Genomic DNA, 55,316 nt, shown 5'->3' with positions numbered 1-55,316 from the left:
GCGGTCGACGAGGTTTCCGAGCGCACCGGCGATGATCAGCGCATAGCCCAAATGCGCGAAGAACCGGTCCTTCGGCGTGCGCTTCCAAAGCCAGAGCACGAAGGCGACGACGGTGAGCCGCATACCGACGATGAACCAGCCCTCCATGCCCGACAGCATCGAGAAGGCAACGCCGTAATTATAGGTGCGGTAGAGCGCCAGCATCGGCACGACATGGACCGCCTGGTTGAAGGGCAGGTAGAGCTCGACCAGATACTTGATCACCTGGTCGGTGATGAGTGCGAGAAGGATGAAGACCGCGATCGGCAGCGGCCGGGAAAACAGCACCTGCTTCTCGCTCATGCGCGGGCTTCCAATGTGAGCAGATGACGGCGTGCCTCGAACAGCATGATGCCGGTGGCGATCGCCAGGTTCAGCGAATCGGCGCGCCCGGCCTGCGGGATGCGTGCGAGCGCACCGGCCTCACGGGCAAGTTCTTCCGGCAGACCCGCCTGCTCGTTGCCCATCAGGATCACCACGGGCTTCGACTTGTAATCGATGGTGCGGTAGTCGACGGCGCCGGCAAGATGGGTTGCAACCACCTTCGCACCGGCGGATTTCTGCCAGCGGATGAAATCTTCGGCACTCGCGCGTGCCACCGGCATCGCGAAGACCGAGCCCATGGTGGCGCGTACGGTTTCGAGCGAAAACGGATCGGTGGTCTCGCCGACGAGAATGATGCCGGAGGCGCCGGCGGCATCGGCCGTGCGGATGATGGTGCCGAGGTTGCCGGGGTCGCGGACCCGGTCCAGTGCCACATAGGTTTCGCCCAGCTGCGGCTTCAGATCCTTCAGCGACTGGTAGCGCTGCTCGAAGATGCCGACGACCATCTGCGGATTGTCGCGCCGGGTGATCGCCGACAGCACCTTCTCGCTGACTTCGAGCACCAGGCCGCCCTTGGCGAAGGTCTTCGCCGCCACCTGTTCGACATGCGGCTTGCCCTTGGCAGCCTTGGCATAGATCAGCGTCTTGATCTTCCAGCCGAGATCGAGCGCGTCGATCACCAGCTTCAGGCCCTCGGCCATGAAAGACCGCGTCTCGTCGCGGTGTTTCTTCTGTGCCAGCGCGCGGATGTCCTTGATGATCGGGTTGGTGAGGCTCGTGACCTCCTTCACCTGACCGACACGACCGGCGCCGTGTTCGCTTCTGTCGTTCGTCATTGCGGCACCCAGCGGCTGAAGAGAGAGGTCGAAAGCGCCCTGCCCGGCTCGCGGCCGTCAAGTCCGCCCTCGCGGATGATGAGCTCGCCCGATTCCACCCGGCCGCCGCGGCCGCGCATCGTCTCGCGCATCAGTTCATGGATCGAGTAGAAGCTCGCCCGGATCGAATAGGCGGTCAGCACCAGGCCGCGCGCTTCCGGCGAGAGGATCTCGCGGCAGATATCGAGCATCGCGGCCAGATGATCGAAGAGTTGCCAGACTTCGCCATTCGGACCCCGGCCGAACTTCGGCGGATCGGTCAGGATGATGTCATAGCGGCTGCCGCGGCGCTCTTCCCGCTGGATGAACTTCATCGCGTCGTCGCAGATCCAGCGGATCGGCAGCTTTTCGGCGCGCGCCAGTTGCTGGTTCTCGCGCGCCCAGCCGATCGCCTTCTTCGAGGCGTCGACATGGGTGACCTCGGCGCCGGCCTTGGCGGCGATCAGCGAGGCGACCCCGGTGTAGCCGAAGAGGTTCAGAACCTTGAGCGGCCGCCCCGCCGCTTCCACCTGATCCTTGACCCAGCTCCAGTGCGCCAATTGTTCCGGAAAGACGCCGACATGGCGGAACGAGGTAAAGCGGCCGTGGAAATCGGTTCCGAGAAGCTGCATCGGCCAGGTTTCGCCGAGCACGGCGCCGGGAAAGCGCCAGCGGCCCATGCCGTCCTCATCGGTGTCGCCGGTGAAGATCGCGTCGGCCTTTTGCCAGACGCCGTCCGGCAGGCTTCGCGGCCATAGCGCCTGCGCCTCCGGGCGCACGATGCGATAGGGGCCGTATTGCTCGAGCTTCTCGCCGGCCCCGCTGTCGATCAGATGGTAACCCGAAGCGCCTGTTGTCTCCAGGATGAGCGGCACGCGTTCGGCCGGCTTTTCGCCGGTTCGCCGGGCGATCTCCCGCGCCGGTGCTTCCTGCGCAGGAGCCTGCCTGACAGGCTTGTCGCGCGTCTCCGTGCCCTGCGCTGTCGCTGGCCGCGGCGGCCGTTCCTTGAAGCCACCGCCCTTCGGCGGAACCGGACGCTTCTGGTCATGACGGCCACCGCCACGCGCCTCGGCGCCGCGGCCCTTGGCCGTCGTCACGGAGGCATTCTTCGACCGCCGGTCCTTTTCCTTCACGTTGAAATCCCTGGGCTTGTTAGAACATGTGTCGCCTGCCCTCCGCAACATCGAGCGCAAGCGGGCGGACGTCATGAGGTTTGTCGCCGCGGCCTCGAGCCACGGTATCCATTGAACGTGCAAATAGCATCGCTGATGCACTTGGCAAAGCCGTTTCCGTTTTGCGAAGATCAGCGCGGAAGAACCCGCCGCGAATATCCTTGGGCCGGAACCGGCTTGGGGACAAAATTCTGGCAGCAGGCCTAATGTGTTACAGCGATTTTGGCGCGTCGATGCCGACGCGCGGCGTGCAACGGGAGGAAAGCGCATGGACATGACCGGCGAAGAGCGGATTTCTGCGGGGCGCGACGCAGTGTGGCGCGGCCTCAACGATCCGGAAATCCTGAAACGGTGCATCCCCGGCTGTCAGTCGCTGGAGATGACTTCGCCGACCGAACTTGCGGCGGTTGTGAAGATCAAGATCGGCCCCGTCTCGGCTTCGTTCACCGGCAACGTCGTGCTCTCCAATCTCAACCCGCCGGAAGGCTATACGATCTCGGGCGAAGGAAAGGGCGGCATCGCCGGTTTCGCCAAGGGCGGCGCCGATGTCACCTTGACGGAGGATGGCGCGGAGACGGTGCTGCGTTACGACGTCAAGGCGGAGGTCGGCGGCAAGCTCGCCCAGCTCGGCTCGCGCCTCATCGATTCGACCGCAAAGAAGCTCGCGCAGCAGTTCTTCACCGACTTCGGCGCGGCTGTTAGCGGCGAGCAGGCAGAAGCGGCGAGCTGAACGCTCGCCACTTCCGCAGTATCAACACCAACGCTCAATTCTGAGGGGCGGCCAAAGTTGCCTGGGTGGCGAGCTTTTCGGCCTGGCTGCGATGCTTCTCAGCTTCGCGGTGCCATTTCAGCGCCTCGTTCGCCTCGGTGCGCGCGCGGCGGCGATACTTGCCCTGACTGAACCAGGTCGCTGCCGCACCGAGGATCACGCCGACGATGACGGCGAGAAAAAGGAAGACGAAGAAGGGCGCGCTGATCGAAAGCACGCTGTCTTCCGGGCGGAAAGGATTGAGCGCCAGCGTCACGCTCTGGCGGTTGGCGACACTGAGAACGATCAGGATCACGCCAACCGGAATGAGAACAACGATATTGATCAGTTTCTTGAACATTCAATCGCTCCAGCTTGCGGGCAGCCACAAGGTTTCCGGTGGCCACATGGGACAACGGGCGTCAATTGCGCCGGACCGCTGAGACCGAGAAAGACGATCAGTCTTCGTCGTCGCCATTCATGCCGGGATTAAGGCGCTCGCGCAATTCCTTGCCGGTCTTGAAGAACGGCACCCACTTTTCCTCGACGAAAACGGAATCGCCGGTGCGCGGATTGCGCCCGGAGCGCGACGGACGGTTTTTGACGGAGAAAGCACCGAACCCGCGCAGCTCCACCCGATTGCCTGCCGCGAGCGCGTCTGTGATCTCATCGAGAACCGCATTGACGATGTTTTCGACGTCGCGGTGATAGAGATGCGGATTGCGAGCTGCAACAATCTGCACCAGTTCTGACTTGATCACTGTCGCCCCCTCAAATTCTTGTTTGTTTTGCTTTTTCGGTCTGCATTGTGATTGCCGCTAGGATATGGCCGACGCTTACGAAAACGTCAGCATCTCCTGACGGCTCAGGCTGGGCATATGTCGCCTTCCTCATTGGCCATCAACCTGCCAAACCGAAACAAGACCGTCAAGAAACAACTTGTCGCCCGCAATTTTTTCAAGCCCGCTCATTGCCGGAAAAGCGTCATATCCCAACATCTTGATCCAATTCGCAGCCACCGCGCCGAGGCCAAAAGGCAGGGTCTTGCGCGGTGCTTCCCAATCGACGATCGGCAGGTCCTTCGATACCTTTTTCTCTGTGAGGAAGGCGCGGATTTCATCTTCGCCGCCGAGCGTGTCGACGAGCTTCGCCTTCAGCGCCTGGCGCCCGGTGAAAATGCGGCCGTCAGCAAGCAGCAGCGCCTCGGGACGCGGCAGCTTGCGGCGCTCGGCGACCAGGTCGACGAACCAGGCATAGCTGTCGTCGATCATTCCCTGGATCATCGACTTGGCCTCGTCGCTTGCCGGATGGAAGGGTGACGGCTCCGCCTTCAGCGGCCGCGACTTGATCGATTCCAGCGATACGCCGAGCTTGTCCATCAGGTCCTTGATCTGCGGATACTGGAAGATGACGCCGATGGAGCCGGTGATCGAGCTTTCGCCGGCGATGATCGTGTCGCCCGCGAGCGCGATCATGTAACCCGCCGAAGCGGCCAGCGTGCGGACGTCGGAAACGACGGGCTTCTTGGCGGCAACCTTGCGGATCGCCTTATAAAGAACCTCGCCGCCGTAGGTGGTGCCGCCCGGGGACGAAATGGTCACGACCAGCGCCTTGACGCTGTCGTTGTCGGCAATCCTCTGGAGCCGCTCGAGGAGCTCCCGGTCGTCCTGGATCAGGCCGCTGATGCTGACACGCGCCACGTGCGCACGGGTGCGGCTGACGTCCTCCGCAGCGCCGGACCAGACGAAGATGGCGAGCGCCGCCAAGAGAAGCAGGCCTGCCACCATCCAGCGCCAGAAGCTCAGTTTCCGACGCAGGCTGCGGCGATCGGCGATGGCGAGTTCGTCCATGTGGGTTTCTCCCGAATTGTTGGCGCAGCTTCTGTCAGTTTCCGCGGGAACGTGCTATCTGCGCGCGCAGAGGCATATTCCATAAACGCGCTTGGCCACGGTTGAAAGCCGCGGCTGGCGTTTTCGTGCTTCACCCGAGTTTTTTTGCAGCGCCATTGTGCAGCAGCAAAAAATATCCATATTTGCGACGACTTACACCAGTGTATGTATATGACCCTTCGCGGGTCAGCGATAAAAAAGCAGTAGAACCGACAGGCCCTTTCATGTTGAACCACGCGCCAGCCCCGGGCATTTTTGCCGATACGGGCGAGAGCTCCGCCGACGCCTATGCGCTCGCTGCGAGGCACTCCGTGCGCGTTCGGCGGCTGAAGGTCATCCTGCCCGTGGCCGCCGGCATCATTGCAGTGATCTTTGCCGCCGTTTCCTTCGTCAGGGCCTTCATTCCCGTTGATCTGCAACTCGAAACGGCGACCATCGAGGATGGAAAGATCGTCATGCAGAATCCGGCCATCTCCGGCCGAAACAAGCAGGGCATCAGCTATTCGATGAAGGCCCAACGGGCGCTCCAGGATATCGCCAACCCGGATATCATCACCCTTCAGACGATCCATGCGGAAATGCCGATGAAGGATTCGTTGGTCGCGACGGTGGACGCCACCAACGGCATCTATGACCGTGGCGCCAATACGCTCGACATGAACGCCCCGTTCACCATTTCCGTCAATAATGGCATGAACGCCGACTTCCAGTCGGCCTATCTGAACATCAATGCCGGCGAAATGGAAACGAAGCGGCCCGTTGCGATCAGCATGAAGGGCGGTTCGATCATTGCGCAGACGCTGCGAATGACGGATAAGGGACGTATTGTAATATTTGAGGGCATGGTGAGGGTGAACGTTGAGCCCACCGCCATCCGCAAGAACGCGAACTAGGATCCGGTGCACTCCATGTCGGCCACAACTGCCTCTTTTTTCAGGATTTCCGCCAGTCTGGCGATTGCCGGCGTCGGCGCCTTGATCATTGCCTCCGGCGCTTCGGCGCAGGCCACGTCCAGCAAGATGAAGGGCCTTGAACTCTCCAACGACAAGCCGATCCAGATCGAGAGCGACAAGCTCGAGATCAAGGATCCGGAGAGCAAGGCTATCTTTACCGGCAACGTCAAGGTCGTGCAGGGCACGACGACGCTTCAGGCCGGCAACATGGTGGTCTTCTACAAGTCCGGCGGCGGCTCGGTTTCGAGCGGCGACGCCGACATCGACCGCATCGAGGTCAGCGAAAAGGTCTTCCTGAGCTCGGGCACGCAGCAGGCGACGGCAGACACCGGTTCCTTCGACATGACGAAGCAGATCTTCGTGCTCAAGGGCGACAAGGTCGTGCTGTCGGAAGGCAAGAACGTCTTCGTCGGCTGCCAGCTCAATGTCCAGATGGAAACCGGAGAGGCTCAACTCGAAGCCTGTGGCGGCCGCGTGCAGATCCAGCTCGACCCGAAGTCCCGCAAGCAAAAGTGACGTAGACCGCTCGTGCACTTTCCCTTCCTTCACAAGCGCAAACGGGTCCGCAAGCCGTCGGCGACAGTCGCGGCCGTTTCCGGACACGCGGTCGACAAGGCGCGTTACGACGGCACGCTGATCGCGCGCGGCCTGACGAAGGCCTATCGCGAACGCCGGGTCGTCAACGGCGTTTCACTGGTGGTGCGTCGCGGCGAGGCCGTGGGCCTGCTTGGACCGAACGGCGCCGGCAAGACCACCTGCTTCTACATGATCACCGGCCTCGTGCCGGTCGACGAAGGCTCGATCGAGATCAACGGCAACGACGTCACGACCATGCCGATGTACCGGCGCGCGCGTCTTGGCGTCGGCTACCTGCCGCAGGAAGCGTCGATCTTTCGCGGACTGACGGTCGAGGAAAACATCCGCGCCGTGCTCGAGGTCCATGACAAGAACCTGGAGCGGCGCGAGAGCAAGCTCAACGATCTGCTGGGCGAGTTCAACATCACCCACCTACGCAAGTCCCCGGCGATCGCGCTCTCGGGCGGCGAGCGGCGGCGCCTCGAAATCGCCCGCGCGCTTGCGACCGATCCGACCTTCATGCTGCTGGACGAACCGTTCGCCGGCGTCGATCCGATTTCGGTCGCCGACATCCAGGCGCTCGTCCGTCACCTCACTTCGCGCGGCATCGGTGTGCTCATCACCGACCATAATGTCCGCGAGACGCTCGGCCTCATCGATCGCGCCTACATCATCCATGCCGGCGAAGTGCTGACCCATGGTCGCGCCAACGACATTGTCACCAATCCTGACGTGCGCCGGCTCTATCTCGGCGACAATTTCAGCCTTTGAGGGCGCTTCGCGGGCAATTCCGCCCGCGACCACGCTTGACCAAACCTTCTCGATAAGCAATTTTTGGGCCAATTGATAAGGGCCCGTCCGATTATCGGAGAAGCATTGCGGCCCCAGGAGATTTCTCGGGAGTTTCGCGTCAGCATGGCACTGTCCGCCAGCCTTCATCTGCGCCAGTCCCAGTCCCTGGTGATGACGCCACAGCTCATGCAGTCGATCCAGCTGCTGCAGATGACGCATCTCGAGCTCAATCAATTCATCGCCCAGGAAGTCGAAAAGAACCCGCTGCTCGAATTTCAGGCAAATGACGATCTGCCGATCACGCCGGAGCGCGGCGAGAACACGGCAGGCGACGAAGCTCCGGGTGACGATTTCGGCGCACAGGCTGACCTTTACGACAATGCGACATCGCCGAACGGCGAACGGCTCGGCGAACAACTCGACGCCGATTTCGCCAATGTCTATCAGGACGATACGGCGCCCCAACGCGCGGACGCGCCCGAACTGCTCGGCCAGTGGAAGTCGATGCCCGGTGGCGGCGAGGGCGAAGACTACGACCTCGACGACTTCGTCGCCGGCCGCAAGAGCCTGCGCGAAACGCTTACCGAACAATTGCCCTTCGCGCTGCCAGCCCCCTCGGATCGACTGATCGCGCAGCACCTCATCGACCAGCTCGACGAGGCCGGCTATCTTCAAGCGGACCTTGACGAGGTCGCCGAACGGCTGGGCGCCGCCCATGCGGATGTCGTGCGGGTATTGCTGACGCTACAGCAGTTCGATCCGCCCGGTGTCTTCGCGCGCTCGCTCGGCGAATGCCTTGCGATCCAGTTGCGCGCCCGCGACCGCCTCGATCCGGCGATGGCGGCACTGCTCGCCAATCTCGAACTGCTGGCGCGACGCGATTTCGCAACACTCAAGAAGATCTGCGGCGTCGATGAAGAGGACCTGATCGACATGCTGGCGGAAATCCGCAAGCTCGATCCGAAGCCCGGGACCAGCTTCGAGACCAGCGTCAGCGAGGCGATCGTGCCCGACATCGTCGTGCGGGCCGCGCCAGACGGCGCATGGATGGTCGAGCTCAATCCGGACGCCCTGCCGCGGGTGCTGGTCAACCAGGACTATTTCGCTGCGGTCTCACGCGGCACACAGAAGAACAGCGCCGACCAGGCCTTCCTCAACGAGTGTCTGCAGAACGCGAACTGGCTGACCCGCAGCCTCGACCAGCGTGCCCGGACGATCATGAAGGTTGCCACCGAGATCGTTCGCCAGCAGGACGCGTTCCTGGCCAACGGCATCGGCCATTTGAGACCGCTGAACCTCAAGACGGTCGCCGATGCGATCAAGATGCATGAATCGACCGTCAGCCGGGTGACCTCCAACAAATACATGCTGACGCCACGGGGGCTTTTCGAGCTCAAGTATTTCTTCACCGTCTCGATCGGCTCGGCCGAAGGCGGCGACAGCCATTCGGCGGAATCCGTGCGCCACCGGATCCGCACGATGATCCAGGAGGAGAGCGCTGAAGCCGTGCTTTCCGACGACGATATCGTCGATAGCCTCAAGAAGGCCGGCATCGACATTGCCCGCCGCACGGTTGCCAAATACCGGGAGGCGATGAGCATCCCCTCCTCCGTGCAGCGGCGACGGGAAAAGCGGGCGCTGGCCAAGGCCTCCGGTTTCTGAGCACCGGAAGTTAAGCCGCATTAACTTTTTTGCGACCTCCAATTGACTCTCCCCGACACAGGCGATATGAGCCCGCCGCAATTGCCGGGGACATGCTCGCCCCGGAAGCGAACCGGTACGACCGGTGGCTGCGACAGAGGCGCGCCCGCAAGTCTGAAAGGCTTGGATGACGGGACCGCTTGGAATAGACTGGCTGCGCAAATCACGAACGAGAGAGGAAACTCCATGAGTGTGCGTGTATCCGGTAAACAGATGGAAATCGGCGATTCGTTCCGTGCCCGCATCGGCGAGCAGATCGAGCAGGCCGTTACCAAATATTTCGACGGAGGATATTCAAGCCAGGTCACTGTGGAAAAATCCGGGTCGCGCTTCAGCGCCGACTGCAAGCTTCATCTCGATACGGGCGTGGTTATGCAGGCGAACGGTCAGGCGAACGACCCCCAGGCTGCCTTTGACGCCGCATCGGATCGCATCGAAAAGCGCCTGCGTCGCTACAAGCGGAAGCTGAAGGACCACCATAACGGCAACGGACAGAACGCTGCCGAGGTAGCCTACACAGTGATGGATTCGGTGCCCTTCGAGGACGACGAAGTCCCCGAGGATTATGCGCCGACGATCGTCGCCGAAAGCACGAAACAGCTGAGGACGATGTCCGTCGCCAGTGCCGTGATGGCACTCGACATGACGGACGAACCCGTCCTGATGTTCCGTAGCCCCGGCAAGGACGATCTGAATATCGTCTACAGACGCAACGATGGAAATATTGGCTGGATTGACGCTGCCAATATCAAGGTATGAGCGGAGAGGGGAGCGCCGGCACGCTGGCGCTCCCCGTTCCCATAATCAGCGGGCAGGCCGGAAAATGTGACTTTTCTGTGCATGGAACCCGCCACGATAAAGATGGTTAGAGCCATTGCGACGCATTTGTGATGATGTTGTCCGGCTCTAACCGGCGAACGAGGACAAAAGAATGGCATTGGCAGGTCTACTGCATCAAAATGCGATCATCCCGGCCATGAGGGCCAACTCGAAAAAGCAGCTCCTCCAGGAATTGGCGGCAAAAGCATCTAAGATCACCGGACTTCCCGAGCGTGAAATCTTCGACGTGATCCTGCAGCGGGAGCGCCTAGGCTCCACCGGCGTCGGCAACGGCATCGCCATCCCGCACGGCAAGCTCAACAATCTTCCCTCGATCATCGGCATCTTCGCGCGACTGGAAACACCTGTCGATTTCGAGGCGCTCGACGACCAGCCCGTCGATCTCGTCTTCCTGCTGCTCGCTCCGGAAGGTGCCGGCGCCGATCACCTCAAGGCCTTGTCGCGCATCGCTCGCGTCCTGCGCGATCAGGACATGGTCGCCAAGATCCGCTCGAGCGATTCCGCCAGCGCGATCTATACGCTGCTCGACGACGACGCGACCTCGCACGCCGCCTGAAGACAGCAAACGGCGCGCGTCCGCCGGACGCGCAGTGCCCGCGTCAGTACAGCTGACGACCGTTCAAATGATCTATGAAAATCCGGAACAAGGCGCCCTGGCTCGAGATTCCGAGCCGGCGATAGATGTTCTTGCGATGGATCCGGACCGTTCCCTCGGCAATGTTCATGACCTTGCCGATCGAAAGGTTGCTGTGTCCCCTGAGGATGAGGCGCACGATGTTGCGCTGCTGCTTCGTCAGCCGGTCTGAACAAAGGCTCTCGAATGCAGCTTCCATCGCGTCGTCGCCTTCCTCTGATGGCGGCGGCGCAAAGGCTTGGCCCTGCTGGCGCCAGTTCGAACGAACCGCCTCGCGCACGATCGGCTCATAGACCCGCAGACGCTCGAGTTCGGCCTCGCTGAAAGGCTCGCCGCCGCGGCCGCGCATCAGCGAATAGGTCGCCTGCAGGCCACCGTCGAGCGGAATGACGAAGCCGACTTCCTCCACCAGAACACCCGATTCCATCGACACGCAGGGATGCACCTCGGCGGACGACGAAAAATCGGACTGGAAGAACCGGTCCGGCGCCAGCTCGCGCATCCGCCAGAGGCCGGCCGGCTGGCCGGCGCAACAGGCGACGTAGAAGGGATCGAGCAGATAGGCGCCACCGAGATAGGCGGAAAGCGCGCTCGCCGATACTTTCGCCGTATAGCCGTCGTGCAACACGATCGGCCTTGCATCATAGGGATAGGCAAAGGCGACGGAGAGATCGAAGCTGGCGACCGATCGCAGCATCCGGTCGAGCGCCTGGCCGAAATCCTGCGTGCCGATCAGACCGATCATCGCCGATATATCGGCGGACTCCCTTGCCAGCATTCCGGTTTCATCCCCCAATCCTCGTATCCCGCATGGGATATCGACAGGTCCTGCTTCGTCAACAATAATTCCCGTCAGGAGAGAGCAACAGGTCGTCGTAGAACGGGTCGCCATTGGCGATTGCCGCGAGCGACGCCGATGAGGAGGGCGCAATGGCAGGCAGGCTTTCAGGCAAGGTGGCACTGATCAGCGGCGGCGCGGGCGGTTGCGGCCTGGCGGCATCGGAGCTTTTCGCGCGCGAAGGCGCCAAGGTCGGCATCGTCGACCTGCCGCGCAGCAAGGGCGAAGAGGTCGCGGCGTCGATCCGCGCCAAGGGCGGCGAGGCGATCTTCGCGCCCGCCGATGTCTCGGTATCCGCGGAGGTGACATCGGCCGTCAAGGCGGTCGAGGCGGCGTTCGGCGCCATCACCGTGCTCTTCAACCACGCCGGCATCCTTGCCGTCGGCCCCTTCCTCGAGGTCGAGGAGGACGAATGGGACCGTCTGATGGCGGTCAACGTGCGCAGCATGTTCCTGATGACCAAGGCGGTTCTACCCGGCATGCTTTCCGCCGGCGGCGGCAGCATCGTCTGCACCTCGTCGATCTCGGCCGTGGCGGCAACGCCGATGGAGGTGCTCTACGACACGACCAAGGGCGCCTGCCACATGTTCGCCCGCGCCATCGCCGTCGAGTTCCGTGACCGCGGCATCCGCTGCAACGCCGTCTGCCCGGGCTTCATCGCCACCGATCATGGCAAGCGCGAGTTGGTCGGCCTCAGCAAATACGGGGTCGACGTTTCCGAGGCCGCCATCGCCGCGCAGCAGGGCCGCATGTGCGACCCGAAAGAGGTGGCAAACGCGGCGCTGTTCCTGGCGAGCGACGAGGCGAGCTTCATCAACGGCACGCATCTGTTCGTCGACAATTGCTTCACCGCGGTTTGAGGGAGGGGAAAATGCTTCAGGCAGGTGGCCACTGGCGCAACTGGGTCGGAAACCAATCATGCATCGTGCGCCATCGCGGCGCGCCGGAGAGCGAGGCGGCACTGGCAGAAATGGTGCGCGAGGCGACCGCGCAAGGGCTGAACGTGCGCTGCGCCGGCTCCGGCCATTCCTTCACGCCGGTGGCGCTCACCAGCGGGCTGCTGCTGACGCTCTCCAGCATGCAGGGCGTCGTCGGCATCGACTACGCGCGCAAGCGGGTGGCGGTGAAGGCGGGCACCACGATCAATCAGCTCGGCAAGGTGCTGAAATCCAGCGGCCTGTCGCTGATCAATCAGGGGGACATCGACAGCCAGGCGCTGGCCGGCGCGCTGACGACCGGCACGCACGGGACCGGCGCGAGGCTCGGCAACATGGCTTCGCAAATCGTCGGCATGCGCCTGGTGCAACCGGATGGCAGCATTCTCGTCGTCGACGAGACCACACCGGACCTGCTCGAAGCGGCGCGGGTGTCGGTCGGCATGCTCGGCGTGATCTCCGAGATCACGCTGCAGGCGATGGATAGCTACAACCTGCATGAAAAACTCTGGCGCTGCACCTTCGACGAGATGATCGAACAGCACGACGAACTGGCGGCCAAGCACCGCCATTTTGGCTTTTTCTGGTGTCCGGTACCGGAGAGCCGGCATTGCTATTGCCTGCCTGACACGGCGTCGGTCTCGACGACGGACAGAACATCCGACGTCTGCGAGATGAAGGTGATCGACATCACCGAGGAAGCACCGACGGAGCGCCGCTTCGAGAAGATCGCCTATTCCTCGGAGATCTACCCGATCGAGTACGTCCCGAATTTCCACGAGCTCGAATACGCGGTGCCCGTCGCCCACGGCAAGGAGGCGGTGAAGGCGGTGCGCAAGCTGATGCTGGAAAAGCACCCGACCTGCATCTACCCGATCGAGTACCGCTTCACCGCCGGCGATACCGGCTGGATCAGCCCCTTCTACGAGCAGGATTCGATCACGCTTTCGGTTTCCGGCGAGCCCGGCACCGACTATTGGGAATACCTGAAGGACGTCGATACGATCCTGCGTCAATACGGCTCCCGGCCGCACTGGGGCAAACTTCACTTCCTCGGCGCGGAAGACGTCACGGCGCTCTATCCCCGCGCCGGCGATTTCCGGGCGTTGAGGGCCAAGGTCGACCCGGAAGGCCGCTTCCTCAACGACCACCTGCGCCAGCTCTTCGGATAGCGATCGCGCGGGCGCCGCCGCTGTCCTGTCCTCCAAACGAAAACGCCGCGCGAAACTCGCGCGGCGTTTTCGAATTCTGACGGGCTGGATCAGACCGCCGGAGCGTCGCCGTTCTCGGCAGCCACGACCTTCGGGCCGCCCTTGGAAACGCCGACCATGGCCGGACGCAGCACACGGTCACCGATGGTGTAGCCGGCCTGAACGACCTGCAGCACCGTGTTGTTCGGCACATCCGCATTGGGGATCTCGAACATTGCCTGGTGGAAGTTCGGGTCGAACTTCTGGCCTTCCGGCTCCAGCTTCTTGACGCCGTGGCGTTCGAGCGCCGCAAGCATCGAGCGCTCGGTCATTTCCACGCCCTCGATCAGAGCGGTGAGGCCAGCCTCGCCTGCTTCCTTGGCCTCTGCCGGAATGGCATCGAGCGCCCGGCGCAGATTGTCCGAAACCGCGAGCATATCGCGGGCAAAACCGGCGACGGAATAGGACTTCGCATCCTTGACGTCGCGTTCGGTACGGCGGCGCAGGTTGTCCATCTCGGCGGCAAGCCGAAGGTATTTGTCGCGCAACTCGGCATTTTCCGCCTTGGCGAGCTCCAACGGGTCGGGCTCGGCAACCGGCGCGGCTTCAGCAGCTTCGGCAGCGTCCGGCGCGGCATCGCGTACCTCGTCGGTGGCCTCGGGTCCGTGCTTGTTCGTATCGTCGGTCATGACGTTCTCCGCAGTGTCGTCTCTATCGTCCTTCGCATTTCCACGCCGCAAGCGCGAGCCTGCGTTTCAGCAAAAATGCCCTGTGACTGGATTTGAAGCCGATATCGAGGTTTGGGGGCGAAAAATCAAGGGTTCAATCACGCGCGCGACCAAAAGCGCGCCTTCAGCGGGAGAGCCGCGACATAAGCTGCGCGGTATAGTCGACCATCGGCACGATGCGGGAATAGTTGAGCCGCGTCGGGCCGATGACGCCGACCGCGCCGACGATGCGGTCCTCGCCATCGCGATAGGGCGCGACGATCAGCGACGAACCGGAGAGCGAAAAGAGCTTGTTTTCCGAGCCGATGAAGATACGGACACCCGGGCCGCTCTCGGCAAGATCGAGCAGCTCGATCAGGCTGTCCTTCTTTTCAAGGTCGTCGAAGAGCATGCGAAGCCGATCGATATCCTCGGCTCCCTCCAACCCTTCCAGCAGGTTGGCCCGCCCGCGCACGATCAGCCGCGCCGGTTTCTCGTCACCTTCGCTGCCCGACCAGATGGCAAGACCGCGCTCGACGAGGTCCTGCGACAGTGCGTCGAGTTCGCCGCGCACCGTCTGCTTCACCTTTTCGAGCTGCGTGCGCACCTCGGCGATCGTCTGGCCGGCAAGGTGGGCGTTGAGGAAGTTTGCCGCTTCGGTGAGCTGCGAGCTGGTGACCCCGGCCGGCAGTTCGATGATGCGGTTTTCCACCTGGTCATGCTCGCCAACGAGAACCGCAAGCGCCTTGGTTGGCGCCAGGCGAATGAATTCGACATGCTTCAGGATGGGATCGGCCTTGGCGGTGATGACGAGGCCCGCCCCGCGCGACATGCCCGAAAGCATCTGGCTCGCCTCCGCTAGCAGGGATTCCACCGGCTGCAGGTGGTCATCACGACGGACATGGCGATCGATCGAAGCCCGATCCTCCGCCGAGAGATTGCCGACCTGCATGAAGGCGTCGACGAAGAACCTCAGACCCGTCTGGGTCGGCAGGCGACCGGCGCTGACATGCGGCGAATAGATGAGACCGAGGTCTTCGAGATCGCTCATCACGTTACGAACGGAAGCGGGAGAGAGCGACATCGGCAGAAGCCGCGACAGATTGCGCGAGCCGAGCGGCTCGCCGCTCGTCAGATAGGTTTCCACGATGCGGCGGAAAATCTCACCCGAGCGCTCGTCCAGCGCGGCGGCGATTTCCTTTGCTCCGGGATTGCGCAGTACCATATCACTCCACACTTGCAGGCACATCCTGCCGTGCCCGGAATATAGTGATCCCGCCGCCCGATGGCAAAAGGGAAAAAACGGCCCCACCCCCGGCCATCCACCGGTTCCCTTTAGCTCTGCCATGCTCTAGAAGGCTCACCAGATACGATAGGAGTTGACGATGCGGCCATCCGGCAGAAAAACCGACCAAATGCGCAAGGTTTCCTTCGAGCGCAATTTCTCCAAGCACGCAGAAGGCTCCTGTCTGGTGCGGTTCGGTGACACGCACGTGCTCTGCACGGCCAGCCTTGAAGAGAAGGTTCCGGCCTGGCTGCGCAACGGCGGCAAGGGTTGGGTTACCGCGGAATACGGCATGCTGCCGCGCGCCACCGGCGAGCGCATGAAGCGCGAGGCGGCAAACGGCAAGCAGAGCGGCCGCACCCAGGAAATCCAGCGCCTGATCGGCCGGTCGCTGCGCGCCGTTGTCGACCTGCCGGCGCTCGGCGAACGCCAGATCTCGATCGACTGCGACGTCATCCAGGCGGATGGCGGCACGCGCACGGCCTCGATCACCGGCGCCTGGGTGGCGTTGTACGACTGCCTGAAGTGGATGGAAGCGCGCAACATGGTCAAGGTCGAGAAGGTCTTGAAGGACCATGTCGCCGCCATCTCCTGCGGCATCTTCGCCAACCAGTCGGTGATCGACCTCGACTATCTCGAGGATTCCGCCGCCGAGACCGATGCCAACTTCGTCATGACCGGTTCCGGCGGCATCGTCGAGATCCAGGGCACGGCCGAAGGCAAACCCTTCAGCGAAGAAGAATTCGCGAGCCTGATGGGTCTCGCGAAGTCGGGCATCGCCGAACTGGTCGCGCTGCAGAAGCAGGCGATCGCAGGCTGACCGCAGGAGAAGAGATGGCCCCGGCACTGGAAGGCATACTCGAGACTGCGCTCTATGCGGCCGATCTCGATGCCGCCGAGGCCTTCTACGGCGGCGTGCTCGGCCTGACAAGGATCACCCGGGCGGGGAACCGCCATGTCTTCTTCCGCTGTGGCCAGGGCGTGCTGCTGATCTTCAATCCGGCCGAGACGGTGAAACCGCCGGCGCCGGACGCCGCGCTGCCGGTGCCGCCGCACGGCACGACCGGCCGGGGTCACATGTGCTTTCGCGTGGCCGCAGAGGCACTCGACGCCTGGAGGGCCAAACTCGAAGCATCCGGCGTCGCCATCGAAAGCGATCTTCGCTGGCCGAACGGGGCGCGGTCCTTCTATTTCCGCGATCCGGCCGGCAACAGCCTCGAATGTGCGGAACCGGGCCTGTGGTCCATCGAATGAACACGAAACGGGACACCATGCGCAAACTGGACAACAAGACGCTGATCGTCGCCAGCCACAATGCCGGCAAGATCCGCGAAATCCGCGACCTGATCGGCCCGCTCGGCTTCGAGGCGAAATCGGCTGCGGACCTCAACTTCATCGAGCCCGACGAAACCGGCACCACCTTCGAGGAGAACGCGACGATCAAGGCGCTCGCCTCGGCCAAGGCTTCCGGCCTGCCGGCGCTTTCGGACGATTCCGGTCTTGCGATCGACGCACTCGGCGGCGCACCCGGCGTCTATACTGCCAACTGGGCGGAGCGCGAGGACGGAAGCCGCGATTTCGCGATGGCGATGGAGAAGGTCGAAAAGGCGCTGCAGGAAAAAGGCGCCATCACGCCGGCCGAGCGCACCGCCCGCTTCGTCTCGGTGCTCTGCCTTGCCTGGCCGGATGGCCATGTGGAGCTCTTCCGCGGCGAGGTCGAAGGCCACGTCGTCTGGCCGCCGCGCGGCAGCCAGGGTTTTGGCTACGATCCGGTGTTCCAGCCGAAAGGTTACAAAACCACCTTCGGCGAGATGAGCGCCGACGAGAAGCACGGCTGGAAACCGGGCGACGCGGAGGCCCTGTCGCACCGCGCCCGCGCCTTCAAGATTTTTGCCGAGACCTGCCTCGGAGCCTGATTGGAGCGGGATGAGGAAAAGTGTGGGCGGCTTTCCGCCCACTCCCGCTCCCTGTGAAAGTGACCATGAGAGACGCAACGATGCAGACGGCCACGCTAACGGCGATCGGTGACGGCATGGACCCCGGTTTCGGAGTTTATGTACACTGGCCGTTCTGCGCGGCCAAATGCCCCTATTGCGACTTCAACAGCCATGTGCGTCACCAGCCGGTAGACCAGCCGCGTTTCGTTTCCGCCTTCCTGAAGGAAATGCAGGAAGCGCGTGAGCTTTCCGGTCCGCGCAGCATCACCAGTATCTTCATGGGCGGCGGCACGCCGTCGTTGATGGAGCCTTCGACGGTCGACGCGATCCTGCAGGGAATTGCTCGCCACTGGCATGTGCCCAACGGCATCGAAATCACCATGGAGGCCAACCCTTCGAGCGTCGAGGCGACGCGCTTCCACGGCTATCGCGCTGCCGGCGTCAATCGCGTCTCGCTCGGCGTCCAGGCGTTGAACGACCGCGACCTCAAGTTCCTGGGGCGGCTGCACAATGTCGAGGATGCGCTGAAGGCGATCCGGCTGGCCCGCGAGATCTTCCCACGCATGTCCTTCGACCTGATCTACGCCCGCCCCAACCAGACGGTCGAGGAGTGGGAGCGCGAACTGAAGGAGGCCGTCTCCTATGCGGTCGACCACCTGTCGCTCTACCAACTCACGATCGAAGAAGGCACGCCGTTCTACGGGCTGCACAAGGCCGGCAAGCTCATCGTTCCTGATGGCGAGCAATCGGCCGTGCTCTACGAGGCGACGCAGGACATCACGGCGTCGATCGGCATGCCGGCCTACGAGGTCTCAAACCACGCCCGACCGGGCGCGGAAAGCCGCCACAACCTCACCTACTGGCGCTATGGCGATTATGCCGGCATCGGCCCCGGCGCCCATGGCCGCCTCAGCGTCGGCCCCGGCAAGATCGCGACCGCCACCGAACGCAAGCCGGAGGAATGGCTGCGTCTTGTCGAGACCTACGGCCACGGCATGATCGAGCGCGAAGCGCTCGATCTCGAAGCGCAGTCCGACGAATTGCTGCTGATGGGCCTGCGCCTCAAAGAAGGCGTCGACCTCGCCCGCTGGCAGAGCCTTTCCGGGCGCGATCCGGACCCGGAGCGCGAACAGTTCCTGATCGACAACGGCTTCATCGAGCGGCTCGGCAACTCGCGCCTGCGCTGCACACCGGCCGGCATGCTGATCCTCGATGCGGTGGTTGCCGACCTCGCCTGTCCCTGAGCCGATAGGACGCAATTCCGGACGGAAAACCGCGTCACACTTCGCCTGGAACGGCTACAGGCGCTTTTCGCCGGCTCAATCGAACGTCTCGCCCGACAGCGGCGTCGCCCGCATGGACGGCCGCCGCTCGAACGCATTGAACCAGTCGGTCAGCCGCGGGCGGCTGCGGAACGACGGCAGGTTGCGAAATGCCATCCAGGAGAGCGTCGTGGCGAGCGCGATCTGCCCGATATCGACGTCTCCCCCGGGCGACAACACCTGCTCCAGCCAATCGTAAGTCGCCTCGATCTTCTCTTGGTACCCCTTGGCGAGTTCCGGATAACGCAGGTGCTCCGGGCGCCTCTCCCATTCCCAGCGCAAACCGATGCCGGTCTGGGCAAGGACCTGCGCCACCGACTGCATGCGCAGGGCCTGCCACCGCGGCTCGCCGCTTTCGGGGATCAGCTTGCGCCCGTCGTGCAGCGTGTCGAGATAGGCGCAGATGACATCGGAATCGAAGATCGGCTCCTGCCCTTCCCGCAGCAGCACCGGAACCTTGCCGAGCGGGTTTTCGGCGTAGACTGCGTCGTTGCGCCGCGTCGGGCTGGTCTCGTGGTGGATGACTTCCAGCCGGTCGGCAAGACCGATCTCGTGCGCGAAGACGAGCGCCTTGCGGGCGAACGGAGAATGGGTCTGATAATAGAGGATCATGTTTGCCTCGCGGGATCCGGCGTGAATTCCTGTTCCCGCGAAGAGATATTGCATTACCGCCGATAAAGGCGCTCTGTTTTACCGGTCTTACTGCAAGTTTGTATCGCGAAGCGCTACTTCATCGGATCGCCCTTCAGCCAGTTGAGCGCGATGCCTTTGGCGACGAGCCGGGCGACCTGGCCATCGTCGACATCGTCTATCGCGCGCAGACGGATATAGGCCATGTCGCCCTTGCCGCCGCCCTTTTCCAGACGGGAGTCGAGATCGAGCATATCGGCTCCGCGCCAGAAGCCGAAGGTCACGTGGTCCTTTGCCCCCTTGAACAGGCAGACGGGCCCACCGGCCTCATAGATGGGGTGGCCCCATTTGACGATATCGGTGAGCCCGCCTGCGGCAATGAGCGCCGCATGCAGGCGTTTCGCGACGTCTGCCGGAACGCCCGAAAGGCCGGCAATGTAGTCTTCGACAGTCTTGGTCATGGTCGTTTCTCACTCGTTCGGCTAGGGCGGCCGTCAGTTCCTGAACGGGATCAGGTTGCGTAGCCGCGGGTCTCTGAGCCACAAGCCGCCCCAGGCGATGACGCCGAGATAGAAGCCGAAGAGCAGATGGGTGAAGAGCGGGCTACCCGCCCGCAAATGCGTCGCCATGGCGCCACCGAGGTAGCCGGTGAGCAGAATGGCACCGAGGATCGAAGTCCGCGGGATCACATAGAGCAGCGTGCAGAGAAGCGTCAGCACACCGAGCAGTCGCGCCAGGTCCGAATCCGCGGGATAGCCGAGGGCAACCATGGTTTCGGTGACGACCTCAAGCGGCACGAGCTTGATTGCCGCATCGAAAACCAGGAACGCGACGAGCACGCCACTCAGAACGCGGCCGAGGATGACGGACCTTGCCGTCGGAACAGGCATGACAAGACTGGTGTTCATTGGTGTCTCTCCTTGGATCTCGTTTCGGTCCAAGGACGAAGCTGCGCGACCGATCCCGACAGAGCCACCGAACTTTTATCTCTTTTCGGCGTGGCCGATTTCGATGCCCGGCTCCTCGCCGAGCTTGTCGAGTTGCATGCGGATATAGGCGCACTCGGCGGCATTGGTCGCGAGCGCGATGGCATGATCGAATGCGACGCGCGCCTCGCGAACCTTGCCGAGTTGCTTCAGGAGGTGTCCGCTGAGGCCGTGGAAATAGAAGTAACCGGACAGTTTGTCGGCCAGCGGCTCGATCATGGCGAGCGCTGCTTGCGGACCGTCGCGCTTCGATACCGCCACGGCGCGGTTGAGGGTGATCACCGGCGAGGGCTGCAGCCTTTCGAGCGCCTGGTACAGCAGATCGATCTGCGCCCAGTCGGTATCCTCGGGGCGCTCGGCCCGCGCGTGCAGGGCAGCGATCGCCGCCTGGATCTGATAGGCGCCGGGCTGGCGATGGCGCATCGCCCTGTCGATCAGCGCCAGCGCTTCGTTGATCAGCGGCCGGTTCCACAATCCGCGATCCTGATCTTCGAGCAGGATGACTGCCCCATCGGCATCGAAGCGCGCGCGCGCACGGGAATGCTGGATCATCATCAACGCCGTCAGCCCCATGATCTCCGGTTCCGCGGGAAAGAGCTGCAGCAGCAGGCGCCCAAGGCGGATCGCCTCCTCGCAGAGATCGGCCGAGACGCTTTCCGGGCCGTTCATCGCCGAATAGCCTTCGTTGAAGACGAGATAGATCATCGTTGCGACGGCGGCGAGCCGGTCGGCACGATCGGCTGCATCAGGCGTCTCGAAGGCAAGACCAGCGGCCGCGACGCGGGACTTGGCGCGGGTGATACGCTGCTCCATCGCCGCTTCGCTGACGAGAAAGGCGCGGGCGATCTGCTTGACGGAAAGGCCCGAGACGATGCGCAGCGCCAGAGCGATCTGCTGCGTGGCGGGGAGTGCGGGATTGCTGCAGACGAACAGCAGCCGAAGAATATCGTCGCGATACTGCGACCCATCCAGCCGGTCAGCGAGACCGCTTTCCTGATCCTCGAGATCGGAGAGCATTTCTTCGGGCGGCAGCGCCGTCTCGCGTGACTGGCGCCGGACCTTGTCGATGCCGCTGTTGCGGCCGACGAAGATCAACCACGCCGCAGGATCGCGCGGCGGCCCGCTCTTCGGCCATGTCTTCAAAGCCCGGATGCAGGCCTCCTGAAACGCTTCCTCGGCCGTATCCAGATTGCGGAAATAGCGCAGCAATGCGCCCACAGCCTGCGGCCGGGCTGAAACGAGTGCGAGGTCTATCCAGGCGGTGTCTGTCATGAAGCAAGCTCACTGGGTTTGTAGAGGGCAAGAGGTCGGATTTCGTAGGAGCCGGCGGCCGGGTTGGCAGAACTCAAATCACGAGCGAACTCGAGCGCTTCGTCGAGAGATGCGCAATCGACGACATAGAAGCCGAGTAGCTGTTCCTTCGTCTCGGCAAACGGGCCATCGGTGACGATCGTCTCGCTATGGCTGTGCCGAAGCGTCATTGCCGCCGTTGTCGGCTGCAGGCGCGCCACCGGTCCAAGTCTGCCAGCATCGGCATATTTGCTTTGGACGGCTGCGAGATCACGCATGACCTTTTCGTCCTGCTCTTTGCTCCAGGCACTCGTGACATCTTCTTGGTTATAGCAAAACACGGCGTAAAGCATGGAACTCACCTGCTCCTCGGTTCAAAGACGATGGCATCGACAGATAGCCGACAACTCCGGTGAAAAAAACAGGGCCGGTAGTGCTTTCGCCTACCGGCCCGCAAGACGTGTGAGCGTGAACGTTCAGGCGTTCTCGCGGCATTCCAAGTTGGGCTCGACAGCCGGCCGACGCAAGAGGCGGAGAAGGCGCCCATCGATCGCCGCAAGGCCCACCGCAATCAGCGCCATGCCCAAGAAATGCTTGGGCTCCAGCGTCTCGCCCAGGAACATTGCGCCGAGCAGGATGGCGCTGACAGGGATCAGGAAGGTGACAAGCATCAGGTTGGTGACTCCGGCCGTCTCCAGGATACGGAAGAACAGGACGTAGGCGAGCGCGGTCGAGACCAGGGCGATACCGACGATCGCTGCCCATACGTCGAGGCCGGGCATGGCGAGCGTCCAGGGATGATCGACGAGGAGCGACAGCGGCACCAGCATCACGCTGGCTGCCGAGACCTGGCCGGTCGCGGTAACCAGGGGTGCAACGCCCATGCGCTTGAAGCGGCGGGCAAATACGCCGGCCAGCGAATAGGAGAGCGCCGCGCCGAGAACGGCGAACTGGGCAAGGAGGTTCGAGCCGAGCCCGCCGAGTGCCGCCGGACCGATCATCATGGCAACACCAAGGAATCCGACGACCACCCCGGCGAAGCGATTGACGGTCAGCTTCTCGTCGTCGGTCAGGAGATGGGCCACGAGCACGCCGAAGAGCGGCGTGGTGGCATTGAGGATCGAGGCGAGGCCGCTGGCGATATGCGTCTGACCCCAGACGATCAGCGAGAAGGGAATGAGATTGTTGAGCAGCCCCATGCCGAAGAACGCCAGCCACACGCGCGGATCCCGCGGCATCGACAATCCCGCGAAGCGCACGAAAACGAGCAGCGCGACCGCCGCGAGACTGACCCTCAGCGCCACGATCGTAAAAGGCGGCAGCACTTTGACGGCGATGCCGATGAAAAAGAAGGAACCGCCCCATAGGATGGACAACAGGATCAACATGCCCCATTCCCGGGCGCCCATGACCTTGGCGTGAGTTTCTTGCACCACGACCGTAACCCTCTTTTGTTTGCCTGACTAAATCATAGCGGCTTCGATTGCCTTGACATTGCTGCATTATTCTCAGGATATTAGGTATGGAACAAACGATCATTTCTCGACGCATGATTGAGTTTGATTAAACCATGGCGACATCCCTGCCCTCACTCGCGTCGCTTCGCGCCTTCGAGGCAACGGCGCGACACGCCAGCGTCACCAAGGCGGCGCGCGAACTCAATGTCACGCCCGGGGCCGTCAGCCTGCAGGTGCGGGAGTTGGAGCAGACACTCGGCGTGACGCTCTTCGAGCGGCGGCCGAGGCAACTGGTTCTGACGGAAGACGGCAGCATCTATTTTTCGACGCTCCGGCGGGCATTCCGCATGATGCGGGAGGCGACCGAGGAACTGACCGCACGCAAACGTGCCCCGGTGCTGACGGTGAGTTGCACGCCGACCTTCGCCGCCCAATGGCTGGTGCCGCGCATCGGCGCTTTCGAACAGCAGGTGCCTGGAATCGATGTCCGCATCAGCACCACGAACCGTTTGACGGATTTCGAGAATGACGGCGTCGACGTCGCCGTCCGGCACGGGCTCGGTCGCTATGACGGTCTCGTCAGCGAACGCCTGATCGACGACGACCCGGTGCCAGTCATCCACCCGGCGCTCAGGGCCAAGCAGCCGCTCGACACGCCCAGCGACCTCGCCCGCCACGCGCTGCTGCACGACGTGCACCGCCAGGACTGGCGGCTGTGGCTGGAGGCGGCGGGGGTCGAAGGAGTGGACCCCGGGCGCGGGCCGGTCTTCGTCAACAGCAACGGCGCGATCGAGGCGGCGAAAGCCGGAGACGGCGTCGCGCTGGTGCGGTTGTCCCTGGTGGCGCGCGAGCTTGCGGAAGACCTGCTCGTCGCCCCCTTCCCCGAGGGCGTGATGACCGGCCTTGCCTATCACCTCGTCTACCCGCCGGCCGCCCTCGACCGACCGCCGGTCGTCGCCTTCCGCGCCTGGATCGTCGCGGAAGCGCGAGCACGGCAGATCATCGAGGACCAACGATCAGATCGCCGCAGCGACCGACGTTGAAGGCGGCGCGCTAAAGCTTTTCGCACGCGAGTGCGCAGCGGCCTTGCGACAGCGACAGCCGAAACATCAAGAACTTAAAGCGCAAGCGGCGGATCGGAGAGATCGCGACACTCTTTGAGAGCCGCTCCAAGCCCAAGAAAAGCGTGAAGCAGTCTCCGTCCGCAATTGCGCCGACTTCATCGTTTCGATGGAACAAGGAAGTGATGCCAACGAAAAAGGCCCGGCAAGCCGGGCCAATTTCCTGGAACAGTCCCGCGACTATTCGTTGATCAGCCGCTTCAGAAGCTCGATCTCGTGGCTGAGCTTGGTATCGCCGGCGATCAACTCTTCGATCTTGCGCACGGCATGCAGCACCGTCGTGTGGTCGCGTCCACCGAAGCGACGGCCGATCTCCGGGAAGGAGCGCGGGGTCAGCGTCTTCGACAGATACATGGCGATCTGGCGCGGCTTGACGATGACGCGGGTGCGGCGGTTGGAGACGAGCTCCTGGCGCGAGACGTTGTAGTGCTTGGCGACGACGCGCTGAATGTCTTCGATCCGCACGCGGCGCGGCTCGCCGGCATTGACGAGATGGCCGAGCAGCTCATCGACGCGCTCGATCGAAAGCTGCGGCTCGAAGGAGCGGCGGAACAGGAGCTGGTTGAACGCGCCTTCCAGTTCGCGACCGCTCGCCGTCACGTTACGGGCGACATGGCTCAGGATATCGCCGGGAATGTCGAGCGATCCGTCTTCCTGGCGGGCGACTTCCAGCCGCCGCTTCAGCATTTCGAGGCGCATGTCGTAGTCCGGGCCGTCCATCTCGATGGCAACACCACCCTGGAGACGCGAACGAACGCGGCTGTCGAGCGACTCCAGCTCCCACGGCGCGCGGTCGGCGGCGACGACGACCTGCTTGGCGGAATCGAGCAGCATGTTCAGGAGATGGCAGAACTCGTGCTGGATCGACTTACCCTGCAGGAACTGCATGTCGTCGATGATCAGGAGATCGATGTTGCGCAGCGACTCCTTGAGCGACAGCGCATCGTTGTCGCGAATGGCGGTGGCGAAACGCCACATGAAATATTCGGCCGTCAGATAGACGACGCGCGGTGCACGCGCGCTCTGCAGCGCCTGGATGGCGATCGCCTGCAGGAGGTGCGTCTTGCCGAGACCGACGCTCGAATGGATGAAGAGCGGATTGAACCGCACCGCACCGGCGCCGGCTTCCGCGATCGTCCGGGCGGCGGCAAGCGCCACGCGGTTCGAGGAACCCTCGACGAAGTTCTCGAAGTTATAGCGCTGGTCGAGCGGCGAGCCGAAAAGCGGCGCCTGGGCCGGCCTCTGAACGCTCGCGACCGCGGCTGCGGCAACGGTCGCAACCGGCTGCGCTGCTGCCGGACGGCGTGCGGGTGCGGCCGGAGCCGCTTCGGCTGCCTGCGGCAGCGCTTCTTCCTGTGTCGTCGGCCGGGCGCCACGGGTCGCGGTGCGCACCAGGATCTCGACCTTCAGAATCTCGCCGTCTTCCTGCTGGAAGATAGAGGTGATGAGATCGAGATAACGATTGTTGATCCAGGACTTCAGGAACGTGGTCGGCACCGAGAGACGCACGACGCTCTTGGATACGGAATGGAGCTTCAGACGCCCAAACCAGCTTGCGAAGACATCCGGACCGACTTGAGCTTTGAGACGCGCACTTACCCGCTCGAACAGTGCGTCGTGCCTCATGTCGAATTTTTCCCCCGCCGCCTGAGATAGATTGCTTCCGGCTTGGAATGCGTCTCCTTCTTTCTGAAGTGCGCCCGCCGTCACCAAATTCATCTGCATTTTGCCGCCTTCCAATTCATGTTCAGATGCCGTCATCGCTGCCGGCGTCATCTCTTATGTCCGTCGCCCGCGGCGCCTCGGAAGGCCATGCCGCATTCGCCGAACGTCACAGTCGCAGTCGACGCCGGGCTCCTCATCTCCCGCCTCGCTGCGCGCTACGCGCATCCACCCGCCTTGTGGCCGGAGGATGTCCCCTCGCGCCTCTTGTCAACAATCCTCCGGTGCGCTTCCCGCACCGCCTCGGATCCTCCTCCTCGTCAACAGCTCTTCGCACCCTCGTACGAAGCGTCGAGCCGCGCGTTGGACTTTGCCGTGCGCCGAGTGCCGCTTGCACCCGCCGTCGACATATGAGCACTCCATCACAACCATAGGTCGAAAGCTTCTCATCCGGAGTGGAACGAACCATCCGGTTTTTCACCTTCGACTTGTCTGATTGAACGACGCGGAGCCGCCCTGATACAAAGGACAGAAACATCGAAACCATTTCTTCGAAATGGCGTCTTCTGCTTCCTTTACAGATGTGGTCCGTGTCCCCTGTGGAGGGCATTTAGGCAGGATCGATGGGCAAGATCAATCGCGATTTTTAAGCAACCTTAAGCACTGACCGTTGACTCTCAGCCTGCCTTTTGCTTGCCGCATTCCGAGTCCGCGAAGAATCGCTGTTGAATCAAGGGTTTTGATTTTTCAGCCTTTGCTTAGCTGGCGAAAAAGAAAAAAAATAAAAAATCGCTTGACTCATTCAGGCGTCAGAGGAGCCCCAACCAGAGACATCCACTTGATAAGGACCTCTCGTAAGTCATTGAATTTATTTCAAAAAATTTGTCATCGCACTGACACAAGGTAATACTGCCGGATTAACCATCGCGATGACAGAAGTATGAATCCGAAAAGCCCGGCGCAAGGGCCGGGCTTTTCATTAACAGATTTTTCTTAGCCGGATTAGGCCGAAAGCGACTTCACGCGCTGTGCAAGACGCGAAACCTTGCGCGATGCAGTGTTGGCGTGCAGAACGCCCTTGGTGGCTGCGCGCATCAGCTCGGGCTGAGCTGCCTTGAGCGCTGCGGCTGCAACTGCCTGATCGCCGGTAGCGATCGCTTCTTCGACCTTGCGGATGAAGTTACGAACGCGCGAACGACGGGCCTTGTTCACTGCGGTGCGGCGTGCGATCTTGCGGGTCGCCTTTTTCGCCGAAGTTGTATTGGCCATTGGTGCCTCTCTTCGAAAACTGACATCAACTCCGCCCTCGCCGTGCCGGGTCACTGCGACCTGTCATCAAAGCAATTCGGGAGTATTTCCGGAAAGCCCAGAATGGCGTTCCAAACTGAGGGCGGCGTATAGCGGGAAACGGCCGCCCCGTCAACGCGCAATTTCCAGAATCTACGAGTCCCCTTTGGCTTGGATCACGATGGTCTTGGGGTCCGGGCGATCCAAAACCATAACGTGACCGTTACTCACAAGCTTGAGCGGGATGCGGACGGGAAACCGCGCGCACTTTTCTCATCCCGCTCTAGCGGTGCTTGAACTCCGGCTTGCGCTTGGCGACGAAGGCGGCCATGCCCTCCTTCTGGTCTTCGGTCGCAAACAGCGAGTGGAAGAGCCGCCGCTCGAAACGAAGTCCCTCGGCGAGCGTCAGCTCCAGCGAGCGGTTCACCGCCTCCTTCGCCATCATGACCGCCGGCAGCGAGAAGGATGCGATCTTCTCGGCAGCCGCCAGCGCTTCCTCCATCAGCTTCTCCGGCGCCACCACACGCGAAACGAGTCCCGCGCGTTCCGCCTCCGCCGCATCCATCATGCGGCCGGTGAGAACCAGGTCCATCGCCTTCGCCTTGCCGACGGCACGCGTCAGGCGCTGGGAGCCGCCCATGCCGGGAATGACGCCGAGGGTGATTTCGGGCTGGCCGAACTTCGCGGTCTCGGAGGCGATGATGAAGTCGCACATCATCGCCAGTTCGCAACCGCCGCCGAGCGCATAGCCCGAGACGGCTGCGATCACCGGCTTGCGTGCCGCAGCCACCTGGTCCCAGCCGCCGATGAAATCCCCGAGATAGCTGTCGACGAAATCGAGCGACTGCATCTCCTTGATGTCGGCGCCGGCGGCAAAGGCCTTTTCCGAGCCGGTGACGACCACGGCACCGATCTCCTTGTCAGCGTCGAAGGCTTTCAGCGCCGCGGCGAGCTCGCGCATGACGGTCGAATTCAGCGCATTCAGCGCCTGCGGACGATTGAGCGTCACGAGGCCGACGCGGCCGCGCGTTTCGACCAGCAGCGTTTCGTAGGTCATTCCTGTTTCCTCCGGTTCATTCGAGATGCCAGGCCGCGGACGGCCGGCGTTCATTTCTGGCAATGCGGGCAATAGAAGGTCGAGCGGCCCGCCTGCACGACACGGGCGACCGTACCGTTGCAACCCGGCGTGCGGCAAGCCTCTCCTTCGCGGTCGTAGACGGAGAAGGAATGCTGGAAGTACCCCAGCGATCCGTCCGCCTGGATATGGTCCTTCAGCGACGAGCCCCCGGCGGCGATGGCATCGGCGATGACCTCGCGGATCGCATCCGTCAGTCGCAGCAGCCCGTCTTTCGGCTTGCCGCGCTTGTCGACGAGTTCACCCGCAGGCTTCAAAGGAGACAGATGTGAGCGCCAGAGCGCCTCACAGACATAGATGTTGCCGAGACCGGCGATGTTCTTCTGGTCGAGCAATGCCGCTTTCAGCGGCTGCGCCTTGCCGGAAAAGCGCGCGGCAAGATAGGCGGCATCGAGCGCGTTTCCGGTCGGCTCCTCGCCGAGTGCGCGGAAATAGGCGTGGCTTGCCACCGTGTCGCGGCGGGCAAGATCCATGAAGCCGAAACGGCGCGGGTCGTTGTAGATCACCCGCACCGGGCCGTCGGCACCGTCGAGATGGAAGATGACGTGATCGTGCTTCTCGTCCTTGCCCCGCGGATGATGAAACGCGCCCGGCGTCGCCGCAGCCGGCCCTGCCTCGATACGGAAGGAACCGGACATCCCGAGATGGGCGATGATCACGTCGCCCGCTTCCAGATCGATCATCAGGTACTTCGCCCGGCGCGACAGCGAGACGATGCGCTGGCCGGCAACGGTCGAGGAGAAATTCTCCGGAAACGGGAAGCGCAGGTCCGCTCGGCGCAACTCCGCATTGACGATCCGCGCGCCCTCCATGGTCGGCGCCAGGCCGCGCTTGACAGTTTCGACCTCGGGCAACTCCGGCATAAATGCACTCCTGCGATCTCAGCCACCGGGATACGGCGGCTGGCATTTCCTTGGCGGCCTTCTTATCCTATAGGGGTGCGCTATGCCGCAGGCGCGGTCCCGTCCACGAGATAGCGCGGATGGGGCCTTTTCGCTATGGTGCCGGAAAAATTGGTTCAGATGGAGTTCTTCGTATGACGGATCAGCGCGTATCGGCCGATGGCGGCATGGAAACATCTTTCGGTTTCCGCAACGTCGACGCCGGCGAAAAGCAGCCGCTCGTCAACGACGTATTCCACAAGGTGGCGAAGCGCTACGACATCATGAACGATGTGATGTCGGCCGGCCTGCACCGCGCCTGGAAGGACGCGATGATCGCCGCGCTCAACCCGCCGCGCCGCGAAGACTATAGGGTGCTGGACGTTGCAGGCGGCACCGGCGACATCGCCTTCCGCATCATCGAGGCGTCCGACCGCAAGGCGCATGCGACCGTGCTCGACATCAACGGCTCGATGCTCGCCGTCGGCGCTGAACGCGCGGAGAAGAAGAAGCTTTCCGCCAACCTCGATTTCGTCGAGGCCAATGCCGAGGAACTGCCCTTCGAGGCGAATTCCTTCGATGCCTATACGATCGCCTTCGGTATCCGCAACGTGCCGCGCATCGACGTGGCGCTGAAGGAGGCCTACCGCGTGCTGAAGCGCGGTGGTTGCCTGCTGGTGCTGGAATTCTCCGAAGTGGAGATGCCGCTGCTCGATCGCTTCTATGACGCCTGGTCGTTCAACGCGATCCCGAAGTTCGGCAAGCTGATTACCGGCGACGAGGCTCCCTACCAGTATCTGGTGGAATCGATCCGCAAGTTCCCGAACCAGCGCGACTTCGCCACCATGATCAAGGAAGCCGGCTTCTCGCGCGTCTCCTTCACCAATTACACCGGCGGCATCGCAGCGCTGCATTCCGGCTGGAAAATCTGATCCCGATGAGCACGCCTGGAGCATATGTCCGCCTCGCGCGGATCGGCTGGGTTCTCGTGCGCGAAGGCGTCGTCTCGGCCATTCCATCGGAGCATCTGCCGCCCTTTGCCCGCTTCGCCCAGAAGGTGGCGGGACTGCTCGCGCGCCGCAGGGTGCTGGGCGAGGAACGCAGCGACCGGCTATCGCGCGCCGTCGCCCGCCTCGGCCCTTCCTATGTGAAGATCGGCCAGTTCCTGGCGACCCGCCCCGATGTCGTCGGCGCGGAGTTCGCAGCCGACCTGTCGCTGTTGCAGGACCGCATGGCGACCTTCCCGCAGACAGAAGCGAAGGCCGCGATCGAAGGCTCGCTCGGCCGGCGGGTCGATGACCTCTATGCCGAATTTTCCGAGCCGATGGCGGCCGCCTCGATCGCGCAGGTGCATCCGGCCATCGTGATGCGCGACGGCGGGCCGGAAAAGGTCGCGGTCAAGGTCATCCGCCCCGGTGTTCGCCAGCGCTTCGCTTCCGACATCGAGGCGATGTATCTCGTCAGCCACATGCAGGAGCGCTTCCTGCCCTATACGCGGCGGCTGAAGCCGGTCGAGGTCACCAAGACGCTGGAGCAGACGACCAAGATCGAAATGGATCTCCGGCTGGAGGCGGCAGCCCTCTCCGAACTCGGCGAAAACACCAAGGACGATTCCGGCTTCCGCGTGCCGAAGGTCGACTGGGAACGGACCGGCCGCGACGTCGTCACCATGGAGTGGATCGACGGCGTCAAGATGTCGGATATCGAGGGGCTGAAGGCTGCCGGCCACGACCTCAACCAGCTCGCCGAAACGCTCATCCAGTCCTTCCTACGCCACACGCTGCGCGATGGCTTCTTCCATGCCGACATGCACCAGGGCAACCTTTTCGTCGATGAAGCCGGCCATATCGTCGCCGTCGACATGGGCATCGTCGGAAGACTTGGAAAGAAGGAGCGCCGCTTCCTGGCGGAGATCCTGTTCGGCTTCATCACCCGCGACTACCAGCGCGTCGCCGACGTGCATTTCGAGGCGGGCTACGTGCCATCGCACCATGATGCAGCGAGCTTCGCCCAGGCAATCCGCGCGATCGGCGAGCCGATCCACGGCCAGCCGGCCGAAACCATCTCGATGGCGAAGCTCCTCACCCTGCTCTTCGAGGTCACCGAACTCTTCGACATGCAGACGCGCCCTGAACTGGTGATGCTGCAGAAGACCATGGTGGTCGTCGAAGGGGTCGCGCGCACCCTCAACCCGCGTTTCAACATGTGGAAGGCCTCCGAACCGGTCGTCGGCAAGTGGATCCGCGACAATCTCGGACCGAAGCGCATCGTCACCGATTTGCGCGATGGCCTGCATGCGGCACTGCGACTTGCGGAGGCCGCCCCAGAAATCGCCGCCCGCACGGAAAAGTTCTCCAGCGAGATCATGGCGATGAGCGCGAACGGCCTGCGCTTCGACGCGGAGACTGCGCACGCGATCGGCAAGGCGGAAGCCAGACACACGCGTTCCGGCCGTGTGGCGCTGTGGCTGATCGCCACCACACTCGTCTACATCGCCTGGCAGGTGACCTGATCGACCTTCACGCCGGGCATCCGACGTGTGCGCACTTGTCTTTCTACTTTCGCTTGCTATTCTTCCGCCATGGACAATCGCTCGATGATCGCAATGGTGCTTTGCACGCATACCCCAGGGGTGTGCGGGAGACCTGTTGCGCTAAGCTAAGCGAAAGTCCCCCACCAACCCTGCCGAGGCGAGCGGGGTTGGGTCCTGTTTCCTCGGACGAAAGAGAGGAAACAATGACCGAAACGCACGCTCCTCCTGAAATCAGCATCCGCGCGGCGCGCGTCGTCGACTGGGAGGCCGTTGCCGCCCTGATGAATCAGCCGGGCATCCGATCCGGAACACTCCGTCTGCCCTTTTCCACCCCGGAGCAGACTCGCAAGTGGATGGAAACCCGATCGGACGACGACGCGGTCATCGTTGCCGAACGCGATGGTCGGATCGTCGGCATGGCGGGCCTGCATCGCAGCAAGGGACGCCGACACCATTCGGCCGCCCTCGGCATCAGCGTCGACGACAATCACCGTGGCGAAGGTATTGGTAAGTCTCTGCTTACAGCTCTGATCGACGCTGCCGACAACTGGCTGGGCATCAGCCGCATCGAACTCACCGTGTTCACCGACAACGAGCCTGCGATCGCACTCTATCGCAAGGCGGGCTTCGAGATGGAGGGCACGCACCGGGCCTATGCGCTCAGGAACGGCGTGCTGGCGGACGTTTTCGCCATGGCGCGTATCCGCACGCCAGCGGCACAGCGCATCTAGAGTCGACGGTCGACAACCGCTACAGCCGGTGGATCGCGCTCCTCCGCAACCACCGGCTTCAGCCTGTTCCATCCGGAACTGCGAATATATCGGCCCCATGCGATCTTCTGCTCATGGATGACGAAGGCTCATCCCAACCAACCCAGAGGAGAGAACATCATGCGCAAGTTCATCATCGCAGCCGCTGTTGCCGTCACCGCCGCCGTCTCCTTTGCCGCTCCGTCGCAGGCCGGCGGTTTCTCGATCGGCTTCAGCGACGGCCATTACGGCCATGGCTGGGGCGGACATGTCGGCTATGTCGGCGACTACTACGACGGACCCTACTACTACGAAGACGAGCCCTATTGCTTCATCAAGAAGGTCAAGCGCTACGACCACTACGGCAACGTTTACTTCAAGAAAATTCGCATCTGCCGCTGATCAGCAGCAAAGAGGGCGAGGGGCAAAAGCCCGGCCGGTTCTCCGGCCGGGCTTTCCGTTGTCCGCCCTCGTGACTTGCCGACGGTAATTCGATTCCGCTTCGCGCAAATCTGTAGTAGCTCCAAGTCCTGGTCATTCTTGAATTCCACATCGAGGAGAAGCGGTCATGGATCTTGGTATTGCTGGAAAACGCGCGCTGGTGCTCGGCGGCAGCAAGGGTTTGGGCCGCGGAATCGCCGAGGCGCTGGCAAGTGAAGGCGTCGCCGTTGCATTGACCGGTCGCGATGCGGCATCGGCCGCCAAGGTGGCAAGCGACATCGGCCCGTCGGCGCGGGGCTACGCGCTCGACCTCTCGAAATCTGAAATGCTCGACGACCTGCTGGATCGTCTCGAAGCCGATTTCGGCGGGATCGACATTCTGGTGCTGAATGGCGGCGGACCGCCCCCTTCGGCTGCCTCGACGATCGAACCCGAATTCTGGCGCGCGCAATTCGAAACCATGGTGCTGGCCGGCATGCGCATCACCGGACGGCTGCTGCCTCACATGCGGGAGCAGCAGTTCGGACGCATCATCGCCGTCGCCTCCACCAGCATCCGCGAGCCGATTGTCGGGCTGACCGCTTCGAATGCGCTCAGAAGTGCGGTCGCCGGCTGGCTGAAGACGCTTGCCGGCGAGGTCGCAGCCGATGGCGTGACCGTCAATCTGCTTCTCCCGGGGCGGCTTGCCACCGACCGCACCCTGAGTTTCGACCGGATGGATGCGGAGAGCGAAGGCGTCGATATCGCAACGGTCGCGGCGCGCAGTCAGCGGGAGATCCCGCTCGGGCGTTACGGCACACCGGCGGAATTCGGGGCAGCCGCGGCCTTCCTCGCCAGCCGTCAGGCAAGCTACGTCACCGGCGTCGCGCTCCCGGTCGACGGCGGCCTCAGCCGCTCGATGCTCTGACGCCGTGCTGAACCTATCCACCTGTGGCAGCTGTGATCCAATCGTCGGATCACAGCTCGCCTGCTGCCTGTCTCCTTAAATCGACCTCGATTTAAGGAGCACTTGCAGCCGGCCACCACAGGCAAGATCATTCAAATTTCCACTTTTACTCATTCATAGATTTAATTTCCAAATAAACTCTCGGCCACCTATGGTTCGCGCGGAGGGCAAATGCCGGACGCGGGAGGCGTTCGGCAAAGACGCATGTCTTGCGCCCTTGAAAAGGTCACGGACCAATTCAAGTAAGCACGAGATCGCAATGAGCGAGAGCGGTACCAGGGGCAACCATTCCCAGGTTCCGAACCTGCTCTCAACCGAAATCGCTGCGGTCGGTGGGGCGTCCGACCGTTCGGCATGATCGGAAAGACGAAATGCGACAAAGACTTTTCGGCTCGCTGGTCGGCGCATCGATCGCCGCCCTCGGCCTTTCACCTGCAGCCGTGGGGGCCTCAATGCTCGAAACCCAACTCATTTCTGCTGCCGAAGCCGGTGATGCGGACAAGATCAAATCGCTGCTGCAGCGAGGCGCGAGCATCGAGACCCGCGATGCCAGCGGCGCAACAGCCCTGCTCGTCGCCACCCATGAAAACCGCGTCGATGCGGCGCGCGCCCTGATCGAGGCCGGCGCCGACGTCAATGCCAAGGACAAGATCCAGGACAGCCCCTATCTCTACGCCGGCGCCCGTGGCCATCTCGAAATCCTGAAGCTGACGCTCGCGAATGGCGCCAACCTCAAGAGCACGAACCGCTATGGCGGCACGGCACTCATTCCCGCCTCCGAGCGCGGCCATGTCGAGACCGTCAAGACGCTGATCGATACCGGCGTCGACGTCGATCACATCAATCGACTCGGCTGGACGGCGCTGCTCGAGGCGATCATCCTCGGCACCGGCGGCGAAAAACACACCGAGATCGTGCGGCTGCTGATCAAGGCCGGCGCCGACGTCAACCTTGCCGACGGCGACGGCATCGGCCCGCTGAGCCATGCGCGCCAGCGCGGCTACGACCGCATTGAAAAGCTGCTGGTCGACGCCGGTGCCCGTTAGACCGTTTCGCTCTTGGAACCGGCGGAACGATCGAACCTCTGAATTACGCAATTCCGGACGGAAAGCCGCTTCACACTTTTCCGGGAATTGCTCTAGCGGGAGTCTCCCATGAACCAGGAACAGACCTATCTGGCCGAGGCGGTAACGCTCGCCCGCCGCAACATCGAGAAAGGCGGTCGCCCCTTCGGCGCGATCGTCGTCAAGGACGGCGAGATCGTTGGCCGCGGCGTCAACGAGATGCTGTCGACCGGGGACCCGACTTCGCATGCGGAACTCAACGCGCTGCGCGCCGCCGCTCGAAATCTTCGCTCCCCGCGGCTCGAAGGTGCCGCTGTATACGCCAGCGGCCAGCCTTGCCCGATGTGTCTGGCGGCCATGCGCATGGCCGGGATCACCGAGATCGCCTATGCGAACTCGAACGCCGATGCAGAACCCTTCGGGCTCTCGACGGCGGCGATCTACGCCGAACTGGCAAAGCCGCTTGCCGAGCAGGCCATGCGCTTCCGCCATGTGCCGGTCGACGATACCGGCGCGGTGCCGCTCTATGCGGCTTGGCAGGAACGGCAGGGGACCAAATGGCCGGCAGTCCAATAGCGGGGACAAGCGCAGCCGTGCCATCTGAGGTGGCCACGACCGATGGCGGCCTCGGTTTTCTGTACTGGTCCAAGCGGAGTGGGAAAGCCAGTTCCCTCGCCGGTTCATCGGCTGACGATGGCTGATCCCCCTTGCCTTGCACACGCGCTGGATGTAGTCGCAAAGAGAATCTCGCGTTCGATTTCCCTCGTTCCGCATTCCACAAGGAACGGAGCGACCTCCAGCCTGCAGGTGCCTGCGATGAATGCCTATTCCGAAAACGCCGGCCGCCGTGTCGCGCTGCTCCTCATCGCAGGCTCCGGCGTGGTGACCATCGCCAAGGGCATGAGCCTGACGTTTCTGGCGATCCGACTGCAGCGTGATTTTGGTCTCAGTCCCGCAGGCATCGGCGCCCTGATCGGCGCCGGCCCGCTGCTCGGGGCCATCGTCAGCCCTTTTGCCGGCACGCTGTCCGACCGTATCGGCCGAAAAGGGGTGCTGACCACAGCGCTTCTCATGGCCGGTCTGGCGCTGACAGGGCTCGGGCTGGCGCAATCGATCGCTGCTTTCGCGCTGGCGCACATCGTTTCCGCCGTAGCCGCCGCCGTTTATGAACCGGTTGCGCGCGCCCTGATGAGCGACGCGGCGCCGGCGCATCTGCGCCTCAAGGTCTTCTCCTGGCGCTATCTCGCCATCAATGCCGGCTGGGCCATCGGGCCGTTGATCGGCGTGTGGGTGGGCGCCGCCTACTCGACGCTCTTCGTCAGCGCCGGCGTCATGCATGCAGCCTTCGGCCTGACGCTCTTCTTGACGATACCCGAAGCCGCCAGCAGGCAGATGATGCAAACCAAGGAGGCATCACAGGCCGCCGGTGGCTGGCGCGAGCTTGTTGCCGCCCTGCGCGACCGGCGGCTGGTCTTCTTCGTGATCGGCGGCACGCTGCTGCTCGCCGTTCATGGTCAGTGGTCGGTGACCCTGTCGCAGTATATCAACACCGGTTTCGAGGATGGCATCGCGCTCTTTGCGCTCCTGGTTTCGACCAATGCTGCAACGGTGCTGATCGCCAGCACGCCGGCTCGATTCGTCATCGAGAGGATCGGCGCCCTGCCGGCGCTGTCGCTCGGCTGCCTCTTGTTTCTGATTGGCGAGATCGGTTTCGCAGCCTCGTCCGGAGCGGACATGCTCATCGCCTCGATGATCCTCTTCACCATCGGCGAGGTGCTCGTCGTGCCCTCGGAATATGTGTTGGTCGACGGTATTTCCAATGCCGGCAACCGGGGTACCTATTTCGGCGCGCACTCGCTGTCGTCGGTCGGAAATTTCCTCGGGCCGCTCATCGGCGGCCTCGCACTTGGCGCCGTCGGAGGCGCCGGCATGTTCCTGCTGTTCGCGCTGCTTTCGGCGGCCAGCGCGCTTCTGTTTGCGGTCGGTCACGCCATGCCGCCACCGCGCCCCGGGGCGGCACGCGCCGATGCGTCCGACAGCGGCGCCATCCACGGGGACCTTCTGCGGCTGGGTCAATTCGCATAGCGCCGTTATCCGCCGTTTGTTGGCCGCGACGCGCTGATCTGCTGCTGCACCCGCTCGAGCGGTCCCGGGGCAAGGGCAGCCGGAGGCTGGTACGGATTGGAGAAGGCATAGATCAGGAACAGGATGATGCCGGTATAGGCGCCGAAGAGACACAGCAGCAGCAGATTGCGCCGCATCGGCGGGAAGGAATAATAGGCGAGCGCGATGAAGATGACGCCGGAAAGTGCCGCGAACCAGAAGATGCTGTCGATCGAGTCCGCGACGTTGCTTTCCCGCTTGGTTCGGCTTTGCGATATGTCATGCAGGCGCTCCAGCATCTGGCTGCGCAGGCTCTCCTGGCGCTTGTCGGCCGGTATGAGGTTCAGCACTTGCTGGTAGGCATGATCCCATTGAACCCAGGCCTCAGATGAAAGCCGACCCTTGTCCGCCAGCGACTGCCATTCGCCATCGATCACCTCCGCCGCATAGGCGGCAATCGCCTGCTGGATCGGCGTCTTGATGGCTTCGCCGTAACGTGCGGCATCGTAGAAAATATCGGCGATCGCACCGGCTTCCGTCGCCATCTCGTACTTGAGCTGCTGGTACTCGACCATCTCCTGCGCGAAGACGAGCGCGAGGATCAGGCCGTGCAGCGCCGAGATGCGGAAGATGACCGAACTCGCAAGTTCCTTTTCGTGCCCTTCCGCCTCGCCGCCCATGATCAACCGCATCAGGAAATAGGCCGCGAGCGTCAGGCCGACCGTACCCAAGACAAACAGGGCACCAAGAAACATTTCGCCAATCATTTTCCCTCCACGTCCTTCGCCACTGGTGACCTCCGGCAATACTGGGCGTGCAGCCCTCGAAACACAACGCTGAGCTTTATTAGCGCGTGCGCGCGGCGACTGTCCTACGAAGGGGCGAAACGCTATGTTTGCACTGGCTGCCACAATTTCGCACCGCCAGCCCCTACGGTGCCACGCCGAAACAGGAGGTAAAAACAACATCATGACGAGTCAGACCGAACAGACTGTGCTCAAACAATCGATCGCCGCGACCATCGTCGTCGGCACGACGGGCGTGCTGTTCGGCCTGTTGTCCGGATCGGTCTCGATCGTGTTCGACGGGGTGTTCTCCGCCGTCGACGCCTCCATGACGCTGCTGGCGCTCGGCGTGACGCAACTGATCCCGAAGCAGAGCAAGCGGTTCCAGATGGGCTTCTGGCACATCGAACCGATGGTCCTGCTCTTCAATGCCGGGCTGCTGACGCTGCTCTCGTTCTACGCGATGATCAACGCCGTAGGGTCAATTCTGTCGGGCGGCAACCACCTCGCCTTCGACTGGGCGATCGCCTATGCCGCCGTCGTCGTCGTGATCTGCCTCGTCATGTTCTTCTATATACGCCGGGCGAACCGGCCGATCGGTTCGGAGTTCCTGGCGCTCGACGTGCGTGCCTGGGCGATGTCCGGCGTGATCACGGCCGCCCTCCTGATCGCGTTCCTGACCGCCGCCACGCTGAAGGGCACGGCATACGAGCACTGGACACCCTATGTCGACCCGACGATCCTGATCGTGCTGACGCTCTGCCTGATCCCGCTGCCGATCCGCACGGTCTTCCAGGCATTGAAGGAGATCTTCCTGGTCGCGCCCGCTGAACTCGACGAACGCGTGCGCCAGGCGGCCGCCAACGCTGTCGCGCGCCACGGCTTTGCCGATTATCGCACCTATGTCGCCAAGGTCGGCCGCTCCAAGACGATCGAGATCTATCTGATCGGCACGCCGGAAACCAAGGTCGGCACGCTTGCCGAACTCGATAGGATCCGTGCCGAGATCGGTGAAGAGATCGGCGACCCCGGCCACGACCGCTGGCTGACGATCGCCTTTACCGGCGAAGCGCGCTGGGCGGAGTAGTTCCCCCTTTCAGGAAAGCTCGATGCGCCGCGTGATCCCGATCGCCTCCAGAAAGGCGTGGTCGTGGCTGACGACCAGCAGCGCGCCGTCATAGGCCCGCAAGCCCGCCTCGACCGCCTCGATCGAATCGATATCCAGATGGTTGGTCGGCTCATCGAGGATCAGGAGTTGCGGCGGGCTGCTGCCGCCGAGCACGCAGGCGAGACCGGCGCGCAGCATCTGCCCGCCGCTGAGGCTCGAGACGACCTGCAGGGCAGCATCCGCCCGGAACATGAAGCGGGCCAACGCCGCGCGGCAGGCATTCTCGCTTGCTCCGGGGTTGATGCGTCGGAAATTGTCGCGAATCGAGAGTGCGGGATCGAGCAGGCTCACCCGCTGGTCAAGCATGGCGTGATCGACCAAGACGCGGACGCTGCCCGACCACGGCTGAAGTTCGCCCGTCAATAGCGACAAGAGCGTCGTCTTCCCGGAGCCGTTGCGGCCGGTAAGCGCCACGCGCTCCGGTCCGACGATCGAAAGCGACAGGCGATCGACGACAGGCGTCCCCGCCTCATAGCCCACGCTGGCATCGCCGATCTGCAGCACGCTGCGCCCGGCGGGGAGCCCGGTCGGAGGCAGGCGAACGCTCAGTGGCTGCAGGATCTCGATGCGTTCCCGCGCGTCCGCCAGGTCCCCGACCGCCTGATCGCGCCGGCGTTCCACCAGGCGGGCATTATCGCCGCCGGTCTTCTCGCTGCGCTCCTTCCTGGCGTCGAGGAGCAGCAACGGTTCGTCGCCCCTGGCGCGCTTGCGGCGGCCGGCGGCATCCTTGCGCGCCTTGCGTTCGGCCGTTTCCTGGGCCTTGCGGTCGACCTCGGCCAGACGCCGCTCGGCATCGGCCAGATCGTGGCGGGCCGAGGCCAGCTCGATCGCCTTGCGCTCGCGGTAGTGGCTCCAATTACCGCCATAGGTCGTCGCGCCAAGTGTCGTCAGCTCGACGATCGCGTCCATCGTTTCCAGGAGTTCGCGATCGTGGCTGACGACGACGGCGCCGCCGCGCCAACCGGCCATCAACGCGGCAACGGCGGCTCGCCCTTCACGGTCGAGATTGTTGGTGGGTTCGTCGAGCAGGATGAAATCCGGCTCCTGGAAGACGAGGGCCGCGAGTTTCACGCGCGTCATCTGGCCGCCGGAAAGGGCGGCAAGGCGCGTCTCTGCCGCAGCGTCGAGACCGACGCGGGCGAGCGCGGCTTCCAGCCGGGATTCGAGCGTCCAATCGGCGGCGGCAAGCTCGTCCATGCCGGCCAGCCCCTCTTCCGCTCGCTTGAGGACGGCGAGCGCCCTGGAGACGCCGAAGAGGTCGGCTACGGTCTCATCGGCCGCGACCTGCACCGTCTGGCTCAAGACGCCAAGACTGCCTTCGACGGAGACCCTGCCTGTCTGCGGCATCAGCGAACCTTCGATCAAGCGCAAGAGCGTGGATTTGCCGACGCCGTTGCGGCCGACAAGGCCGGTGCGCAGCGGACCGAAGGTCAGGTCGAGATCGGAAAAGAGGCTTCGGCCCTCAGGCGTGGACCACGAAAGTTGGGAGAGTGAAATCGAAGCAGGCATGGATACGGTTTTCCCTGATGGCAAGACGGTTCGGCTTGGCGGTCAGGGTGAAATCCATCGATGCGTGTATCCTGTTCAAATTTCTATCGGCGTCATAGATAACATCGAATGCGCCCGTTTCAAGGCGGAACATTCGATGTGGCGGGGCGAGGACGAGGCTGTCAGGCGAGGCTGCGCCGTTCCGTGCCCTCGCCGAAGCTCAGCCCCGAAGCGCAGACGCTGCGGTTGCGTCCGTGGCTCTTGGCATCGAGAAGAGCGGCATCGGCCCGCGTCAACAGCGTGGTGACGGGACCGTCGTCCGGGGCCGAGGCAATGCCGATCGAGACCGACACGGTGCCCAGAATCCGGCCGCGATGCGAGAGCGGCGTGGTGCCGATCTTGGTTCTGAGCCGCTCTGCAAGCTCGAAGCCAGCAGCTTCGCCGGCCTCCGGCAACAGAACGGTGAATTCCTCGCCGCCGAACCGATAGGCGCCACCGGCATCGGCCACCGTGTTGACGATGATCTGGGCGACATATTGCATGACCACGTCGCCGGCATCGTGGCCGAATTCATCGTTGAAGCGCTTGAAGTGATCGATGTCGATCATGAGGCAGGTGAGCGGCCCGCCGCCCTGCCCGCGCGGCTGCCGATTCAGCGCCTCGTCCAGGCAGCGCCGGTTGAGCAGCCCTGTGAGCGCATCGCGCACCGCCATATTGGTGAGTTTCTCGCGCAGTTGCAGGTTGGCGACGGCAAGCCCGATATTCTCGGCGATCAGTTCCAGATAAAGGCGCGACGCCTCCACGGCGAACTTCTCCTGCGAATGCTCCTCGAAGTAGAGAAGCCCGATCGTGTCGCCCTGTGCCGTCAGCGGGACGCAGAGGCCTACCGCGCCGTGGTCGTCGAGATGCTGGCAGGCGATGTCGCTCTGGCCGCGATTGCTGACATGCGGCCGACCGCGGCGAAGGCCCCAGCAGGCGCTCGACGGGAAAGATGGCACCGAATGCTGCGGATCGAGCCAGGTGCCGACGCGCGTCAACAGCGTCCGGCTGTCATTCAGCACATAGAGATGACCAGCGAGATTCGGGAAGACCTGCGGCGCAAAGCGGGCCACGACCTCGGCCAGTTCGTCCTGACTCTGACATGCCTGCAGCCGGTGCATCATCTGCAGGATCAGATCCTTGGTTTGCTGGTCCAGCCGCCGTTCGGCATCGAGCCGATCGCGCTCGAGGCCGTTCTCGCGGAAGATGTGGATCGCCTGGTTCATCTCGCCGATCTCGTCGCGGCGCCGATCGACCGGGACCTCCACCGCATAGTCCTGCCTGGCGAGCCGCGTGACGATCCCGCTCATGCGCGTGAGCGGCATGGCGACGCGACGCTTGAGGATGAAATAAAGCACGCTGAGGAACAGCACGGCGGTCACGCCCAGCATCGCCTTGGCGGCGAGCGCGAACCAGTCGCTGCGGCGCTGTGCCTCGCCGAGCGCCGCACTCGTCCGGGTCGTGGTCAATTCGCGAAATCGCGCGACAGTCTCCAACAGCGCCGTCTGCAGACGCTCATGCTCGGGTCCGAACAGCATCTGCTGGCCGCCGGCGCGGTCGCCCTTCTGATAGGTTGCGATGGCGGCGACCTCGACCTTGTCGAGCGCTTCCGCCTCGCGCCCCATCTCATGCAACGCCGCGAGTTCGCCCGGCGTGGCACCGAAGTTCGTCGCGGTCTTGATCGCCTCCTCGCGCCGCCGTTCTTCCCCTTCCGCGCGATGGAAGGCTTCGAGGTGGCGCTCATCGCCGCGCATGACGTAAAGGCGCGCCTCGTCGGTTCGTACTTCCGCGCCGAGCGCAAGCTCTTCGCCTAGCGTATCGAGCACAAGATGCTGCTCGACCGCCTGGCGTTCCTCGATCGCGCTGTTTGTCGACAAGATGAAAGCCGTGCCGGAAAGCCCCGTCAGGAGCACGGTCACGCCATAGGCCCAGTTGGTGATCGCATTTATTCGCATGGTAAAAAGCTTAGCCCCCGCGGATTGAGAGCGCATTAATCGTGATGCCCGGCTTCGGCAACAGGCCCGGAGCATGTCGACGCCGCCAGGGCAGCTTTTGTTCCATTCTGTGCCGCCGGCCGGCGCGAATCGTCGATGATGCCTGGAGGCGTAAACTATCGAAACGCCGTATCGTGCTGATGTCAGCATCACCAATCCCGCTCCGCGCGACACGTTGCGCCCGGCGGATCGCTCAAGTAGGTTCGACGCCAGAGACGCGGTGAGGCTGGCCGTGGGATAGTTCTGGTATAGCGTAGGCTCGGCGGCCCATGCCGGGCAAGAGGGCGGCCGAAAGGCCGGGTGCAAATGACACTGTCGGGCAAGCGCATTCTCCTGATCATCTCCGGTGGCATCGCGGCTTACAAAAGCCTTGATCTCATTCGGCGCCTGCGCGAACGCGGCGCGAGCGTGCGGCCGGTGATGACGGCCGGCGCGCAGCAATTCGTCACACCGCTTGCCGTCGGCGCGCTTTCCGCCTCGCATGTCTACCTCGACCTCTTTTCGCGCGAGGACGAACAGGATGTCGGCCATATCCGGCTGGCGCGCGAATGCGACCTCGTCGTCGTTGCGCCGGCAACTGCCGACCTGATGGCGAAGATGGCGAACGGCCATGCCGACGATCTGGCCTCCACCATCCTGCTCGCGACCGACCGGCCTGTGCTGGTTGCGCCGGCGATGAATCCGAAGATGTGGGCGCATCCGGCCACCCGCCGCAACCGCGCGACGCTTGCCAGGGACGGCATCCGCTTCATCGGTCCGGAGGCCGGCGAGATGGCGGAAAGCGGCGAGGCCGGAGAAGGCCGCATGAGCGAGCCGCTTTCGATCGTGGCGGCCGTCGAGGATCTTCTCGCGGGCGCGCCGAAACCGCTTGCCGGGCGCAGCGCCATCGTGACCTCCGGGCCGACGCATGAGCCGATCGACCCGGTGCGCTACATCGCCAACCGCTCCTCCGGCAAGCAGGGCCATGCAATCGCCGCTGCGCTCGCGAAACTCGGTGCAAGCGTCACGCTGGTCTCCGGCCCGGTGACGATCCCGGATCCGGCGGGTGTGAAGGTCGTGCATGTGGAGCGGGCCGAGGAAATGCGTGATGCGGTGCTTGCCGCCCTCCCCGCCGATGTCGCCGTCATGGTTGCCGCCGTTGCCGACTGGCGGGTGGCGACGGCTGCCGGCAACAAGATCAAGAAGAAGCCGGGCGAAGCCCCGCCGCCGCTGCAGCTTGCGGAAAACCCCGATATCCTGAAGACGGTCGGGCATCACGCCAAGCGGCCGAAACTGGTGTTCGGCTTTGCCGCCGAGACCGAGAACGTCGCCGATAACGGCCGCGCCAAGCTCGAGCGCAAGGGCGCCGACTTCATCCTCGCAAACGACGTGTCGCCGGCGACCGGGATCATGGGCGGCGACCGCAACAAGGTGAAGCTGATCTCGGCTGCCGGTAACGACGATTGGCCGGAGATGGACAAGGACGCTGTGGCGGAGAAGCTTGCGGTGATGATTGCGGCCGAACTGGCGCGGAAGGAGCGGGGCTAAGCGGCCCCCAAATTGCCTTCACCCTAACCTTCTCCCCGCAGGCGGAGTGAGGGGACGTGGCAAACGCGAATGCCCACTTTGTGGCTAGGCGGCAGAGGTTCGGTCGTTAGAGGACAAATCGCGAAGGGTTGTTTTGCGGTCGAGAGAGCGCCGCGGGTCTTCTTCTCCTCGCAGGCGGGGAGAAGGTGGCGGCAGCCGGATGACGGGCCGACACCTTGCGCTGCGATCCTCTATGCGATGCCTTAGGCGAATTGACGAGACTTCGCCGGCGCTCCTTGCGTGGAGAACAGCCGGACATCGACGCCGTTTTCGCCGACGATAACTGCCGTCCCGTCGGGGATTTCGACCCAGGCGTTGTCATCATCGTTGAGCGGCTCGGAGACGAGGCAATAGCCGCCGCTCGGCCCCATGGGCGCGGCGTAGAGCGTCGGCGCCTTCCAGTCGGAGGCGTAGCGCACCGCGTAGAGATCATGGCCGTCGGAGAAGGCGGCGGTGAAGCGGACCAGCACCTGGCGTTCCAGATGTTCGGCAAGCTGCTCGACGAAGGCGAGCGCCTCGGCGATCGCGCCCAGCGGATCGCGGTCGAGCCCGAACTGCATGGCAAGCAGGAACAGGAGTTCCGAATCCGTCGTGCCGGTGCGCGCCGAATAGAGGTCGTTGTCGAGCATGCTCTCCATCGGCCGGCGCAGATGCTCGAAGTCGCCGATCTGGCCGTTGTGCATGAAGGACCAGCGGCCGAATACGAAAGGATGACAGTTGTCGCGCCGCGTGCCGCCACCGGTCGCGGCGCGCACATGGGCGAGGAAGAGCGGCGAGCGGATCTGCCGGGCGATGCTCTTCAAGTTGCAGTCCGACCAGGCCGGCAGGATATCGCGGTAGCGCCCTGGCTCCGGGTGATCGCCGTACCAGGCGACGCCGAAGCCGTCGCCATTGGTGGCGGTCTTCGCCCGTGTCGCGCAATGGGACTGTTCGATCAGCGAGTGCGCCGGGGAGGTCACCAGTTCCTCAAGATAGAGCGGCTCCCCGCGATAGGCTGCCCAGCGGCACATGCTGATTTCACTCCAGCTCCACCCCGTTCACACAGAGGCGATTCGTTAACCATGACGAAGTGCGATGTTCCAACGGAACATGGTAAAAATGCGTTAACACATTCCCCCTTCGTCAAGATCACCCTGGCCGGAACGCACAGATTTGGCTGTTTCCGCCGGCACAGATTCGGTCTTGCGCCCTATTTCGAATAAATATTCCATATTGACAAATCATGCACAAAACATTTCATTTCGAGCCAATACGGCCAGGGAGGAATTCAAGATGGGCAGCAAGCGCAAACTCGGGATCGGCCTGATCGGCACGGGCTTCATGGGCAAGGCCCATGCGCTCGGCTTCACCATCGCGGCGCGGGTCTTCGACCTGCCCTTCGAGCTCGACCTCGTTACGGTCGCCGACGTCACCGTCGAGAGCGCCGAGCGGGCCCGCGGCCAGCTCGGCTTCCGCAAGGCAACCGCCGACTGGCGCGAACTGCTCACCGATCCGGATATCGACATCATCGACATCACCACGCCGAACCTCCTGCACAAGGAGATGGCGCTGGCGGCGATCGCCCACGGCAAGCATGTCTATTGCGAAAAGCCACTGGCGCCGACGGTCGCCGAATGCAGGGAGATGGTCGAGGCAGCCGAGAAAGCCGGCGTCGTCACCCAGGTCGGCTTCAACTATCTCAAGAACCCGCTGATCTTCCTCGCCAAGGACATCATCGAAAGCGGCGAGATCGGCGAGATCCGCTCGATGCGCGGTATTCATGCGGAAGACTTCATGGCCGATGCGAACGTGCCGTGGGGTTGGCGTCTGAATCCGGCCAGCGGCGGCGGCGCGCTTGCCGATATCGGCAGCCATATCATCGCCTCCATGCGCCATCTCGTCGGCCCCATCAAGCAGGTACTCGCCGAAACCATCATCCAGATCCCGGAACGCCCGATCGCCGCCGGCTCCAGCGAGACCCGCCCGGTCGAAGTGGACGACATTACCCGCGCTTTCGTGCGCTTCGAGAACGGCGCCACCGGCAGCTTCGAGGCGAGCTGGATCGCAACGGGCCGCAAGATGCAGCACGATTTCGAGATCTACGGCTCGAAGGGCAGCATCGTCTTCACGCAGGAGCGGCTGAACGAGATCCGCCTCTACAAGACCGGCGACGACATCCGCACCCGCGGCTTCCGCACCATCTGGGCGGGGCCCGAACATCCGCCCTATGGCGCCTTCTGCGTGGCGCCCGGCCACCAGATCGGCTTCAACGACCTGAAGGCGATCGAGGTCAAGGAATTCCTCGACGCCATTGCCGGCGGCACGTCGCCTTCGACCGACTTCCGCGAGGGCTACGAGGTGCAGAAGGTCCTTTCGGCTACCTATCAGTCGGCCAAGACCAACGAATGGGTGCAGATCTAGAGCGGGATGCGGAATGCCTGTTCTATCCCGTTCCCGACTAATCGATTAAGGTGAGGTAACGAACCAGACTTATCCAGAGTGGAGACAAACGAGACATGGCGATGCCGGAAACGACGACAGAAGTGCCGCAGGATTTCGAGGCGCTGAAGGCCGCCATTCTGGAACGCAAGGCGGAGCTGCCGAAACGGCTGCGCCAGGTTGCCGCCTATTCGCTCGACAATCCCGACGAGATCGCCTTCGGCACGGCGGCGAGCATCGCAACCTCCGCCGAGGTACAGCCCTCGACGCTGGTGCGCTTCGCCCAGCATTTCGGCTTCGAAGGCTTTTCCAGCCTGCAGCAGATCTTTCGCGCGCGCCTGCGCGAGCGCACGCCCGGCTATGAGGACCGGTTGAAGGCATTGAGCGCCAATGACCACAGCAAGCTCGAGAGCGGCTCGATCTTCAACGGCTTCGTCGCCGCCGCCCACCGCTCGCTCGACAACATCGCCTCTTCGGTGGATCCCGAAGCGTTCGAGCGTGCCGTCGACATCCTGGCCAAGGCAGACACGATCTACCTGATCGCCAAGCGCCGCTCCTATCCGATCTCCAGCTACATGGCCTATGCGTTTGGCAAGCTGAAGGTGAGATATCAGCTCGTCGGCACGGCCGCCGGCATCGACGACGACATGCTGGCGATGGCGACGAAGAACGACGCAGCCTTTGCCGTCAGCTTCTCGCCCTATGCATCCGAAAGTGCGGCCCAGGCGCGGCTGCTCGCCGAGCGCAAGGTGCCGGTCGTGTCGCTGACGGATTCTGCCTTCTCGCCACTGGCTGAATCCTCGAAGGTCTGGTTCGAACTGGTCGAGGCCGATCATGCGGGCTTCCGTTCGCTTTCCGCCAGCATGGCGTTTGCCATGGCGCTCACGGTCGCCATTGCCGAGAAGCGCCAGCGCCTTGCCGAGGGAAATCACGTCGAACGGAATGAATAGAATGAAAATTCCATATTGACGAAACGTCGGAATTTATGTTTCATACAGCCATCACCCACAGTACGAAAATGGTCGGGCCCGCCAAGGTGTCCGCGGGGAGGTAGCAGTGAGCCAGAACGTTTCGGCACAGGGAGCAAAGCCGCTCGACCTGATCACCATCGGCCGGGCCTCGGTCGATCTCTATGGCCAGCAGATCGGCACGCGCCTTGAGGACGTTTCGAGCTTTGCCAAATCGGTCGGCGGCTGCCCCTGCAACATTTCTGTCGGCACCGCCCGCCTTGGCCTGAAGTCGGCGTTGCTCACCCGCGTCGGCGACGAGCAGATGGGCCGCTTCATCCGCGAGCAGCTCACCCGTGAAGGCGTCGAGACGCGCGGCATCGTCACCGATCCGGAACGGCTGACGGCGCTCGCCATCCTCGCCGTCGAGAACGACAAGTCCTTCCCGTTGCTCTTCTATCGCGACAATTGTGCCGACAACGCGTTGTGCGAGGATGACGTTTCGGAAGAGTTCATCCGCTGCGCCCGCGCCGTCCTGGTCTCCGGCACGCATTTCTCCAAGCCGAACACCGATGCCGCCCAGCGCAAGGCGATCCGCATCGCCAAGGAAAACGGCGCGAAGGTCGTCTTCGACATCGACTATCGCCCGAACCTCTGGGGCCTTGCCGGCCATGACGCCGGCGAAAGCCGCTACATCGCTTCCGACCGCGTCTCGGCGCATCTCAAGACGGTTCTCGCCGATTGCGACCTGATCGTCGGCACGGAAGAGGAAGTGCTGATCGCCTCGGGCGAGAGCGACCTGCTCCAGGCGCTGAAGACGATCCGTGCGCTGTCCAAGGCGACGATCGTCTTGAAGCGCGGGCCGATGGGCTGCATCGTCTATGACGGCCCGATCACCGATGATCTCGAAGACGGCATCGTCGGCAAAGGCTTCCCGATCGAGGTCTACAACGTGCTCGGCGCCGGTGACGCCTTCATGTCCGGCTTCCTGCGCGGCTGGCTCAGGGACGAACCGCATGCGACGTCCGCCACCTGGGCCAATGCCTGCGGCGCCTTCGCCGTCTCGCGCCTGCTCTGCGCCCCGGAAATCCCGACCTGGACCGAACTGCAGTTCTTCCTCGAAAACGGCAGCCAGGAACGGGCGCTGCGCAAGGACGAGGCGATCAACCACGTGCATTGGGCGACCACCCGCCGCCGCGAAATCCCGCTTCTGATGGCGCTTGCGATCGACCACCGCAGCCAGCTCGAAGACATGGCAGCGGGCGACCAGGCCCTGCTTGACCGCATTCCGGCGTTCAAGGTGCTGGCAGTCAAGGCGGCTGCGCAGGTCGCGGCCGGACGTTCCGGGTTCGGCATGCTGATTGACGACAAATACGGCCGCGACGCGCTCTATGCCGCCGGCGCATACCGCGATTTCTGGATCGGCAAGCCGATCGAGCTTCCGGGTTCGCGGCCGCTGCAGTTCGAATTCAGCCAGGATCTCGGCAGCCGCCTGATCGATTGGCCCGTCGACCATTGCATCAAGGTGCTTTCCTTTTACCACCCGGACGATCCGGCCGAACTCAAGGCGCAGCAGGTCGCGAAGCTCCGCTCGGCCTTCGAGGCAGCCCGCAAGGTCGGCCGCGAAATCCTGATCGAGATCATAGCCGGCAAGCACGGCAAGCTTGACGACCAGACCATTCCGCGGGCTCTCACCGAACTCTATGATGCCGGCCTCAAGCCGGACTGGTGGAAGCTCGAGCCGCAGGCAAGCCGCGGCGCCTGGACGGCGATCGACGCCGTCATCGAGGCGCGCGATCCGCTCTGCCGCGGCGTGGTGCTCTTGGGTCTCGAAGCGCCCTATGAGCAGCTCAAGGATGGCTTTGCAGCCGCGCGTACCTCGAAGACCGTCAGGGGCTTCGCTGTTGGCCGCACAATCTTCGCCGATGCCGGCAGGGCCTGGCTCGGCGGTACGATGAGCGACGAGCAGGCGATCGACGACATGGCCGGAAAGTTTGCGGCATTGGTGGATCTCTGGCTGCAACTGGGTGAAACGAAGGCGGCATAAAGTCGACAGGTACCAGTCGATAATGCTGCAGACGACAGCGCCGCGCGTCTGTCCAGACGCGCAAAGGTCGCTGTAACATTTTGATTTGCTGTATATTTTATCCTTAAATCGAGTTCGATTTAAGGAATATGCAGCGAGCGGAACGGGACGATTCCGCCACGAGGAGGAAACAGATTATGAGCCAGAAGACCGTGCGCCTGACCATGGCACAGGCCGTGGCGCGGTTCCTGACCCGCCAGATGACTGTCATCGATGGCAAAAGGGTGCCGATTTTCGGCGGCGTCTTCGCCATCTTCGGCCATGGCAATGTCGCGGGCGTGGGCGAAGCGCTGCATGCGATCAAGGATACGCTGCCGACCTATCGCGCCCAGAACGAGCAGGGCATGGCGAACGCGGCAATCGCCTTCGCCAAGGCGAGCTTCCGCCGCCGCTTCATGGCTTGCACAACCTCGATTGGCCCAGGCGCGCTCAACATGGTGACCTCGGCGGCACTCGCCCATGTCAACCGCCTGCCGGTGCTGCTCCTGCCCGGCGATGTCTTCGCCAATCGCCGTCCTGACCCGGTGCTGCAGCAGGTCGAAAGCTTCGGCGACGGCACGATCTCGGCAAACGACTGCTTCCGTCCCGTGTCGCGCTATTTCGACCGTATTACCCGGCCCGAACAGATCATCCCGGCGCTCCGCCGCGCCATGCAGGTGCTGACGGATCCCGCCGATTGCGGCCCGGTGACGCTGTCGCTCTGCCAGGACGTACAGGCCGAAGCCTATGACTATCCGGAAAGCTTCTTCGACGAGAAGGTGTGGGTGCCGCGCCGCATCGAGCCCGATCTCGACGAACTGGCGAGCGCGATCGCGGCACTCAAGCAAGCGAAGAAGCCCATCATCATCGCCGGCGGCGGCGTGCTCTATTCAGAGGCAACGAAGGAGCTCGGCGACTTCGCCGAACGTCATGGCATTCCGGTCGTCGAGACGCAGGCCGGCAAGTCGGCGCTGCCGCACTCGCATTCGCTCAACATGGGCTCGGTCGGCGTCACCGGAACCTCGGCGTCCAACGCGCTTGCCGAGGAAGCCGATGTGGTTCTCGCCGTCGGCTCGCGCCTGCAGGACTTCACCACCGGCTCCTGGGCGCTCTTCAAGAACGAAGGCCTGAAGATCATCGGCCTCAACGTCCAGCCCTTCGATGCCGGCAAGCACAACGGCCTGCCGCTGATCGCGGACGCCCGCGCCGGTCTCAACCGCATCTCCGGCGGCCTGGGCAGCCACAAGGCCGATCCGAGCTGGACCGCCAAGGCGAAGGCCGGCAAGGCCGAATGGCTGACGGCTGCCGACAAGGCGACGGCCACGACCAATGCGGCGCTGCCCTCCGATGCCCAGGTGATCGGCGCCGTGCAGCGCGCCCGCGGCGGCAAGAACACAACGCTCGTCTGCGCGGCCGGCGGTCTGCCCGGCGAGTTGCACAAGCTCTGGCAGGCGGAAGAACCCGGCGGCTACCACATGGAATACGGCTTCTCGACCATGGGCTACGAGGTCGCCGGCGGCCTCGGCGTCAAGCTTGCCAAGCCCGACTGCGACGTCATCGTCATGGTCGGCGACGGCAGCTACATGATGCTGAACTCGGAGATCGCCTCCTCGATCATGCTCGGCGCCAAGTTCACCATCGTGCTGCTCGACAATGCCGGCTATGGCTGCATCAACCGGCTGCAGATGGGCACCGGCGGCGCCAACTTCAACAATCTCCTGAAGGACACGCACCACGTGGAGCTGCCGCAAATCGACTTCGCGGCGCACGCCGCCGCCATGGGTGCCGTCACCCGCAAGGTCGGCTCGATCTCCGAGCTCGAAGCGGCACTCAAGGAGACCGCGAACGAGACGCGCACGACCGTCATCGTCATCGACACCGATCCGCTGATCACCACCGAGGCCGGCGGCCACTGGTGGGATGTCGCGGTGCCCGAGGTGTCCGGCCGCAAGCAAGTGAATGAAGCGCGCGAGGGCTATGAGAAAGCCCTGCTCGCGCAGCGTTTCGGCTAATTCAGAGATAGCGCTCGCGTTATCCATGCGAGCGCTTTTTCATGTTCGACGACGCCGGATGGATGAGACGGCCCCGCATCGCGCGGATGAGGGGCCACGTTGCCCTCCCCCTCCGCCACAACGAGACTGACAAACCTTCCGCCCCAAGCGGACGACGCAAGAGAAAGTGAAAGACATGATCCGCTACGGAACCAACCCGATCGCCTGGAGCAACGACGACGATCATTCGATCGGCGCGCATCTGACGCTCGAGGACTGCCTCTCCGATTGCCAGAAGATCGGCTTCGACGGCATCGAGAAGGGCCACAAGATGCCTGCTGATCCCGAGGCGCTGAAGCAGAAGCTTGCCTCCTACGATCTCGTCTTCGTTTCCGGCTGGCACTCGACCAACCTGCTCACCCATGACGTCGAGGCCGAGAAAAGGGCGATCCAGCCGCATCTCGATCTCCTGAAGCACAATGGCTGCAAGGTGGCGATCGTCTGCGAGACCTCGAACGCCATCCATGGCGACGATACGAAGTCCGTCGCCAACGACAAGCCGGTTCTGCCGGCCGACCAGTGGAAGAAGTTCGGCGCCGATCTCGAAGCGATCGCTAAGTATTGCGCCGATCAGGGCATCGACCTCGTCTACCACCACCACATGGGCACGATCGTCCAGACCGGCGAGGAGATCGACCTCCTGATGCAGAATACCGGCCCGGCCACCAAGCTGCTGCTCGACACCGGTCACGCCTGGTTCGGCGGCTCCGATCCGGCCGAGGTCGCGAAGAAATACATGCACCGCGTCCGCCACATCCATTGCAAGAACGTGCGCCCGGCCGTGCGCAGGCAAGTCGAGGGCGAAGGCCTCTCCTTCCTCGAAGGCGTACGCCGCGGCGTCTTCACCGTTCCCGGCGACAGCGAGGGCGGCGTCGACTTCCTCCCCGTCCTGAAAATCGCCGCCGAGCACGACTATTCCGGCTGGCTGGTGATCGAGGCGGAACAGGATTCGGCCGTGCGCAACCCGTTCGAATACCAGTCGCTCGGCCTGAAGTCGCTGAAGGCCTTTGCAAAGGAAGCCGGGCTCGACAAGTAAGCCCAGACTTTCGGTCGCCGGACTTGGAGTGAGTGCCCTCATCGGCGCGGTGAGGGAAACGCAGCGCCCCTCATCCGGCTACCGCCACCTTCTCCCCGCGCGCGGGGAGAAGGGATATGCTGCAACCGCTCGATCCTCTCAACGGCAGCGGTAAAGTGCAAACGGTGTCCCTTCTCCCCGCAAGCGGGAAGAAGGCTAGGGTGAGGGGCAGACCGCACGACCGGCACCCCATGATAAAAGAGTTAGGGAGACCGACATGTCCAAGCTGCTCGTCAAACCGAAAGCCAAATCGGGCCTCATGCAAAACGTGACGCCAGAGAGTGCCGGCTGGACCTATGTCGGTTTCGCGCTCGAACGGCTGAAGGCAGGGGAGACGACCGAAGGCGAGACGGGCGACAGGGAAGTCTGCCTGGTGCTGGTTTCCGGCAAGGCAAAGGTCACCGTCGACGGCGAGAGCTTCGGCGAGCTCGGCGAGCGCATGACGCCGTTCGAGGGCCAGCCCTATGCCGTCTATGTGCCGAAGGGCAGCCGCTGGCAGGCAACGGCGACCTCGGACCTCGACCTCGCTATCTGCTCGGCGCCGGGCGGCGACGGCTTCAAGGCGAAGGTGATCGCGCCAGGCACGCATCCGCAAATGACCCGCGGCAAGGGCACCAACACCCGCTACGTCACCAACATCATGCCGGAGGACGACGGCTCGGCACAGTCGCTGCTCGTCGTCGAGGTGATCACGCCCGGCGGCCACACCTCCTCCTACCCGCCGCATAAGCACGACCAGGACGACCTGCCGGCCGAGAGCTACCTGGAAGAGACCTATTACCACCGGCTGAACCCGCCGCAGGGTTTCGCCATGCAGCGCGTCTATACCGACGACCGCTCGCTGGACGAGACCATGGCGGTCGAGGACGGCGACGTGACGCTGGTGCCTAGGGGCTATCACCCCGTCGCCGCGGTACATGGTTACGACGTCTACTATCTCAACGTCATGGCCGGACCTAAGCGTATCTGGAAGTTCCACAACGCCCCCGAACACGAGTGGCTCTTCACCGGCGTGTAAGTTTCTACTTACGCAATCGCAGCGCCACGCTTCCAGCCGCTCCGCCAGTGGCGACCGTCGTCGATCGTCCGGCGTGAGCCATTCCGAGCTCCAACGCGGAAAGCGGCATACACTTTTTGCCGCGCCGCTCTAGCTTCCCTGCTTTCAGGGAGGCCTCGATGCATATCGATGGGCAATGCCACTGCGGCTACGTAACCTATGAGGCCGAGATCGATCCGACCGATGTCGCGATCTGCCATTGCACCGATTGCCAGCAACTGACGGGATCCGCCTATCGCGTGACCGCGGGCACGGCGCACGAGAAGTTCCGGCTGACCGGCGGCGAACCGAAGCTCTACATCAAGGTCGCCGACAACGGTCGCCAGCGGCTGCAATTTTTCTGCCCGAACTGCGGCTCGCCGATCTATACGACCGGCACGGGCGAGGACGCGCTGGAAGTCGGCATCCGGGTCGGCACGATCAACCAGCGCCGGGAGCTCAGGCCGAGATCGCAAATCTGGTGTTCTTCGGCACTGCCCTGGATCGGCGATGTCAGGAGATTGCCCGGCCGCGATCGCGACGAGGCGCCTTACGCTTAGATCACGGTGGTTTGGGGCGGGATGCCGGCGGAAACTGCACACATTCTTCCCGCTCCAGCCGCTCAAGCGGCGGCCAGCGGGCCTTCCTTCAACAACGCCCAGGCTTCTCCGATGACAACCGATGCAGGTGTCGCCGTCATCTGCGACGGGCGTGCATCGGGGTTTGCAGCGAGATAGGTCTTCACGAGGTGATAGCCAATCGTATAGCCGGCCCAGCGCGGCAGTGCGCGATCGCTGCCGAAGAACCAGCCGGCATGATCGTAGCTTTCCGCCCAGAGTTCCCGCTCGGCACGCTCCAGCAAACCTGCCCAATCGCCCGCTGTAATCGCATGGTTCCAGGCATGACCGTCGCCGCCATTGATCTCGACATCGAAAGCATCCGCAAGGCCTTCTGTGACCAGAGCTTCGCCCAGCTTGGAGCCATAGCCGCAGGTCGCGTGGCGGAAGGAATGGTGCAGCTCGTGCGTCAGCATTTTCCGCAATTCGCCGGCTGCCAGGCTGGCTTCGAAATTGGCGTTGCCGGGATCGAGCGTGAGGAAGACCAGCCCTCGGCGATAGCAGCCGCCCGCCACGCCAAGTTCGGGAATGGTCTCGCCCGGCCTGTTTTCGACGGCGATATCGATGGGAGCGGCACTGTCCGACGCAGGAACACGGGCGCCAACCCGTTCGGCGGTCTCGTGCACCTGATGCAGAATTTCCTCGCGCCAGCGCTCAAGCGATCCATACGCTTCAAGGAAATGAACACGCAGGTCCAGCATCTGGCGAATCTCCCGTCGTCGACATCACTCTACAGCGCGGCAAGGTAAGCATGCGGCCGGTGATTGCAATGCCGGGCAGAGGAAAACTTCAACTGGCAAGCGAACCTGCGGCAAAAGGCGTAGGGCGGACAGTGACCATCGGCACCCGCCTGACGCCGAAAGCGGCGCCGATGCCGATCAAAACCGGATCATCATAGCCGATCGCGGCGATGCCGGCGGCAAGGTCGCGCAAGGTGCCCTGCCAGCGCCGCTCGTTGCCGCGGCTGACATTGGCCGAGATGACGACCGGGGTCTCGCCGGATAACCCCTCCTCCTGGAGGTGCGCGGCGATGGCGGGTGCGGTGC

Annotated in this window: 56 protein-coding genes (2 of these 56 running past the window's edge); 31 read left to right on the top strand and 25 right to left on the bottom strand. The window is 63.3% G+C overall.

Going from position 1 to position 55,316, the window contains the following annotated elements; all coding sequences use genetic code 11:
* The 3 genes in view from lspA to AC1Z3V_RS19120 are tightly spaced (each overlapping or abutting the next) and all read right to left on the bottom strand, a layout consistent with a single transcriptional unit that may run on beyond the window.
* Positions 1-342, bottom strand: partial view of a signal peptidase II gene (lspA, locus tag AC1Z3V_RS19130; protein ID WP_483501097.1) — the 5' portion only. It extends 150 nt beyond the left edge of the window; only the first 342 of its 492 coding nucleotides appear in the window; it begins with the start codon at positions 340-342; its stop codon lies off the left edge, out of view.
* Positions 339-1,199 carry a TrmH family RNA methyltransferase gene (locus AC1Z3V_RS19125; protein WP_483501095.1) on the bottom strand — a complete coding sequence of 287 codons (861 nt, stop codon included), beginning with the start codon at positions 1,197-1,199 and terminating at the stop codon, positions 339-341. Before AC1Z3V_RS19125 ends, lspA begins: the two co-directional genes overlap by 4 nt.
* A complete protein-coding gene (locus tag AC1Z3V_RS19120) occupies positions 1,196-2,350 on the bottom strand; it encodes a class I SAM-dependent methyltransferase (protein WP_483501094.1) in 1,155 nt (384 codons plus the stop codon). Before AC1Z3V_RS19120 ends, AC1Z3V_RS19125 begins: the two co-directional genes overlap by 4 nt.
* 307 nt (positions 2,351-2,657) lie before the next feature.
* On the opposite strand from AC1Z3V_RS19120, the gene AC1Z3V_RS19115 reads away from it, so the two are divergent.
* On the top strand, positions 2,658-3,119 hold the full coding sequence (locus AC1Z3V_RS19115) for an SRPBCC family protein (RefSeq protein WP_483501092.1): 462 nt from the start codon (positions 2,658-2,660) through the stop codon (positions 3,117-3,119).
* A 34-nt stretch (positions 3,120-3,153) separates the two neighbouring features.
* On the opposite strand, the gene AC1Z3V_RS19110 is transcribed toward AC1Z3V_RS19115, so the two are convergent.
* The 3 genes from AC1Z3V_RS19110 to sppA all read right to left on the bottom strand — a co-directional run bounded on the left by AC1Z3V_RS19110 (position 3,154) and on the right by sppA (position 4,987).
* A complete protein-coding gene (locus AC1Z3V_RS19110; RefSeq protein ID WP_483501091.1) occupies positions 3,154-3,498 on the bottom strand; it encodes a DUF1049 domain-containing protein in 345 nt (114 codons plus the stop codon).
* A gap of 97 nt (positions 3,499-3,595) precedes the next feature.
* Positions 3,596-3,898: an integration host factor subunit beta gene (locus AC1Z3V_RS19105; RefSeq protein WP_025425688.1), complete on the bottom strand. Its 303-nt coding sequence runs from the start codon at positions 3,896-3,898 to the stop codon at positions 3,596-3,598.
* 129 nt (positions 3,899-4,027) lie between these two features.
* Entirely contained in the window at positions 4,028-4,987 is a 960-nt protein-coding gene (gene sppA, locus AC1Z3V_RS19100; protein WP_483501088.1) for a signal peptide peptidase SppA, read from the bottom strand.
* 263 nt (positions 4,988-5,250) lie between these two features.
* Here sppA and lptC point away from each other — a divergent pair, with 263 nt between their 5' ends.
* The 6 genes from lptC (at position 5,251) to ptsN (ending at position 10,444) form a co-directional block, all read left to right on the top strand.
* Positions 5,251-5,919 (top strand): LPS export ABC transporter periplasmic protein LptC, encoded by a 669-nt coding sequence (gene lptC / locus AC1Z3V_RS19095; RefSeq protein WP_483504117.1) that lies wholly within the window; start codon positions 5,251-5,253, stop codon positions 5,917-5,919.
* Positions 5,920-5,934: 15 nt separating this feature from the next.
* On the top strand, positions 5,935-6,495 hold the full coding sequence (locus AC1Z3V_RS19090; protein ID WP_429810994.1) for an LptA/OstA family protein: 561 nt from the start codon (positions 5,935-5,937) through the stop codon (positions 6,493-6,495).
* Positions 6,496-6,507: 12 nt separating this feature from the next.
* Positions 6,508-7,326 carry an LPS export ABC transporter ATP-binding protein gene (gene lptB / locus AC1Z3V_RS19085; protein ID WP_113536639.1) on the top strand — a complete coding sequence of 273 codons (819 nt, stop codon included), beginning with the start codon at positions 6,508-6,510 and terminating at the stop codon, positions 7,324-7,326.
* A 144-nt stretch (positions 7,327-7,470) separates the two neighbouring features.
* The gene (gene rpoN, locus AC1Z3V_RS19080) at positions 7,471-9,009 is read left to right on the top strand and encodes an RNA polymerase factor sigma-54 (protein ID WP_483501086.1); all 1,539 of its coding nucleotides are present in this window, start codon (positions 7,471-7,473) and stop codon (positions 9,007-9,009) included.
* Between the two features lie 225 nt (positions 9,010-9,234).
* On the top strand, positions 9,235-9,807 hold the full coding sequence (gene hpf, locus AC1Z3V_RS19075) for a ribosome hibernation-promoting factor, HPF/YfiA family (protein WP_429810990.1): 573 nt from the start codon (positions 9,235-9,237) through the stop codon (positions 9,805-9,807).
* A gap of 172 nt (positions 9,808-9,979) precedes the next feature.
* Positions 9,980-10,444, top strand: coding sequence for a PTS IIA-like nitrogen regulatory protein PtsN (gene ptsN, locus AC1Z3V_RS19070; protein ID WP_275022465.1), 465 nt, complete (start codon positions 9,980-9,982; stop codon positions 10,442-10,444).
* 43 nt (positions 10,445-10,487) lie between these two features.
* On the opposite strand, the gene AC1Z3V_RS19065 is transcribed toward ptsN, so the two are convergent.
* On the bottom strand, positions 10,488-11,300 hold the full coding sequence (locus tag AC1Z3V_RS19065; protein WP_429810988.1) for a helix-turn-helix transcriptional regulator: 813 nt from the start codon (positions 11,298-11,300) through the stop codon (positions 10,488-10,490).
* A gap of 152 nt (positions 11,301-11,452) precedes the next feature.
* Between AC1Z3V_RS19065 and AC1Z3V_RS19060 the strand changes: the two genes are divergently transcribed.
* Positions 11,453-12,220, top strand: coding sequence for an SDR family NAD(P)-dependent oxidoreductase (locus AC1Z3V_RS19060; RefSeq protein WP_483501083.1), 768 nt, complete (start codon positions 11,453-11,455; stop codon positions 12,218-12,220).
* An 11-nt stretch (positions 12,221-12,231) separates the two neighbouring features.
* On the top strand, positions 12,232-13,467 hold the full coding sequence (locus AC1Z3V_RS19055) for a D-arabinono-1,4-lactone oxidase (protein WP_429810985.1): 1,236 nt from the start codon (positions 12,232-12,234) through the stop codon (positions 13,465-13,467).
* 89 nt (positions 13,468-13,556) lie between these two features.
* Here AC1Z3V_RS19055 and grpE read toward each other — a convergent pair whose 3' ends face one another.
* Together grpE and hrcA are read right to left on the bottom strand one after the other, a co-directional pair.
* The gene (gene grpE, locus AC1Z3V_RS19050; protein ID WP_483501081.1) at positions 13,557-14,174 is read right to left on the bottom strand and encodes a nucleotide exchange factor GrpE; all 618 of its coding nucleotides are present in this window, start codon (positions 14,172-14,174) and stop codon (positions 13,557-13,559) included.
* Between the two features lie 163 nt (positions 14,175-14,337).
* Complete coding sequence (hrcA, locus tag AC1Z3V_RS19045) at positions 14,338-15,417, bottom strand: heat-inducible transcriptional repressor HrcA (protein WP_483501079.1); 1,080 nt, start codon at positions 15,415-15,417, stop codon at positions 14,338-14,340.
* A gap of 160 nt (positions 15,418-15,577) precedes the next feature.
* Here hrcA and rph point away from each other — a divergent pair, with 160 nt between their 5' ends.
* The 4 genes from rph to hemW all read left to right on the top strand — a co-directional run bounded on the left by rph (position 15,578) and on the right by hemW (position 18,658).
* Entirely contained in the window at positions 15,578-16,297 is a 720-nt protein-coding gene (gene rph / locus AC1Z3V_RS19040; protein ID WP_113132032.1) for a ribonuclease PH, read from the top strand.
* Positions 16,298-16,311: 14 nt separating this feature from the next.
* The gene (locus AC1Z3V_RS19035; protein ID WP_429810979.1) at positions 16,312-16,731 is read left to right on the top strand and encodes a VOC family protein; all 420 of its coding nucleotides are present in this window, start codon (positions 16,312-16,314) and stop codon (positions 16,729-16,731) included.
* A gap of 17 nt (positions 16,732-16,748) precedes the next feature.
* Positions 16,749-17,393: an RdgB/HAM1 family non-canonical purine NTP pyrophosphatase gene (rdgB, locus tag AC1Z3V_RS19030; protein WP_483504116.1), complete on the top strand. Its 645-nt coding sequence runs from the start codon at positions 16,749-16,751 to the stop codon at positions 17,391-17,393.
* 80 nt (positions 17,394-17,473) lie between these two features.
* On the top strand, positions 17,474-18,658 hold the full coding sequence (gene hemW, locus AC1Z3V_RS19025; protein ID WP_483504115.1) for a radical SAM family heme chaperone HemW: 1,185 nt from the start codon (positions 17,474-17,476) through the stop codon (positions 18,656-18,658).
* A gap of 75 nt (positions 18,659-18,733) precedes the next feature.
* Here hemW and AC1Z3V_RS19020 read toward each other — a convergent pair whose 3' ends face one another.
* The 6 genes from AC1Z3V_RS19020 to AC1Z3V_RS18995 form a co-directional block, all read right to left on the bottom strand.
* A complete protein-coding gene (locus AC1Z3V_RS19020) occupies positions 18,734-19,348 on the bottom strand; it encodes a glutathione S-transferase family protein (protein WP_483501077.1) in 615 nt (204 codons plus the stop codon).
* Between the two features lie 113 nt (positions 19,349-19,461).
* Positions 19,462-19,827 carry a DUF1801 domain-containing protein gene (locus tag AC1Z3V_RS19015; protein WP_483501075.1) on the bottom strand — a complete coding sequence of 122 codons (366 nt, stop codon included), beginning with the start codon at positions 19,825-19,827 and terminating at the stop codon, positions 19,462-19,464.
* A 33-nt stretch (positions 19,828-19,860) separates the two neighbouring features.
* Entirely contained in the window at positions 19,861-20,274 is a 414-nt protein-coding gene (locus tag AC1Z3V_RS19010; protein ID WP_483501073.1) for a DoxX family protein, read from the bottom strand.
* Between the two features lie 75 nt (positions 20,275-20,349).
* Positions 20,350-21,624, bottom strand: a complete 1,275-nt coding sequence (locus AC1Z3V_RS19005) for an RNA polymerase sigma factor (protein ID WP_483501071.1) — start codon at positions 21,622-21,624, stop codon at positions 20,350-20,352.
* Positions 21,621-21,995, bottom strand: a complete 375-nt coding sequence (locus AC1Z3V_RS19000; protein ID WP_483501069.1) for a YciI family protein — start codon at positions 21,993-21,995, stop codon at positions 21,621-21,623. Before AC1Z3V_RS19000 ends, AC1Z3V_RS19005 begins: the two co-directional genes overlap by 4 nt.
* A gap of 123 nt (positions 21,996-22,118) precedes the next feature.
* Complete coding sequence (locus tag AC1Z3V_RS18995) at positions 22,119-23,051, bottom strand: DMT family transporter (protein ID WP_483504114.1); 933 nt, start codon at positions 23,049-23,051, stop codon at positions 22,119-22,121.
* A gap of 161 nt (positions 23,052-23,212) precedes the next feature.
* Here AC1Z3V_RS18995 and gcvA point away from each other — a divergent pair, with 161 nt between their 5' ends.
* Positions 23,213-24,142: a transcriptional regulator GcvA gene (gene gcvA / locus AC1Z3V_RS18990; RefSeq protein WP_483501067.1), complete on the top strand. Its 930-nt coding sequence runs from the start codon at positions 23,213-23,215 to the stop codon at positions 24,140-24,142.
* A gap of 258 nt (positions 24,143-24,400) precedes the next feature.
* Here the strand turns inward: gcvA and dnaA are convergent, their stop codons facing one another.
* The 4 genes from dnaA to mutM all read right to left on the bottom strand — a co-directional run bounded on the left by dnaA (position 24,401) and on the right by mutM (position 29,167).
* On the bottom strand, positions 24,401-25,846 hold the full coding sequence (dnaA, locus tag AC1Z3V_RS18985; protein ID WP_483501065.1) for a chromosomal replication initiator protein DnaA: 1,446 nt from the start codon (positions 25,844-25,846) through the stop codon (positions 24,401-24,403).
* 1,038 nt (positions 25,847-26,884) lie between these two features.
* Positions 26,885-27,151, bottom strand: coding sequence for a 30S ribosomal protein S20 (gene rpsT / locus AC1Z3V_RS18980; RefSeq protein WP_034797494.1), 267 nt, complete (start codon positions 27,149-27,151; stop codon positions 26,885-26,887).
* A gap of 301 nt (positions 27,152-27,452) precedes the next feature.
* Positions 27,453-28,226 (bottom strand): enoyl-CoA hydratase, encoded by a 774-nt coding sequence (locus tag AC1Z3V_RS18975; RefSeq protein WP_173515320.1) that lies wholly within the window; start codon positions 28,224-28,226, stop codon positions 27,453-27,455.
* Positions 28,227-28,276: 50 nt separating this feature from the next.
* Positions 28,277-29,167 (bottom strand): bifunctional DNA-formamidopyrimidine glycosylase/DNA-(apurinic or apyrimidinic site) lyase, encoded by an 891-nt coding sequence (gene mutM, locus AC1Z3V_RS18970; RefSeq protein ID WP_429810963.1) that lies wholly within the window; start codon positions 29,165-29,167, stop codon positions 28,277-28,279.
* A 173-nt stretch (positions 29,168-29,340) separates the two neighbouring features.
* Here mutM and ubiE point away from each other — a divergent pair, with 173 nt between their 5' ends.
* The 8 genes from ubiE (at position 29,341) to AC1Z3V_RS18930 (ending at position 37,003) form a co-directional block, all read left to right on the top strand.
* Positions 29,341-30,117: a bifunctional demethylmenaquinone methyltransferase/2-methoxy-6-polyprenyl-1,4-benzoquinol methylase UbiE gene (ubiE, locus tag AC1Z3V_RS18965; protein ID WP_483501062.1), complete on the top strand. Its 777-nt coding sequence runs from the start codon at positions 29,341-29,343 to the stop codon at positions 30,115-30,117.
* Between the two features lie 5 nt (positions 30,118-30,122).
* The gene (ubiB, locus tag AC1Z3V_RS18960) at positions 30,123-31,697 is read left to right on the top strand and encodes a 2-polyprenylphenol 6-hydroxylase (protein ID WP_483501060.1); all 1,575 of its coding nucleotides are present in this window, start codon (positions 30,123-30,125) and stop codon (positions 31,695-31,697) included.
* Between the two features lie 224 nt (positions 31,698-31,921).
* Positions 31,922-32,449, top strand: a complete 528-nt coding sequence (locus tag AC1Z3V_RS18955) for a GNAT family N-acetyltransferase (RefSeq protein WP_483501059.1) — start codon at positions 31,922-31,924, stop codon at positions 32,447-32,449.
* A 159-nt stretch (positions 32,450-32,608) separates the two neighbouring features.
* Positions 32,609-32,869, top strand: a complete 261-nt coding sequence (locus AC1Z3V_RS18950) for a hypothetical protein (RefSeq protein WP_483501057.1) — start codon at positions 32,609-32,611, stop codon at positions 32,867-32,869.
* Between the two features lie 166 nt (positions 32,870-33,035).
* Positions 33,036-33,815 (top strand): SDR family oxidoreductase, encoded by a 780-nt coding sequence (locus AC1Z3V_RS18945; RefSeq protein ID WP_483501055.1) that lies wholly within the window; start codon positions 33,036-33,038, stop codon positions 33,813-33,815.
* A gap of 491 nt (positions 33,816-34,306) precedes the next feature.
* On the top strand, positions 34,307-34,900 hold the full coding sequence (locus tag AC1Z3V_RS18940) for an ankyrin repeat domain-containing protein (RefSeq protein WP_483504113.1): 594 nt from the start codon (positions 34,307-34,309) through the stop codon (positions 34,898-34,900).
* A 108-nt stretch (positions 34,901-35,008) separates the two neighbouring features.
* A complete protein-coding gene (locus AC1Z3V_RS18935; protein ID WP_483501053.1) occupies positions 35,009-35,494 on the top strand; it encodes a nucleoside deaminase in 486 nt (161 codons plus the stop codon).
* Between the two features lie 240 nt (positions 35,495-35,734).
* Complete coding sequence (locus tag AC1Z3V_RS18930; protein ID WP_483501052.1) at positions 35,735-37,003, top strand: MFS transporter; 1,269 nt, start codon at positions 35,735-35,737, stop codon at positions 37,001-37,003.
* 5 nt (positions 37,004-37,008) lie between these two features.
* Here the strand turns inward: AC1Z3V_RS18930 and AC1Z3V_RS18925 are convergent, their stop codons facing one another.
* Positions 37,009-37,788, bottom strand: coding sequence for a bestrophin-like domain (locus AC1Z3V_RS18925; RefSeq protein WP_429810949.1), 780 nt, complete (start codon positions 37,786-37,788; stop codon positions 37,009-37,011).
* A 202-nt stretch (positions 37,789-37,990) separates the two neighbouring features.
* On the opposite strand from AC1Z3V_RS18925, the gene AC1Z3V_RS18920 reads away from it, so the two are divergent.
* Positions 37,991-38,893 (top strand): cation diffusion facilitator family transporter, encoded by a 903-nt coding sequence (locus AC1Z3V_RS18920; protein WP_483501050.1) that lies wholly within the window; start codon positions 37,991-37,993, stop codon positions 38,891-38,893.
* A gap of 9 nt (positions 38,894-38,902) precedes the next feature.
* On the opposite strand, the gene AC1Z3V_RS18915 is transcribed toward AC1Z3V_RS18920, so the two are convergent.
* Positions 38,903-40,483 (bottom strand): ABC-F family ATP-binding cassette domain-containing protein, encoded by a 1,581-nt coding sequence (locus AC1Z3V_RS18915; protein ID WP_483501049.1) that lies wholly within the window; start codon positions 40,481-40,483, stop codon positions 38,903-38,905.
* Positions 40,484-40,644: 161 nt separating this feature from the next.
* Positions 40,645-42,456 carry a diguanylate cyclase gene (locus tag AC1Z3V_RS18910; RefSeq protein ID WP_483501048.1) on the bottom strand — a complete coding sequence of 604 codons (1,812 nt, stop codon included), beginning with the start codon at positions 42,454-42,456 and terminating at the stop codon, positions 40,645-40,647.
* 345 nt (positions 42,457-42,801) lie between these two features.
* Between AC1Z3V_RS18910 and coaBC the strand changes: the two genes are divergently transcribed.
* Complete coding sequence (coaBC, locus tag AC1Z3V_RS18905) at positions 42,802-44,022, top strand: bifunctional phosphopantothenoylcysteine decarboxylase/phosphopantothenate--cysteine ligase CoaBC (RefSeq protein ID WP_483501046.1); 1,221 nt, start codon at positions 42,802-42,804, stop codon at positions 44,020-44,022.
* 242 nt (positions 44,023-44,264) lie between these two features.
* On the opposite strand, the gene AC1Z3V_RS18900 is transcribed toward coaBC, so the two are convergent.
* Entirely contained in the window at positions 44,265-45,071 is an 807-nt protein-coding gene (locus AC1Z3V_RS18900) for a class II glutamine amidotransferase (RefSeq protein ID WP_429810942.1), read from the bottom strand.
* A 262-nt stretch (positions 45,072-45,333) separates the two neighbouring features.
* On the opposite strand from AC1Z3V_RS18900, the gene AC1Z3V_RS18895 reads away from it, so the two are divergent.
* The 7 genes from AC1Z3V_RS18895 (at position 45,334) to AC1Z3V_RS18865 (ending at position 54,213) form a co-directional block, all read left to right on the top strand.
* Positions 45,334-46,461 (top strand): Gfo/Idh/MocA family protein, encoded by a 1,128-nt coding sequence (locus AC1Z3V_RS18895; RefSeq protein WP_483501044.1) that lies wholly within the window; start codon positions 45,334-45,336, stop codon positions 46,459-46,461.
* Positions 46,462-46,556: 95 nt separating this feature from the next.
* Positions 46,557-47,429: a MurR/RpiR family transcriptional regulator gene (locus AC1Z3V_RS18890; RefSeq protein ID WP_483501042.1), complete on the top strand. Its 873-nt coding sequence runs from the start codon at positions 46,557-46,559 to the stop codon at positions 47,427-47,429.
* A gap of 106 nt (positions 47,430-47,535) precedes the next feature.
* The gene (locus AC1Z3V_RS18885; RefSeq protein ID WP_483501041.1) at positions 47,536-49,473 is read left to right on the top strand and encodes a bifunctional 5-dehydro-2-deoxygluconokinase/5-dehydro-2-deoxyphosphogluconate aldolase; all 1,938 of its coding nucleotides are present in this window, start codon (positions 47,536-47,538) and stop codon (positions 49,471-49,473) included.
* Between the two features lie 176 nt (positions 49,474-49,649).
* Complete coding sequence (iolD, locus tag AC1Z3V_RS18880) at positions 49,650-51,503, top strand: 3D-(3,5/4)-trihydroxycyclohexane-1,2-dione acylhydrolase (decyclizing) (RefSeq protein ID WP_483501040.1); 1,854 nt, start codon at positions 49,650-49,652, stop codon at positions 51,501-51,503.
* 175 nt (positions 51,504-51,678) lie between these two features.
* Positions 51,679-52,578, top strand: coding sequence for a myo-inosose-2 dehydratase (iolE, locus tag AC1Z3V_RS18875; protein ID WP_483501038.1), 900 nt, complete (start codon positions 51,679-51,681; stop codon positions 52,576-52,578).
* A gap of 256 nt (positions 52,579-52,834) precedes the next feature.
* Complete coding sequence (gene iolB / locus AC1Z3V_RS18870; protein ID WP_483501037.1) at positions 52,835-53,635, top strand: 5-deoxy-glucuronate isomerase; 801 nt, start codon at positions 52,835-52,837, stop codon at positions 53,633-53,635.
* A gap of 158 nt (positions 53,636-53,793) precedes the next feature.
* A complete protein-coding gene (locus AC1Z3V_RS18865; protein ID WP_483501035.1) occupies positions 53,794-54,213 on the top strand; it encodes a GFA family protein in 420 nt (139 codons plus the stop codon).
* A gap of 62 nt (positions 54,214-54,275) precedes the next feature.
* On the opposite strand, the gene AC1Z3V_RS18860 is transcribed toward AC1Z3V_RS18865, so the two are convergent.
* Positions 54,276-54,971, bottom strand: a complete 696-nt coding sequence (locus tag AC1Z3V_RS18860) for a DUF2268 domain-containing putative Zn-dependent protease (protein WP_483501034.1) — start codon at positions 54,969-54,971, stop codon at positions 54,276-54,278.
* Between the two features lie 88 nt (positions 54,972-55,059).
* Positions 55,060-55,316 carry the 3' end of a siroheme synthase CysG gene (gene cysG / locus AC1Z3V_RS18855; protein WP_483501032.1) on the bottom strand. It continues 1,243 nt past the right edge of the window, so only the last 257 of its 1,500 coding nucleotides appear in the window; its start codon lies beyond the right edge, outside the window — the gene reads right to left on this strand; the stop codon is at positions 55,060-55,062.

Source organism: Ensifer sp. 38_S197, from assembly GCF_056924495.1.
This window is presented reverse-complemented; position numbering and strand designations above follow the sequence as displayed.

Excerpts from the sequence above, each read along its gene's own strand:
- lptC (WP_483504117.1), top strand. The coding sequence starts at position 5,251 with ATGTTGAACCACGCGCCAGCCCCGGGCATTTTTGCCGATACGGGCGAG.
- grpE (WP_483501081.1), bottom strand. The coding sequence starts at position 14,174 with ATGACCGACGATACGAACAAGCACGGACCCGAGGCCACCGACGAGGTA.
- AC1Z3V_RS19055 (WP_429810985.1), top strand. The coding sequence starts at position 12,232 with ATGCTTCAGGCAGGTGGCCACTGGCGCAACTGGGTCGGAAACCAATCA.
- ubiE (WP_483501062.1), top strand. The coding sequence starts at position 29,341 with ATGACGGATCAGCGCGTATCGGCCGATGGCGGCATGGAAACATCTTTC.
- AC1Z3V_RS18895 (WP_483501044.1), top strand. The coding sequence starts at position 45,334 with ATGGGCAGCAAGCGCAAACTCGGGATCGGCCTGATCGGCACGGGCTTC.
- AC1Z3V_RS19035 (WP_429810979.1), top strand. The coding sequence starts at position 16,312 with ATGGCCCCGGCACTGGAAGGCATACTCGAGACTGCGCTCTATGCGGCC.
- AC1Z3V_RS19115 (WP_483501092.1), top strand. The coding sequence starts at position 2,658 with ATGGACATGACCGGCGAAGAGCGGATTTCTGCGGGGCGCGACGCAGTG.
- AC1Z3V_RS18935 (WP_483501053.1), top strand. The coding sequence starts at position 35,009 with ATGAACCAGGAACAGACCTATCTGGCCGAGGCGGTAACGCTCGCCCGC.
- AC1Z3V_RS19005 (WP_483501071.1), bottom strand. The coding sequence starts at position 21,624 with ATGACAGACACCGCCTGGATAGACCTCGCACTCGTTTCAGCCCGGCCG.
- hrcA (WP_483501079.1), bottom strand. The coding sequence starts at position 15,417 with ATGGTACTGCGCAATCCCGGAGCAAAGGAAATCGCCGCCGCGCTGGAC.
- AC1Z3V_RS18900 (WP_429810942.1), bottom strand. The coding sequence starts at position 45,071 with ATGTGCCGCTGGGCAGCCTATCGCGGGGAGCCGCTCTATCTTGAGGAA.
- AC1Z3V_RS19090 (WP_429810994.1), top strand. The coding sequence starts at position 5,935 with ATGTCGGCCACAACTGCCTCTTTTTTCAGGATTTCCGCCAGTCTGGCG.
- rdgB (WP_483504116.1), top strand. The coding sequence starts at position 16,749 with ATGCGCAAACTGGACAACAAGACGCTGATCGTCGCCAGCCACAATGCC.
- AC1Z3V_RS18860 (WP_483501034.1), bottom strand. The coding sequence starts at position 54,971 with ATGCTGGACCTGCGTGTTCATTTCCTTGAAGCGTATGGATCGCTTGAG.
- coaBC (WP_483501046.1), top strand. The coding sequence starts at position 42,802 with ATGACACTGTCGGGCAAGCGCATTCTCCTGATCATCTCCGGTGGCATC.
- AC1Z3V_RS18945 (WP_483501055.1), top strand. The coding sequence starts at position 33,036 with ATGGATCTTGGTATTGCTGGAAAACGCGCGCTGGTGCTCGGCGGCAGC.
- AC1Z3V_RS18975 (WP_173515320.1), bottom strand. The coding sequence starts at position 28,226 with ATGACCTACGAAACGCTGCTGGTCGAAACGCGCGGCCGCGTCGGCCTC.
- AC1Z3V_RS19065 (WP_429810988.1), bottom strand. The coding sequence starts at position 11,300 with ATGCTGGCAAGGGAGTCCGCCGATATATCGGCGATGATCGGTCTGATC.
- AC1Z3V_RS18925 (WP_429810949.1), bottom strand. The coding sequence starts at position 37,788 with ATGATTGGCGAAATGTTTCTTGGTGCCCTGTTTGTCTTGGGTACGGTC.
- AC1Z3V_RS18950 (WP_483501057.1), top strand. The coding sequence starts at position 32,609 with ATGCGCAAGTTCATCATCGCAGCCGCTGTTGCCGTCACCGCCGCCGTC.
- AC1Z3V_RS18920 (WP_483501050.1), top strand. The coding sequence starts at position 37,991 with ATGACGAGTCAGACCGAACAGACTGTGCTCAAACAATCGATCGCCGCG.
- iolE (WP_483501038.1), top strand. The coding sequence starts at position 51,679 with ATGATCCGCTACGGAACCAACCCGATCGCCTGGAGCAACGACGACGAT.
- AC1Z3V_RS18890 (WP_483501042.1), top strand. The coding sequence starts at position 46,557 with ATGGCGATGCCGGAAACGACGACAGAAGTGCCGCAGGATTTCGAGGCG.
- sppA (WP_483501088.1), bottom strand. The coding sequence starts at position 4,987 with ATGGACGAACTCGCCATCGCCGATCGCCGCAGCCTGCGTCGGAAACTG.
- hemW (WP_483504115.1), top strand. The coding sequence starts at position 17,474 with ATGCAGACGGCCACGCTAACGGCGATCGGTGACGGCATGGACCCCGGT.
- AC1Z3V_RS19125 (WP_483501095.1), bottom strand. The coding sequence starts at position 1,199 with ATGACGAACGACAGAAGCGAACACGGCGCCGGTCGTGTCGGTCAGGTG.
- iolB (WP_483501037.1), top strand. The coding sequence starts at position 52,835 with ATGTCCAAGCTGCTCGTCAAACCGAAAGCCAAATCGGGCCTCATGCAA.
- hpf (WP_429810990.1), top strand. The coding sequence starts at position 9,235 with ATGAGTGTGCGTGTATCCGGTAAACAGATGGAAATCGGCGATTCGTTC.
- AC1Z3V_RS18865 (WP_483501035.1), top strand. The coding sequence starts at position 53,794 with ATGCATATCGATGGGCAATGCCACTGCGGCTACGTAACCTATGAGGCC.
- rph (WP_113132032.1), top strand. The coding sequence starts at position 15,578 with ATGCGGCCATCCGGCAGAAAAACCGACCAAATGCGCAAGGTTTCCTTC.
- AC1Z3V_RS19020 (WP_483501077.1), bottom strand. The coding sequence starts at position 19,348 with ATGATCCTCTATTATCAGACCCATTCTCCGTTCGCCCGCAAGGCGCTC.
- AC1Z3V_RS19015 (WP_483501075.1), bottom strand. The coding sequence starts at position 19,827 with ATGACCAAGACTGTCGAAGACTACATTGCCGGCCTTTCGGGCGTTCCG.
- rpoN (WP_483501086.1), top strand. The coding sequence starts at position 7,471 with ATGGCACTGTCCGCCAGCCTTCATCTGCGCCAGTCCCAGTCCCTGGTG.
- AC1Z3V_RS18955 (WP_483501059.1), top strand. The coding sequence starts at position 31,922 with ATGACCGAAACGCACGCTCCTCCTGAAATCAGCATCCGCGCGGCGCGC.
- AC1Z3V_RS18910 (WP_483501048.1), bottom strand. The coding sequence starts at position 42,456 with ATGCGAATAAATGCGATCACCAACTGGGCCTATGGCGTGACCGTGCTC.
- AC1Z3V_RS19010 (WP_483501073.1), bottom strand. The coding sequence starts at position 20,274 with ATGAACACCAGTCTTGTCATGCCTGTTCCGACGGCAAGGTCCGTCATC.
- AC1Z3V_RS19110 (WP_483501091.1), bottom strand. The coding sequence starts at position 3,498 with ATGTTCAAGAAACTGATCAATATCGTTGTTCTCATTCCGGTTGGCGTG.
- AC1Z3V_RS19060 (WP_483501083.1), top strand. The coding sequence starts at position 11,453 with ATGGCAGGCAGGCTTTCAGGCAAGGTGGCACTGATCAGCGGCGGCGCG.
- gcvA (WP_483501067.1), top strand. The coding sequence starts at position 23,213 with ATGGCGACATCCCTGCCCTCACTCGCGTCGCTTCGCGCCTTCGAGGCA.
- dnaA (WP_483501065.1), bottom strand. The coding sequence starts at position 25,846 with ATGAGGCACGACGCACTGTTCGAGCGGGTAAGTGCGCGTCTCAAAGCT.
- mutM (WP_429810963.1), bottom strand. The coding sequence starts at position 29,167 with ATGCCGGAGTTGCCCGAGGTCGAAACTGTCAAGCGCGGCCTGGCGCCG.
- rpsT (WP_034797494.1), bottom strand. The coding sequence starts at position 27,151 with ATGGCCAATACAACTTCGGCGAAAAAGGCGACCCGCAAGATCGCACGC.
- AC1Z3V_RS18930 (WP_483501052.1), top strand. The coding sequence starts at position 35,735 with ATGAATGCCTATTCCGAAAACGCCGGCCGCCGTGTCGCGCTGCTCCTC.
- ubiB (WP_483501060.1), top strand. The coding sequence starts at position 30,123 with ATGAGCACGCCTGGAGCATATGTCCGCCTCGCGCGGATCGGCTGGGTT.
- AC1Z3V_RS18995 (WP_483504114.1), bottom strand. The coding sequence starts at position 23,051 with ATGGGCGCCCGGGAATGGGGCATGTTGATCCTGTTGTCCATCCTATGG.
- ptsN (WP_275022465.1), top strand. The coding sequence starts at position 9,980 with ATGGCATTGGCAGGTCTACTGCATCAAAATGCGATCATCCCGGCCATG.
- AC1Z3V_RS18940 (WP_483504113.1), top strand. The coding sequence starts at position 34,307 with ATGCTCGAAACCCAACTCATTTCTGCTGCCGAAGCCGGTGATGCGGAC.
- iolD (WP_483501040.1), top strand. The coding sequence starts at position 49,650 with ATGAGCCAGAAGACCGTGCGCCTGACCATGGCACAGGCCGTGGCGCGG.
- AC1Z3V_RS18915 (WP_483501049.1), bottom strand. The coding sequence starts at position 40,483 with ATGCCTGCTTCGATTTCACTCTCCCAACTTTCGTGGTCCACGCCTGAG.
- AC1Z3V_RS19000 (WP_483501069.1), bottom strand. The coding sequence starts at position 21,995 with ATGCTTTACGCCGTGTTTTGCTATAACCAAGAAGATGTCACGAGTGCC.